This window comes from Nostoc sp. CMAA1605 (assembly GCF_021596505.1).
Taxonomy (GTDB): Bacteria; Cyanobacteriota; Cyanobacteriia; order Cyanobacteriales; family Nostocaceae; genus Trichormus.
This window is the reverse complement of record NZ_PJIZ01000005.1, coordinates 1-57,671: the sequence shown is the minus strand read 5'-3', so window position 1 is coordinate 57,671 and position 57,671 is coordinate 1. Positions and strand designations below refer to the sequence as shown.

Here is a 57,671-nt window from a genome sequence, read left to right as displayed (position 1 = left end):
TAACATTTAAGAGAGCTTCAGCAGTTTCCGTAGAAACTTGGAAAAATGTATCGGGGCGGACTTGAAATTCTAATCCCGCAAATGTTTCTCGCAGATAAGGTACCCCTGCAATGCAGCGAGTTTCTGCACCGAAAATAGCATTGGTGCGCTGGGGGTTGTAATTTAATGACACTCCCACTAGTTGGGGATATCGCTTGAGCCAAATCTCGGCTTGCTTAGTAATTCTTGGTAAATCTTGATCTTTGACCACCAAAGTTAATAACACTTCACCCGTCCGCCTGCCAATGCGGAGACTCAAATGGCGAATTTGTCCTTGATGGCGGTTTTCATCATAAATTGTCCAGCCTTGCTGTTGAATATCTTGCTTAACTTCCGCTAATAATGGATTTAAGCGTGAATCCTGGACTGGACATTGATTTAAATTCACTAATTGATGGCTACCCTTTTGGTAATAACCAGCTTGTACTTGACCCGTAGTAGAAATATCTAATGGATATGTGGATTTGTTGCGATAATCCAAAGGTGAGTGTGCTACGAGGACGGGATCTACTGATGGTGCGGTAAAACCACCGATACGTTGTAAAGCTTGGATAACCTGATCCCGTTTGGCAATGAGTTGATAGTCATAATCAATATGTTGCCACTGACAACCGCCACACTTATCAGCCACAATGCAGCTAGGGCGAATGCGGTATGGGGAAGGTTGTAATAATTCTTTAAGTTTGCCGTGAGCGTATTTAGGTTTGACATTTACCAAGCGTACCAGAGCGCGATCGCCTGGTACAGTATCCGGCACAAACACCACCCGTTCTTGAAAACGCCCCACACCGTCACCTGTATCGCTCAAATCTGCGATCGTCAGTTCTATTAATTCACCCTGCTGCCAAATAGAATTAGTCATTAGTCATTAGTCAATAGTCAACAGTCAACAGTTATTCTTTCCCCGTTCCCCTGCCCCCTGCCCCTGCCCTAATTCTTCCCCTCTTCACTTCTGTACCTCCAACTCGTTAAACTAGCAAATAATACTTCGCGTGATTTAAATAATCATGACTGTAATTAGCCAAGTTATTCTCAAAGCCGACGACGAACTGCGTTATCCCAGCAGTGGCGAACTCAAGAGCATTAAAGAGTTCTTGCAAACTGGTGAACAAAGAACACGCATTGCTGCTACCTTAGCGGAAAACGAAAAAAAGATAGTCCAGGAAGCCACCAAAAAACTGTGGCAGAAGCGTCCTGATTTTATCGCACCTGGCGGTAATGCTTACGGTGATAAACAGCGCGCTTTGTGCATCCGTGACTATGGCTGGTACTTACGCCTGATTACCTATGGTGTACTTGCTGGCGATAAAGAACCAATTGAAAGCATTGGTTTAATCGGAGTGCGGGAAATGTATAACTCCTTGGGTGTTCCTGTTCCTGGAATGGTAGAAGCTATCAATTGCCTAAAAACAGCATCTTTAGACTTATTAAGTGCAGAAGATGCCGCAGCTACAGCCCCTTACTTTGATTACATCATTCAAGCGATGTCTTAGTAATTAAGTTTAAGCTGGTTCTACAACTGTGCTTCTAATCTACTAGATTGAGTGTGAAGTCTTAACCTCATACATCGATAAAATCTCCAATTTGATCATACCTCCCCACATTTGGTTGTGGCTGTGGCCAGTTCTGTGTCAAGTTACCAACCAGAGGTGGGGAAATTTTATTTAGTCAATGGTCAATAGTCATTAGTCATTAGTCAATAGTCATTAGTCAATAGTCAATAGTCATTAGTCATTAGTCATTAGTCATTAGTCAGCACTGGCTAAACGCCGCGCTACCGCTAACAGCACTCAGCACTCAGCACTCATTAGTCATTACTCATTACTCAGCACTCAGCACTCATTACTTCTACCCTATCCCCAATCCCCAATCCCCAGTCCCCATACAAACAAAAAGCCGACAACCTTGTTCACAAGACTGTCGGCAATTAGTGTGTTCCCTATTAATGACTCGGCTAGAGTTCAGTAATGAGGTAATCATCTCAATTTGTTCACGGATATCCAAGGATCTTAATCATAAATCTATGTGATTGTTATCACTTAAATTTTGAAGGAAGACTGCATATCTAGGTAAATTATGTCACCAGTACGAAAGTAAAACTACTTATGATAGCAAAATCACGTAAAAAGATTGCAAGATTTAGCTTTTTTTTAATCATGATTATCGAGTCGAAAACAATAAGTTCTGCTGTACTACGTTCTGTGTCTGAGCGATATTAGGAAAGAATAGGAAGGTTAATTTTCTCTGGGTATATTTTTTGTTATTGAAGTTGAGTTTCCTTCTATCTGCAATCTGTTATGTTGATACTGCACCGTCATGGTAAAGAATTTTTATATCTCTGGGCTGATTGATCAATCCGTCTGTGTTAACAACAACAAAATTTTATATTTCTTTATATTTACAGCAATTTTCCGGTTGATAAGAAGTTTAATCAGTTTTTCTAGGGTGGCTTTTGTCGGTTTTATTTGGGTTTGTGGATGATTAATTAACTATGATACTCTGTTTTAAATCAAGCGATTGCTTTCTTGAAATTGCCTAGAGTTAACCAATAAAAAAGCCAGTAATATAAGTTTACTGGCTTAATTACATAAATACAGTGGGATTACCACTTATATCTAATCCAGTCGTAAATACTTAAGTATTCTGTGCCTGGGTAATTCCACGAGTAGTCATATTTCATACCCTGAGTAGCTAGTTTTTGAAACTCTTCAGGGGTCTTATACCACAAGTCAATTGCCCGATTCATTGCTGATTCTAAAGCATTATTATCGGTTTGATAAAAGACATAACCATTACGTTTTTCTGCTGGTAAATCTGGGTCGTAATCACGGTCAAATACTGTGTTCACCAATCCACCAACGCCCCGCACGATAGGAACAGTCCCATACTTTAACCCAATCATCTGGGTTAAACCACAGGGTTCATAATTGCTGGGAACAACAATCATGTCCGCTCCAGCATAGATGAGGTGAGATAATTCTTCATTAAAGCCCAGTTCTAAATGAACATCTGGGTTACTATTCAAAAATGCTTTTTCATGACGAAAATGGTCGTTAATTCCAGGTTCCGTGGCTGAACCTAGTAAGACAAATTGTGCTTCTTTATTCAGGGAATGATAAATGGCGTGGTGGACAAGATGCACACCTTTTTGATGATCTAATCGACCGATATAAGCAATGATGGGTTTATCGGAGGCGCGGAGCATTAATCGCTCACGCAAAGCTTTTTTGTTATATATTTTTTGTTCAAAATCGTCGGCAGTGTAGTTATACGGTATGTAACGGTCAATTTCTGGATTCCAAAAATCGTAATCAATACCGTTGAGTACCCCTTTAAATTTATCTCGCTGCAAATGCAACGTATGGCCTAAACCACAGCCGACTTCTGTATGTTGAGCTTCTAGGGCATGGTGGGGTGAAACTGTTGTGACTGCATTGGAGTAAACAATCCCTCCTTTCATGTAGTTCAACGCAAAGGGGTTGAAGTTGTCACGCAGCTTATCGTATTGGAAGTAATAGGACTCTCGATTTAAACCTGTAGCCCAAAGAGTTTTTGCGCCACCAATTCCTTGATGTTTAAAGTTGTGGATGGTGTAACAAACCCGTTGATTTGCCATGCCATGATATTTGTAAATCTCATACAGCATGACGGGAACTAAGCCTGTTTGCCAATCATGACAGTGGATGATGTCAGGACGCTTATTGCTCTGATGGAGGAATTCTAAAGCCGCTTTGCTAAAGAAGGCAAAGCGCATATCATCATCGTCACAACCGTAGTAGCAACCACGATTAAAGAAATTATCTTCTGAGTGGGGTTCAATGAAGAAACACACTCGCCCATGTACCCAACCACAGTATACGGTGCAGTGAATTGCGCCACCAAACCAAGGCACGGACAAATTTAAGTAAGCCTCATGTAGTCCCCAAATATGGTCGTAACGCATACAATCATACTTGGGTAAAATTAGTTCGACGCAATTGCCCCGAATGTCTAATTCTCGACTCAAACCGTAAACGACATCCCCTAAACCTCCTGCCTTAATTACAGGAGCGCATTCCGAGGCAATCTGTACTATGTACATTCCTAGTCCTCGCTTTACAAAAGTTTATCTTTACTATACATCCCAGTATATGAAAGATTTACTCATTGACAACCGAGTGTTTGAGTGATAAGCGCACATAGATTACCTGAAACCTAGATTTATTCGCTAAAAGTTCAAGATTTCTTGACTTGATTCAACACCCCACTCATCACTCAGCACTCATCACTCATCACTCAGCACTCATCACTCAGCACTCATCACTCATCACTCATCACTCACTACTCAGCACTCAGCACTCCCCACTCATCACTCACAAATTCTCTTTCGCTCCTAGCATTTGTAGAAGTTTTTTCGGGATTATCTAAATCACCAACTAGACGGCGAATGGGATGAGGCCAAACTTTTACTAGGGTGGGAGTGGCAGATACTTGATCAATTTCTGCTTGTTCTGGATTCGTTAAAACATCAATGACTTTCATGGTGTAGGGGTATCCTAGCGATCGCTCTAATTGTTCATGTAGATTCTTCAGGATACGTTCTGTATTGGCACTATGTCCGGCGACAAATAAACGCAGCACATAGGGCTTAATTTGAGTCTTTTGTATTGGTCTAGCTGGAGGGTAATATCTTGGTGCTGGTTCAGAAAGGTCTAAATTGACGACTAGATCATGTTCTTCCCAGAGTTGAGGAAATGCGGATTGATAGGTGGATAGTACCATGCGATCGCACAATCCATCCTGCCACGGCGCAGGTTGCCATACCAAGTCATGAGTCTCAAAAATTGCATTTAATATAGCTTGATGCTTAATCACCAATGGATAAGCTTCCGCGAATGTCTTGACTTGCTGGGTTTGCGGATCTAACCAGTGGTCAATAGTAGCTGTATAACAAGGAACCAGAAAATGAGGCGGTTCTGGTAAATCAAGAATTTCTTGCAAAGCAGTACATAGATGCGAATGCCATCGACCTTGCTTATCAGGGTCAATACAGTAAATTAAATCTCCTCCTGGTGTGAATAGGGCAATTCCCTTGAATAACTGAGGTTGAAATAGCTTATCTGTAGTCAAGTTAATTTCTTTAGGGGACTGGGGACTGGGGACTGGGGCATGGGTTATGGGGCATGGGGCATGGGGTAAAATCTTTTCTACACCCTTACACCCTTACACCCCTATACCCTTACACCCCTACCTTAAACTCTTCCTCGGAGGAACTGAGCCATTTCATTAGGCGTTGGAGACATTTCTAAGGCTGTTTCTTCAGTGATGCGACCTTCTTGATAAAGGTTGAGCAACGACTGGTTCATAGTAATCATACCGTCAAAACCAGCTTGCTTCATCAATTCGGTAATTTCATCATACTTACCATCTTTGATCCATTCTTTGATTGCCTCTGTATTAATCAGGATATCGTGGAAAGCTGCCCGCTTGCCGTCAGTTGTCCGGCACAAGCCTTGAGCAATGACTGCCACTAAAGATTCTGCCAGTGCTACCCGCATCGCATCTTGTTCTTCACCTGAATAGAGGTTCAAAATCCGTTCAATGGTTTTTACCGCACTGTTGGTGTGCAGAGTTCCCATGACTAAGTGACCAGTTTGAGCCGCTTTTAAAGCTGTGTTAACGGTTTCTTTGTCCCGCATTTCACCCACCAGAATCAAATCTGGGTCTTCCCGCAAAGCTGCCTTTAAGGCATTATCGAATTTTCGGGTGTGCATCCCTACTTCCCGTTGCTTTACTAAAGATTTACGGCTTTGATGGACAAATTCCACAGGGTCTTCAATGGTGATGATGTGTTTAGCCATTTCTCGGTTGATGTAGTCAATCATGGCTGCCATTGTTGTGGATTTACCAGAACCCGTGGGGCCCGTGACTAGAATTAAGCCTTTGTGATAATGACAAATATCACGGAAGACAGGCGGTAATCTTAATTGATCAATAGACAGAATTTTTAAAGGAATCAACCGCAGTACCATTGCATAGCCTTTGAGCGAGTCAAAGACGTTAATCCGAACACGGGCAAATTCGTACTGAGTCGCACCATCAAATTCTAAATGTTCTTGGAATCTTTGAATTTCTGCCTCATTCATTACCTCTCGCAACCAACTCATGAAGATGGCTTTATCCGTTTCTGGGTAGTCTGTAGGGGTAATCTCTCCTCGGCTACGAAAGCGGGGTACTTCACCTACTCCTAAGTGAATATCTGAATAACCTTTATCAAAGGCTTCCTTGATAATCTCACCTAAAGTTAGCCCTGTACTGGCAGGACTGGCAGCAGGCATTGGTGGTGGCATTCCTGGACGGTGCGCCGCCGCAGGAGGAGCTGGAACTGGGGGAGGTGGTGCGGCTTGTCCGCCACTTCTATTGACTGAAGACATATCCAATGTTTGGGTATATTGGCGTTGCGTCATCACATTTGGGGGTGGTGGCGGTGGCGGTGGTGCTGGCGGCACATTTTTCACAGTCACAGAGTTTGGATTGGAGGAATTGGCTGGTTCTGTCATATATCTTTAGAATTTCGCAGTCAAACAGGGAATGAGTAGAAATCTTGGCTCAACGGCTGGGGAATTTAGAAAATAGGGAACTTCAGGCTTCTGACTAATGTGAGAGGGTTCCGTAACACTCTGTTACATTGCTTTTGTTGGCTTTGTATAGTTTATGACGCTAAAATAAAAACAAAAAAAATAACTATACATAAACTGGTTTAGCTTAAGAGTTTCAGAAAAAACCTCAGTAAATATATTGTTAATAAATAGTGTTTGATAATGCAGGAAAATACGTTACTGAGGCAGCAATATTTTAAATGAGAAATTAAATGAGAGAAGTGTGGCTGTGTTCACTACAAGTGACTAGCAGTTAACAGTGAAATCATCCGTAGATAATTTGTTGAGTCCGTTGAGACAATTATGAGAAAAATCGCCATTTTTTATAAGAAGTGTTAAGCATAATGCTGCTCACAAGCCTGAAATAAACTTTTTGGTCAAATGATTTTTAGCTGGTATGCCTGAAGATAGATATTAAAAGTGGGATTTATGGTGAAATGTGAACTTAACTTTACATTCATAGTTACAAAAAATTAATTGTAAAGTTTAATAAATAAACCCTCATTTTTGCGGATGAGTTTTATATACTGAAACTTCATTGAATCATTCAGTTGCTTGCTCAAGCGAGATATTACTGAAATTAAATTTTGCTGTGTACTTAGGAGGAAAAGTCATGGTTTTGGCTCAGAGTTCTAATCTCGGAAAGACCTACTCCTTGTTAATGATTAAAAGTTTTTTGATATGGACTTTTACATTGGCAGTATGCTTGTTGGTTGTCGGGTTTCCTTTGGTTGTATTAATGGCTACGGTCGGATGTTTGTTGTCGATTGTTCTGCAATCTGTAATGCCTGTTAGCGCAGTATTACTTGTTGCAGGTGGTTTGATTATGTTTAATGTGATGTCCGTTTTAATTGGTGCAGGTGTGCTGACCATGAAAGGTGTACATCCAACAGAAGTTCAATGGTTGAGCTGGTTACACGGCGGAGAAGCAGAGCAACTGCAAACAACTGTATATGCCTCTTGCCCACTAACTTGCGACCTCAAAATGTAGTTAGTTATCCCAAAAAATTCGACAAAAAGCATCTGCCCGGTTAAGCCGGGTTTTTTCGTGTTTGGGGGAATTAGGGAATAGGGGTGTAGGGGTAACAGAGGAAGAAAAACAATAACTAATGACTAATGACTATTGACTAATGACTATTGACTAATGACTATTGACTAATGACTATTGACTAATGACTATTGACTAATGACTATTGACTAATGACTAATCAAAAACGTGTTTGCATTATCTTGGGAACTCGTCCAGAGGCGATTAAGTTAGCTCCGGTAATTCAGTTGTTTCAGGACGCACCGGACTTTGATTTGCAGGTGATTTTAACTGGACAACATCGAGAGATGGTTGAGCAGGTGATGCAGCTGTTCAATTTGAAGGCAAATTATGATTTGGAGATTATGCAGCCGCAGCAATCTTTGAGTGATATTACTTGCCGGAGTTTACGAGGTTTAGAACAGTTATTTTTAGAAAATAAGCCGGATTTTGTGATTGTTCAAGGTGACACGACTACGGCTTTTGCCGCGACTTTGGCGGCATTTTATCAAAAAATTCCTGTTGGTCATGTGGAGGCTGGTTTAAGAACTGATAATATCTATAATCCTTATCCAGAGGAAGCTAACCGCCGATTAATTTCTCAACTGACGCAGTTACATTTTGCCCCTACAGCGTTGGCTGTGGAAAATTTGGCACGTTCTGGGGTGTTGGGGGAAATTCATTTGACGGGAAACACAGTGATTGATGCACTGTTAAATGTGGCTGCAACTCAACCTGCTTGCAATATTCCTGGTTTGGATTGGAATTCTTACCGGACTTTGCTGGCGACTGTGCATCGTCGGGAAAATTGGGGAGAACCTCTGCAAGCGATCGCCCAAGGTTTTTTACAAATCTTAAATAATTTCCCTGATACGGCTTTACTGTTACCCTTACATCGCAATCCCACGGTACGAGAACCATTGCAAGCATTATTAGGCGATCATCCGCGTGTATTTCTAACTGAACCACTAGATTATGCCGAACTAGTGGGAGCAATTGGGCGATCGCATTTTCTGTTGACTGATTCCGGTGGTTTACAAGAAGAAGCACCCAGCTTGGGAAAACCAGTGTTAGTCCTCAGAGAAACCACAGAAAGACCGGAAGCGGTGGCTGCGGGTACAGCAAAACTAGTAGGTACTGCTAGCGACAGTATTGCGGCGGCGGCGGGTGAATTACTCAGTAATTCCACAGCATACGAAACAATGGCTAACGCGATTAATCCCTTCGGAGATGGTCACGCAGCCGAGTATATTTTGCAGATTGTCAGAAAATACTTTGGGATTGGGGATTAGGGATTGGGGATTGGGGAAGAATCTTCCTTGTCTCCCTTCCCTTGTTTCCCTTGTCCCCTCTCCACTCCCTATCCTCGCAGTAGCGCACTGCGAGTTTCTGGGCCGACTACGCCATCAACGCGCAAGTCGTTATTTGCTTGGAATTCTCTGACTTTTCTTGCTGTCACAGGGCCGTAATAACCTGTGGGTTCAATGCCTAACGCTTTTTGTACTTCTGAGACAGCCTCGCCTTTAGAACCAAGAGTGAGGGTGACAGGGCCGCCAGTTCCTGGATTTGGTTTGTCTGGCATATTGCCTGTAGACGCTGTGCTAAATAAAGCAGTGCGAGTTTCTGGGCCGACTACGCCATCAACGCGCAAGTCGTTATTGCCTTGAAATTCTCGGACTCGTCGCGCTGTTACAGGCCCATAATAGCCAGTGGGATTAATTCCTAAAACTTTCTGTACTTCTGCGACAGCTGCCCCTCTAGAACCAAGGCTAAGTGTAACGCGTCCACCTACACCTGCATTGTTATTGGGTTTGTTGGGACGGGTGGCAGACATATCACCCACCCACTTTGCAGATACATATTTATTAGCAGATAAACGCACGAAACCGTTAACTGTTTGAGTGCTGGTGATGTTTGTCCCGTTTGGTAAACAGTCTACGACTTTAGCGTCCATTTCTGGCTGTATACGTACATTCAGACAACTGCCATTAGTTCTGACATAGGCAGCTACAGCAGATTGGGTTTGGGTAATAGCAGCAAAAAATACCATACAGCCAGCTAAAGATAGCCAAGCTGAAGATTTGAGTAATTTTTGCCAATTCCAATTGAATTGGGGAAATTCGTAGTCGATATATTCAGCCTGACCGTTTGCCTCTTCGTTGGCAATAACCATAGAGGAATAAGCAATATATTCCATTGGTAAACACCTTATATTTTGGTAACGACTAAAAACTTACAGACAATATTTTTGTTTGTGTAATTTTGACTACTTTATATCATAAAGCGTTTTGCTGTTGCCAAGGTTAAATACGCGGAAAATGTATAAAAATTGTTGCAAAAAGAACTGACGCGATCGCACCAGTTCTTTTTCATCATGTCTATGCTATTGTGGATTTAAGGAGACTAGACAAGCAAATATTTAGAGATTAGTGGCTCTGATACAAAAGTCATAAAACCTTAATTTTTGCTCTCACCAAAAGCTGAGTTTTTCACTTATTGAAACTATGAAAAGTATCAGTACGAACTTGGTTGCCATGACGTAATATTTGCACTTTATCAGCACTGACTAAGTAAGAATAACTGCCATTATTAGCTTGATATTTGTTGTGACCAACACTCCAAGCGGGAATTTTGATTGGTTGATGAGGATCTTCTTTTAATTGACCAATGTAGAAAAACTGACCGTTTTCTTGGCAAACTGTGACGAATGTATTTTTGGTTTCACCTTGAACAACTGAGACACCATTGCAGCCTGTATTGTGAATAGGTGCCAAAGTGATGGGAATTGGTATGGTTTGGGATGGTGAAACTGTTTGTGTTACTGAAGGTTTGACAATTGGTTGGGGTTTATGAATTTGATAGCCACCAGCCGCAGTAGAAGATATGTGATATGGGGGAGTATGGCTAGCAATGGATGAGGCCAATAAACGCTGAGGATCAGAAGCAACTTTACCATTGGGGTAAATTTCAAAATGTAAATGAGAACCGGTGCTATTACCAGTAGATCCCATTTGTGCAATGATTTGACCTTGTTGGACTTGTTGACCTTTGCTCACTAGTAAACGGCTGTTATGACCATAAACTGTGACACTCCCATTGGGGTGTTTGATTTCTATGGCATTTCCTAATCCCCATTCATCCCAGCCTGCTTTCATGACTATTCCATCCGCCGCCGCCATAATTGGTGTGCCAATTGGCCCAGCAATATCGATTCCTTCGTGTTTATACTTGCGGAAGCCTTGAGAAATATATCCAGTAGTAGGCCAGATAAATTGGTTATTAAAAGAGGGTGTTTGTGGAATTGCGACTTGAGTAAAGGCAGTAGTATTGCTGATGACTACCGCAGTTAATGAAATTAATCCTGTCAAGCCATAAGTACACCCACGGAGAATAGTATTTTTTCTCACAAGTTATAACCCTTGCAAATATCGCTTAGATAGTCTGTATATATTCGTTTGTTCAAGATAGCACTGGAAATATCAGGATAAAATCCGTAAAATTTATTACTTTTATATATGCCGCACATTACATAGACGCAGATGTTGTAGAGAAAGTGTCAGGCGGCGATAATTTGTGCAAAGATAGCGAAAAATTTTGATGGGATCAGGCAGTTCTAAATCATTCTTAAGAAACAAGAACCCTGACTTTTAGAAAAAGTCGGGGTTCTGGAGGCTCAATGCTTTAAAAAACAGTAGTGGCGTGGCAAGGCTAAAGTAGTGCAAAAATATAGTTCTTATGGTGTAGGCATCTTGCCTGCACTGGACGGGCTAGAAGCCCATCCCACAAGATAATTTTAATGCAATATCTAAGGCTTGCCACGCCAGTAGGTTACGTTATCGCTAACTCAGCCTCAATTTATTGAATGATTGCTAATTCTGGTTGTGGTGTTTCTTCTGGTTCTGGTAAGCCGTACATGGAACGATAGAGTCTGTCATATTCTTTAGCGGATTTGTACCAACTGAAGTCTTGACTCATACCGCGTTTTTGTAGTTCTTGCCATTGGGGTTTGTAGCGGAAGCCTTCCCAGGCGCGAATCATACAGGTGAATAAGTCTAGGGGTTCGTAACGGTCGAAGCAATAGCCTGTACCTGCTTCGTTCATGGGGTCGTGGTGGGATACAGTGTCTACTAGTCCACCGGTGCGGCGGACGATGGGGACGCTACCGTAACGTAACGCCATCATTTGACTAATACCGCAGGGTTCAAAGCGGCTAGGCATTAAGAAGGCATCTGTACCAGCGTAAATGCGGCGGGATAGGGGGTCATTATACAGCAAGTATGTGGCCATGCGTCCAGAGTAGCGGGAGGCTAATTGCCACATTTGGGTTTCGTAGTAGCGATCGCCTGTCCCTAGCAAGACGAACTGAGCATCAGTATACGCCATGAAGCGGTCTAACATTTGGATGACTAAATCCAAACCTTTTTGTTCGACTAACCGCGTCACCATACCTATTAAAAAGGCGTTTTTATTAACTTCTAAACCAACTTCTTCTTGTAGGGAAATTTTATTGGCTTTACGTTGATCTAAGGTTTCTGTTGTGAAGGTTTGAGCGATATATTTATCGGTGGCTGGGTCGTATACTTCTGTATCGATGCCGTTAACAATCCCAGATAACTTACCACTAATAAAAGATAGTAAACCTTCTATTGTTTCACCGTAAGCTGGAGTCTTAATTTGTTCGGCGTAGGTGGGAGAAACTGTATTGACTCTATCGGCAAATTGGACTGCGGCTGCCATTGTATTATGTCCTTGCATATACCAAGGACACCAGGTAATTTTCTCTAAATACCAACGCCAAGGCCCTTGATACGCCAAGTTGTGAATTGTAAAGACTGTGGTGATGTCTGGAGACTGGTGCATCCACACAGGAATCATCCCTGTGTGCCAATCATGACAGTGAATAATGTCTGGTTTCCAGTGATTCCAGCAAAATTCGGCTGCACCATTGGCGAAAAATGTGAAACGCCAGTCTTCATCATCACCACCATAAATGCGACGGGGATTAAAGGCAGGATGTCCAAATAAGTACAAGGGAACATCAGTACCAGGCAGAATTGTTTCGTAAACTGCAAAATCTTGGAACATGGCGTATCCCCACCAAACAGGTTCTTGGGGAATCTCCATTTTATCGGCGAGAAAGCCATAATAGGGCAGGAAAATTCTGACATCATGCCCCATTTTTCTCAAGATTTTTGGTAATGCCCCGACAACATCACCCATACCACCAACTTTGGCAATGGGTGCTGCTTCTGCTGCTACAAATAGAATCCGCATGGTAATTTTTATGTCCCCGGCTCTTGAGTTTTTCTGTGAAGTAATTACAAGAATTACTCATATCTAAACACATCTCGGAGCATCATCGTCTAAGAACCACGTTGAATCTCTGCAAAGATAGCATCAAGAATTTCTTGCGCGCCTTGTTCCCGTAGTCGGTTGGCTAATTCTATCCCCAGATTTTCAGCGTCACTCGTTGCACCAGATACGGTGTCTTTGACTAGGTTTTGTCCGTCGATGCTGGCAACTACGCCTGTGAGTATTAAATTATCCTCATCTATTTCTGTATTTACACCAATGGGTACTTGACAGCCACCTTCTAAACTGCGGAGAAATGAGCGTTCTGCTAAACAACGATCGCGGGTTTCAGGGTGTTCAATTACCTTCAGTAGTGAGATTAATTCCGTATCATCACCACGACATTCGATGCCTAATGCACCTTGACCGACGGCGTGTAATGATACTTCTTTGGGGAGAATTTGGTGGACGCGATCGCCCATACCTAAGCGTTGCAATCCAGCAGCCGCTAAAATTAAAGCATCGTACTCACCTGCATCGAGTTTAGCGAGGCGGGTATTTAAGTTTCCGCGCACATCTTTAAATGTCAGGTGAGGGAACTTATTACGTAACTGTGCCAAGCGTCGCAAAGACGATGTACCCACTACCGCACCGGCGGGGAGAGTATCAATTTGCTTATCTTTAAATTTTTCATGCACTACTAACGCATCTGCGGGGTTTTCCCGTTCTGTGATAGCGGCTAGTGCTAAACCTGCGGGAAGGTTGGTAGGTAAGTCTTTGAGGGAATGCACGGCAAAATCAATCTCTTGATTGATCATTCCCAATTCTAATTCCTTGGTGAATAGTCCTTTGTCGCCTATTTTGGCTAATGCTACATCCAGGATGTTGTCGCCTTGGGTAGACATGGTATGGACTTCAAAGGTAATATCTGGATAATTTTCTTGCAGTTGGTCTCTTACCCAGTAAGTCTGAACCAGGGCTAGTTGACTTTTACGTGAACCAATCCGAATTGTGCGTTGGGCTGTCGAAATAACTGAAGTCATAAAACAATATGTCAAACCAGGCGATATTTTCACTTCTCATCTAGACTACCGCAGTGGGTGACTTACCGGATGGCGATCGCCTGATTTTAGTTAAGTTTATTTTGGTTTTTGTTTACAGTTTGTAACACTAGGGGAGCAGGTGGGAGGTAGGGCGATCGCATGAGAGCAGAACAAAGCTTTAATCCTAACCCAGTTGTGGAAAATTTACGCAAGTTAAAAGCTGAAAAAATGTCAAGCCTTGAATGTCAGTTCCAATAAACTGCTGATGAACTTAGGCGGATAATAAGCTTTTAGATAGTCAGCACATCATAAATTATGATGCGCGTCCCTGCGATCGCCAAGACTAAAAAACCGGGTTTCTGAATGAAAGATTCAGGTTTCTAAGCTGAGGTATTTGCAAGAAACCCGGTTTTTAACCCGTCGCTCGCTAAACCTCGTTCTGTACGAATTATGCCTACTTGATTCATACTCAAAAGATATCTCTTTATTTAAATTTTAGGCGATTAGCTACGCTGGGCGGTTACGCCATCGCATCCTAACCAATATTTACAGTTTGGTAGGGTGCGTCAGTATGAATAATTTCTGGGTATAGTTAGGTTCTCTCACACTGACGCACCCTACATTTTCTGCCAAAAAATTCGAGTCGCCTCATGGCGACAAACAAGAATAAAAGAACAAGTGCAAAGTATAAAAGGACTAAAGTGTAAAGGGCTACTGGAGAATCCTCCCAACACCGCAGACAACACGAAAACCAATATTGTCGTCGATGAAGTCGCGCACCGCCCCATGGTTGAGGTCACGGGACGCAGAACGGCAGCTAATAGGATTGTCGTTCCAGGAACCGCCCCGCAGTAAGGCTCTTCCTTGCTTTTGATAAAGATGATTATGATCAGGAAACCAAGGACTGCCATCTATTGGCGCACCTTGATAGTTTTCGTGCCAATCATCAAGACACCATTCCCATATATTTCCGTGCATATCGTATAAACCAAAAGGGTTTGCAGGAAATTTTCCTACATCGTTTGTTTGTTGGTAAAAATTGTTGTAATTTGCTAACTTCTTCGTAATCATGTCACCAAAGTAATATGGAGTAGTCGTCCCCGCGCGACAAGCATATTCCCATTCTGCTTCACTCGGTAAACGATAGGTTCTCCCAGTTTTTTGCGATAGTCTCGCGCAAAATTCTACCGCCTCATACCAAGAAACCTTTTCCACAGGACGGTTAGCACCTTTAAAACGAGATGGGTTGGGATTTAAATCAATATTCACCTTACCAAAAGCAGCAACAGCTTGCCATTGTGCTTGAGTCACAGGAAATTTGCCCATAAAAAAGGGTTTGACAGTGACGTTATGCTGTGGACTTTCAAAATCATATCTTCCTGGTTCATTTTCTGGTGAACCCATGAGAAATTGACCACTAGGAATCGCCACCATATCCAAAGCCACTCCATTACCCAAATTTTCTCTAAAATACTCAGCACGTCGCTGACTCCGGTTGATTTCATGTTTCTTCCCTAAACCTAAAAACCCTGAATTTGTAACTGTAATGGTAGCGGTTTCAAATTCAAAGGGTTGAGTCTTAATAATGGGGTTAGATTTAGCGTTAGATGCTTCCTGTTGTTGACGTAATCTTTCCGCTTCCTTCTGCGGTTGCTGAGATTTTGACTGTAGTGGCGCAAATACTCTTGCTTCTATCGCTGCAATATCTTCACTCCGTAATCCCAAATGTTGCTGATAGTCTTGTAATTCCTTGTGTGTTCGCTGACTAAAAGGATATTCTTGCTTGACTACATCAATTAACGCCTGTTCATACTCTTGTAACTTCCGTTCATATTCCCGATAGGGTTGCAAAGCTTGTGTTTGAATTTCTCTCGCTTCCTCCTCAGTTAACCCCAACTCAACGCGCCTTGATTCTAATATTCTCAAAGCAATGACAGAAAAATTACCTTCACCCTGCTGGGCGCGACTGATGACTTCTTGCAGATATAATTCTTTGTTAACCTCAGATAAAACTGTTGGTGGTAATGGTGCTGTGACTGAGATTAAAGCTTGTAATGCTTCTGTGGCGTTAAGATAGCGCATACTGAAGTGATGACGCACCATTTTAGTTAACACTTCAGCCAAATGATTACTCACCTGTACCTTATTTTGCCAGATAATTTCACCTGTTTGGGGGTCTTCTGGCAATTCTGCGGGTAAAACACCAGTTAAAGCTTGAATAGCCATTACTCCTAACGCATAAATATCGCTACCAAAACAAGGTTTACCGCGATACTGTTCATAGGACATATAACCAGGTGTGCCAATCACTACGCTAGAATTTACTTCACCTTGGCTATTAATCATTAATGTGCCTAATTCTTTGACTGCGCCGAAGTCAATTAAGATAATCTTGACATCTTGGCGACGCATCAAGTTTTGGGGTTTGATGTCACGGTGAATAACTCCCTGTTGATGGACAAAGGAGAGGATTTCTAACGCATCTTGTAAAAGTTTAGTCACATAACTTTCACTCAGCCGCTTACCAGGGAAGATTTCTCGACTCAAATCTTGTCCTTCGATAAACTCTTGTACTATATATAGATTGTCGTCTTGGTTAAAGTGCGCGAGTAGCTGGGGAATGTAGGGATGTTTTCCCAGCCTTTCGAGGATAGCGGCTTCTTTCTCAAAAAATTCGATGACACGGTTTTGGGTTTGGTTAGGACGTAGTTGTTTTACAACACACAAAGGTTTACTAGGTTGGAAATTATCCCTAGCCAGATATGTGACGGCAAAACCACCGCCACCTAGTAACTTGATGATTTCGTAGCGTCCCGCCAGCGTGTTCAAGATGAGTATAAACCCTGGTATGTTTCATCATTTTTAGTCTAATTGTTAAGCGTTGAATCTGGCAAGATTGGGGATTGGGGACTGGTGACTGGGGACTGGGGACACTTCGACAAGCTCAGTGCATCGCTGGGGACTGGGTATGATTTATTTTCTCCCTTGTCTTCCTTGTCTCCCCTACACCCCCACACCCTTACACCCCTACACCCCTTCTTCTAGAAATACGCGAAGATTTGGCAAAAATGATACTGTAAAAGAAAATGGTTTAGCGATCGCATTTAACCTTTGGCAATTTTATGAATCGTTCCGCTTGCCTGATTTTTAATCCCGTGGCTGGACAAGGTAATCCAGATTTGGATTTGGCTCAAATTCGGTCAATTTTAGAACCAGAACTCAATTTAGATGTGCAATTTACTAGTGCAGAAACTGGTGCTGATGAACTAGCAACAGCAGCAGTTCAACGGGGTGTCGATTTAATTATCGCCTCTGGTGGTGACGGAACTTTATCGGCGGCGGCTGTGGCTGTGGCTCGGACTAATATTCCCTTTGGGATTATCTCACGAGGGACAGCTAACGCTTTTGCAGCTGCTTTAAGAGTTCCTGATACTATTGACGCAGCTTGTCGGACGATTTTACAGGGAATCACCCGTGATGTAGATATAGCTTATTGCAATGATCTGCCAATGATTCTATTAGCGGGAATTGGGTTTGAGGCGGAAACTGTAGAACTAGCCGACAGGGAAGCCAAAAAACGCTTTGGGATTATGGCGTATGTCTTGGCGGGAATTCAGCAGTTAAGAGAGTTAGAAAGTTTTGATGTGGAGATTGAAACACCAGACAAAATCATCAAAACTCAAGCGGCGGCGGTAACTGTAGCCAATGCTGCACCGCCAACTTCAGTTTTAGCCCAAGGCCCGGCGGGAATTGTCTATGATGATGGATTATTAGATTTAACGATTGTAGCTCCTAGTAGTAAAGCCGGAGCGATCGCTGCTACCTATCATCTATTTCAAACCGCTTCTTCAGGAAACGCCGCCGAACGCGATGATATCGGTTATTTACGTGCGAAACAGTTCAAAATCACCACAAATCCCCCGCAAAAAGTAGCAATCGACGGTGAAGTAGTGGGAACAACACCAATTGAGATTAATTGTGTCCCCGCAGCGTTAAAAGTATTTGTTCCCTCAGTTCCAGAATTAGAACCGATGGAGAAATTGGAAGGATTACCGAATTTACAGATTGAGTTGAAAGAGTCAGGGAGTGATGAGTGATGAGTGCTGAGTGCTGAGTGCTGAGTGCTGAGTAGTGAGTAGAAACTCAATTTTTAGTTTTGGAAGTTCGTGATTGAGGGTAAAAACGTGAAAATTATCATTATGAACATCAATATCTGAGTCCTGAACTAAAATATTCTCATTTAGAAGTAAAAGGTTTTCGTTTGGAACAAGAACTTTCTCGTTTGCAACAGGAATTTTCTTGTTTGAAACTGTAACATTTTCACAGGAAACGATAATATTCTCATCTCAAACTCAAACTTTCATCCTGAGAGTATATGTAGTATATGTAGGGTGTGTTAGGCGTAAGCCATAACGCACCTAACACCGAGGACTTGGGTACGCTACGCTGTCGCTAACTCACTACTCACCACTCACTCCCCACTCAGCACTCACTACTCAGCACTCACAAAGGAGTAAATGATCGTGAAACTGGTTCATGATCCTGCAATAGCCAAGAAAATCCGTAAAATGCAGCAACGGGTACGTTGGCAAGATGCGTTAATTTTAGAACGAAACATCGACCAAACGCGCTTAGTTCTAGAAGACGGACAAGCAGACTCAAAAGAATTCTCTTTTTTAGTTGTGGGTGATAGTGGTTCGGGAAAACATAAGGGACATAACCCCCAGCGACAAGTTGCAGAGTTGATGTCACCCCACTATCAAGACTGTCGCTTTTTACTACATACAGGTGATGTGGTTTATTTGGTGGGTTCGAGTGAATATTATCAGCAAAATTTTATTCAACCTTATCGGGAATTACTTGTGGGAGGAGAACATCCCAAACAGATTGCTTACGATCGCATGGTGTTTAAGTTACCAGTTCTGCCCGTCCCCGGCAATCATGATTACTATGAATTACCGTTAGTTTTAAGTTTACTGTCTCTCACTACTTTACCGATTCGCTATATATTGCGATCGCAGTTAGATATTGATGTCGGTTTACATGGTTCTGGGGTTGGCGATGCTTATGCTAAGGCGTTTATTGATTATCTCCACAGGTTGAAGTTACCAGGAGAATTACCCCGCCATTTAGATCAACACTACACCGCTACCACCGATACAGGAAGAACTCTTGTCTATAAACCAGGAGATTTCACCCGCATACCCAATCGTTATTACACCTTTCGCTATGGTGGGATTGATTTTTTCGCCCTTGATTCTAATACATTCAATGCACCCCAGCCTTTACCGAAAACCCAAAAAGGCGATCGCGATCGGCAAATTTTAGCCAGTCGTCAGCAAGACTTAGAACGGGAGAAAATGCAAATTATTGAATCTTCTGCTAAGTTAAATCCTGAAAATCCCAACGAAGCTGAACAATTAGACGATTTTCACCACAATTTATCTCAAATTGAAGAAATTATTGTAGATATCAGCAAACAATTAACCACAGATCAACCGCCAGAAATCGACACCGCACAACTAGACTGGCTAAAGCAGAGATTAATTGCATCTTGGCACAATCCCGAAGTGCGGGGAAGAGTCATCTATTTTCATCATCCGCCATATGTAACAGAGGCGACGAAATGGGAACAGGCGCAAACCCTGGCTATTCGCAGCCATTTGCGGGAAGTTTTTCAGGCTGTAGCCGCAGCGATCGGTACAATCAACCAAGGACGACCTTTGGTAGACTTAGTTTTAAACGGCCATGCTCATTGCTTAGAATATCTGCAAACCCTAGACACAGGACACGCTGACAGTAATATTAATTGGTTAGTTTGTGGTGGTAGTGGCTATAGTTTACGTCGCCAACGGACAGAAGGCGCAGACTTAACAGAAACTTGGGGAAATACAGAAAGATTAATTGCGCGATCGCATTTTTTCCTCGGACGTAATGGACAAGGTTTTGAAAAACGCCGTCCTTATTCCTGTGTGCGAATTGATGTTACAGGTGAAGACAAACCCCAATTTAAAATTCGTCCCCTAGTCGCCGAATGGTATCAGCGTCAGTGGCATAATTATGAGTTACCAACCATCATGATTTGAGAGACAACTTATCATAATTACTAATTCGTAATTCGTAATTCGTAATTAAAATTTCAGTGGGAAACGCAACACCAATAATCATTAACATCAACGAGATTTCTGTTGGGTTGCGCTACTCTTAACCCAACCTACTTCTATCATGCTTTATTATCTCTTACCCAAGTACGAAAAGATTTAATCAAGGCAATTTCTCCCATGTTTTTGCTTTGCTGAAGAAATCTACTTAAAACACTCACAGATATTATGGGGAAAGCAAGGCTAAATTCATTTTCAATATATTTTCCTTCCCACAAGCGATAAAATTTTAAATCTTCTCCGTCATATCTCCATAGTTCCGTTACACCTAAAGCAGAGTAAATATTCAATTTATTGACTGAACTGCTAGTAATATCAATTTCAATAGCTAAATCAGGCGGTGGATCTATTTCTAAATCTAAACTTTCTTTACCTCGAATAGCTAATTCATTTTGAATATAGTAACAAGCATCTGTTTCTACACCTTTTTTCTGTAATTTACTTTTTAAAGTTGTAGAACCAGCACTTCTAATTTCTATGTCTAACTCTTCAGCGAGAACAATAATCAAGTTACTAAAATTACTTTTAGGATTTTCATGCTCAAAAAGCGGGGTCATAATTTCTAAAGTCCCACAATCATAAGCAAACCTAGAACCTCTGTTTTCACCTGTATCTCTCAGCAAGGCTTCAAAGGTTTCCCAGCTAACGTTATGCAATACGGTTCTTTGTTCGGCTGGTGTTGACTGTATAAGCATATAACAACACTGATGCTATCAAAATGTATGGATAAGTTGCGAAAGTTTCACCCATATCTCTAATATAATATTCGCTTTGCATTCCCCATTTTTCATTATTAACTCGTTTACGGGAATGCGATCTGGCGTGTCAAGCTGAAAGTAGTGCAGAAATAAACCTTAAGTTTTCCACAACTTACTCCAACTACCAGTAGACAGATTTGTAATACGCGTGTAACATAGAGTTAGGTCGTAACTACAAATACTACAAAAAACCAATGAACCGCAAATTCTTCTCAAATATTAATAGTGCAGTACGTCCCTACTCCGCACGGGGTTCAGGTAGAGGAATTGTGCTGTTCATCTTTAAGAAAACACATCAATTGTTTAGTGGTTTATCCTGTAAAGAATACACCTTTTGGGCAATTCCTGCGGCAAGCATTGTAAACGCAATTATGAGCGATCGCAATCAAATTATCTACAGTGGGGGTGCAAATGTTGTATAGCACCAATATCAGGCAGAAAGTACCAACTACCTAACCCCCGCTTTATTTCACCAGAGGCGGGGGTTATTTTTTTAGGAGTGAATTACATGGAAGCTCGACCACCTTTTCAGCAGCCACACATACTACAAAATTCTGTCGTAGTGTTCTCTAAGAACTACTTACCAATAGCACGCGTCAACATCAAGCGCGCCATTGTGCTGTTAGTTACAGGCCAAGCAGAATCTTTGAGTTTTGGTACTACAAAACAGTGGGAAGTTCGTTCACCCAGTTTCGTACTACAAGTACCAGAACACATCCGCTTGACTGTGAGCAATCCCGAACGACATTGGAAAGTACCGCCTGTAAACCGTCGTGAGGTGTTGAGACGAGACAACCACACCTGTCAATACTGTGGTAGCACCAAGCGTCTAACACTCGACCATGTAATCCCCCGTTCCAAAGGTGGACAGCATACTTGGGACAACGTTGTTACAGCTTGTGAAAAGTGTAACTCAACCAAAAGCGATCGCTTACCCCATGAAGCGGGAATGGTACTGAAAAACAAGCCCAAAGCCCCAATTCATCCAACTGTGGCATTTGCAGAACAGTTTTGGAATACTCAACGCTTGAGTGAAGGTTAGTGGTGAGTGCTGAGTGCTGAGTAGGGAGTAATGAGTAATGAGTAGGGAGTAATGAGTAATGAGTGGTAAAGGGTTGATTCTAATGGGTAATTCATAGGACACCCTTACACCCTCACACCCTCACACCCCTACACCCCTATTAAAGAAACTTAGCCATTCTCTCGACGGCGGTTTCTAATAATGCGGGTTCATGAACTAGAGCAAAACGGACGTATCCTTCACCGGATTTGCCGAAACCAGCACCAGGGGAAGCAGCTACACCTGTTTGCTGCACTAACCTGGTGCAGAATTCTACAGAATTTTGACTCCAAGGTGATGGTAATTGCGCCCAAATGTACATCGTGGCTTTGGGTGTGGGAACATACCAGCCGATGCGGTGTAAAGCATTGATGAAAGCATCACGACGTTGACGAAATCTATCGACAGCAACTTTGACTCCAGCTTGGGGGCCGGAAAGAGCTGCGATCGCGCCATTTAAAATTCCGCGATACTGATTAAAATCGACTGCGGCTTTAATTTGTCGTAAAGCTTGAATTAATTGGGCATTACCGATGGCATAACCAATACGGAAGCCACCCATATGATAAGACTTAGAAAGGGTGAAAAACTCTATGGAAACGCTTCTATCGGGGTCAGCTTGTAAAATCGAAGGTACAAGGGATTTCTCGGAGTTCTCATGCCCCTCAAATACTAAATCAACGTAAGGGAAATCGTGAACTAAGGCGATATTGTGTTGCTGACAAAAGGCGACGGCTTCTTGAAAGAAAGATAAAGGTGCGATCGCGGCTGTGGGATTATGAGGATAACTCAATACCATCATGCGTGATTGCGCTACAACATGAGCAGGAATGTCACTCAGCACAGGCAAAAAACTATTTTCTGCTGTTAATGGCATAGGATAAATTTGCCCACTAGCTAAGTAAACTCCGCCAGCGTGGGAAGGGTAGCCAGGATCTAAAAGTAAAGCAAAATCTCCTGGGTTGAGTAAAGCTAAAGGTAAATGAGCAGTACCCTCTTGAGAACCAATTAGAGGTAACACCTCAGTTTCTGGATCAACTTCAACTCCAAACTTTCGTGCATACCACCTAGCCGCCGCTTCTCGAAATTCCCTCGTACCGTTAAACAGTAGATAACCGTGGGTACTAGGATCATAAAGTGACTGAGCGATCGCTGCAATCACATGAGGTTCGGCGGGTAAATCAGAAGAACCTAGCGATAAATCAATTAAATCTTTCCCTGCGGCTATAGCCAAAGACTTAGCCTTGTCCATATCAGCAAACACATTAGATTGCAGGGGTTGTATCCGTTGGGCAAATTGCATAGTTTATAAGTTACTAGTCAATAGTCGATAGTCAATAGATTTTAGATTTTAAATTAGTGATTTGAGGACAAACCAATCCCAAATCTAAAATGCGGTGGGTCAATGGTCTTCACTATGGACTATAGACTATAGACTATGGACTAATTATTATTTAAATACGTATCGAGAAGATGGAGGAGTTTATCTTTACTGATTACTCCTTCTGTAGACGCTAGGAGTTGTCCTCCTTGAAGTAGTCTCAGAGCTGGTACACCTTCTACTTGATACTCTTTCACCGTGATCGGGTTAGGATCAACTTCTAGTTTGACGACCTTGAGGCGATCGCCATAATCTGTAGCAGCTACATTAATCACCGGCGACATCAATTTACAAGGCCCACACCAAGAAGCCCAAAAGTAAACTAATACAGGCTGCTCGGCTTGCAACACTTCAGTTTCAAACTCAGCATCGGTGATGGTGATTACACCCTTACTCATTGCAGTCTCCATTAGTTAGCATCGATCAAAATTGGCACACAAAATACTGTATCCCAAAGTCGTCAACAGTCCATAGTCTCTATTGCATAGATATTTTCTCATGTTAACGATTGGGAATGGGGAATGGGGTATTGGGCATAGGAGAAAACAGCCGATGACTAAGGAACAAAAACAAAATCCCACTACCAGGAGGTGTGGGATTATTGATACTGAGTATTTCGCAATGATTACATCTGATCCAATTGGCGGCGTAGGGCTTCCAACTCACTGTCAACCACGTTGTTAGATTGAGGGGTAGATTGAGCAGGAGGGGGGGATTGTTGCTGTTCTTGTTGGGGGGGTAGTTGGGGTTGGTTGGGCGGGGTTGCAGGTGCTAATGAGGCTTTGAGAGCAGCTAATTCATCATCAACGTCACTACCCGCTTCTAACTGAGCAAATTGGGTTTCTAAGTCTGCTCCTGCTAGTTCGGCGGCTGATTGGGCGCGCGCTTCTTGCATGAGGACTTTTTCTTCCATACGCTCAAAGGCTGCCATTGCACTGCTAGTATTCATACCCCGCACCATGCCTTGGAGTTGTTCCTGGGCTTTGGCGGTGGTGATCCGAGCCTTGAGCATTTCTTTCTTGGTTTTGGCTTCCGAGATTTTGCTCTCTAACTGGATTAAGTTGCGTTTGAGGGTTTCGATTTGGGTGTTTTGTTGATCTAGGCTAGTTTTGAGGGCATTACCAGTCTCGGTATAGGTTTTTTTCCGTTCTAGGGCTTGTCTAGCTAGGTTTTCATCCCCTTTCTGCACTGCCAGTTGGGCGTTGCGTTGCCATTTATTAATTTCGTTTTGAGCGTCATTATATTGTTTCTCTGTGCGTTTTTGGGCAGCGATCGCCTGAGCTACCCCTTGACGCAACTGTACTAAGTCTTCCTGCATCTCTAGAATGGCTTGTTCCAGCATTTTTTCTGGATCTTCAGCCTTATTCACTAAATCATTGAGGTTAGCACTAACAACTCGCTTAATCCGATCAAATAGTCCCATAACTTTGTTTTCCCTTGTAAAGTTTACGCGCTAGCTTGGGTGGTTCGCTTTTTTACTACTTAATAACTTCCATTTTTAATGTAATCTTTCCGGTCTGGGTTAGTACATCCCGAAACTCATCTAACTACTAAAATATCCCCTGAACTAAAAGATTACCTAATTGTTCAATTGATGATGAACCGTTAAAGATTAAATTTTTCCACTTTGATACAGTAGAAGACCATTATATTCTTTCTCCCCTGCCCCCTGCCCCCTGCCCCCTTGCCTCATCCCCTGCCCCCTGCTCTAACTTGGGGGTAAATGCTGTTTTGGTGTTTGTTCCGTATTCTCTAAGAGATTTGCTTTCATAGCTGCTAGTTCCTGTTCTACGTCTTGAGCAGCTTCTAAAGCTGTAAATTGTTTTTCTAAGTTATCATTACCCAACTGCGCGATCGCTTCTGATTGCGCTTCCAGTTGCCATACTTTTTCTTCCATCCGATCAAACGCACTTTTGCTGCTGGTGGCTGATGCTTCACTGAGCATATCCTGAAGTTTAGAGGAAGCTTGAGCTGCACGAGCGCGAGCAATGTACATATCTTTTTTGGTTTTGGCTTCCGCTATTTTTAACTCTAAGGTTCGCATATCCTGTTTGAGTCTAGCTACTACTTGATTTTGCTGTTGTATTTGGTTATTTAAGGCGGTAGCTGTTTCTAGATAGGCGTGGCGTTTGGTGAGGGCTTCTCTGGCTAGCGGTTCATTACCTTGATTGAGGGCTAGTTGGGCGCGACGATACCATTCTTCTGCTGTAGATTGAGCCGATGCGGCTTGGCGTTCCGTGCGTTTTTGAGTGGCGATCGCTTGGGCGACGCCCTGTCGTAACAAAACTAAATTTTCCTGCATTTCCATGACAGTTTTCTCCAGCACTTTTTCTGGATCTTCTGCACTGTCTAAGAAACTGTTGAGGTTAGCGTTGATGACACGCACGATCCGCTTGATCAATTCCATGTGGCTCTCCGTTGCAGAGCATGATATTAATGCAAAATCCCCTTGGGTAATACCAATTCACTAAAATTATGAAACATATCCAAATCCAGAAACCCTTGCAAAATATGGATTTCCTAATTTTTAATTTTGTAGCTTGCTTTCCGTAGGGTATTTTGAATTTTGAATTTTGAATTGGTAAGCTTCCCCAATCCTATCCTAAATTAATTTCTACCATTCATGGTTGTTGCACCCTAGCTTTCACTCCTTTAGCTTGTAACTGTTTGATTCTTTGTTGGGCTTCTTCTTTGCTAGTGAGCGCGCCCAGATAAATTAATTTTTGATTGCTTGATAAATAAGCATCAGAAACTACTTGTCTGGCTGCTGCTAAGGTACTAGCATCTTGATTTTCAGCCACTATATAGTAACGTCCATCTGCTGCGGGTTTGATTTCTGCGTTTGTCTGGGTGGGTGTAGTAGTGGTTGATGGCGAAGGTTGTAGGGTGGGTGATAGATCCGCAGGCGGTAAAGGCTGTACTTGGCTAAGAGGGTTAGTAGCAGGGGGAAGCAAGGGCGTAGAAACTACTAAGGGATTAGATGGTGCTAAGGGTGTGGGGACAATTTTTGGTTGTAAGCCAACTATGTCATTGGGATCTTTGACTTCTGGAAATTCCTTGGCGGCTAAGTTGGGATATTTGGGTATAGGCGTAAGTTCTGGTTGGGGTTGGGACTGATTGCTGACAGTCTCGGAATTAGTGTTATTGGCAGGTGGATTATTGTTAAGTAACTTGCTCAAATTGAATTGGGGTAGGCTTTTGGGATTAAACACCACATAGCCCAAGGTCAAGCTTGCTAATAACAACAGTAGTATCGAACCTATACCCAAGGGTGATAAAAGGCTATCACCAGAATTAGTGGGTTGATTATCTGCTGATTGTTCGTCTGTTAAACTACGCAACAGAGCTTCACTCGATTCTAAATAGTCATCTGGTTGGCTAGGAGCATCATTAGCTAAAAGTTTGTCCTGGGGGGTTGTCTGGGTAGTCGCCGGTACTAGGCTGCTAGCAGCTTGGGGTGGAGGTAGAGGAATTTGGTTGTGAGACTCGGAGTTGATAGCAACTGCATGATGTTCCGGTGTTTCTTTGATGATCGGTGGGGTGGCTGGTGGTGCTTTTGGGGTTTCTGGAACAGGGATAGTAGCGAGATAGTTGCTAATCTCTAAGGTTGGAAATGGAGTATCGGCTATGGGGCTAGGATGGGTAGTCACTTCTGGGGAAGGACTGCTGACATAGCTATGCGCTGAAGGCTTGCTGGTGGCTCGTATTCCCATGCGTGAGCGTCGGTAACGAGCTAATTCTTGGTCTAACTGTACTTCTAAACTTCCTAATGCTGCTGCTAATGCTGGGTTTAAACCAGATATTTTAGGCGATCGCGTACCGGAATCCATCAGGGGATTTTGACTCATGGCCTCGTACCTCCAACTGGGGCTGCTGGATTAACTGTAGATAATTTTGTGCTAATCGTAACGAAAATTGTTGATTAGTATAGATCCCAGAACTAATCTTGATTTTTGCTACTCTTAGGCGAAATGTCACTTAAACCAATTAATGATATTTTAGGTGTTTTAGAACAGCAAGCTAAATGGCAAGCCGACCCATTGACCTTGATACTCCAATCCTGGGCAGAAGTTGTGGGATCTGTAGCTGCTCACCATTCTCGCCCCATATCCACGCAGCGTGATGTGTTGCGTGTCGCTACCTCTAGCGCAGCCTGGGCGCAGAATTTGACATTTAGCCGTCAGACACTACTGCTCAAGTTAAATAGCAAGTTGTCTATGTCTTTGGTAGATATCCGCTTTTCTACGGCTGGTTGGCACAAGGCTCCAGATTTATCACCGCCACCAACTAGCTTTTCTCCGCAGGATCATCCCAGTTATTTAGGAGATAGCCATCACCCTCAGAGGGTGACTCAGGCTAATCAACAGAATGTCAATCAGGTATTTGAGTCTTGGGCGAAAGTCACACAGACGCGATCGCAAGGTTTACCCCTCTGCCCTCAATGTCAATGTCCCACACCATCTGGAGAACTCCTGCGCTGGGGTGTATGTGCTTTATGTAGTGTCAAACAATCACTCAGATGATCAAGTACATCCCGCTACGCTAACTTGGTTGGGGTCAATCTAAAATCTAAAATCCAAAATCCAAAATTGGTTGATTTCTCTATCTGAAAGTAGAATACCATCTACTCTTTTGATGGTAGATTTTGTGTCGCCAGTTTGAATATCGACTACATTACATCCAGCCAACTCCAAAAACCTGGATTTAATCTTTGCTGTCAATCATATTTGATTCTTGTATGCAAATTTACTTGCCAATATCATAAAAATGACACAATAATAGTCTATAAAGTCACAGTTTACAAATTAATTGAAAATTTTCCCTACATTAAAAACTTGACTTTTACCCTTGATCCCCAATGGGTTATAGGCAATAATTTCTATGTGATCACTACAACAAACATTTAAAAATATAACAAGAATCTAAAAATAATCTAAAGCATATTTAGCCATTAAAAGGCTATAACCTAGATATAATCACGGGTTATGGGATCACTACGTATTTATATCTAGAAGGAAAATATAAAGACAGAAATTTGCCCTAATCGGCATCAAAGATGAACCCAAATGAAACCCATTAATTGTTTGACATCTGCCTGTCGCTATTGTCGCCACTACAAACCAGAAGGTCGTCGTGGTGGAAATTGCCAACAATTGGGCGTACCTGTCCAAGCTAGTTGGAAGGCTTGTTCTTTAGCACTACCACCTTTCGCGCCTTCTTGGGAAACGTTGGAAGATGCTTGGAGCTTGCCTGATGCTACACCAGTTTTAAATAAATCTGATTGTCAAATATCTGCTTTAGAAGATTCTGCTTTTGTTTCAGCTCAGGAAAACACTGCCTCCACTTCTGAACAAACAAAAGTTGAGACAGTATTCATCTAATCATCCACCATATTACCTAACTTAATGTCCATTCTGCATCAAATTAACATCCGATTTTAAAATTTCTTGTGCTGTAAGTTCATAGTTTTTAGCGATCGCATCTCTAGGCAGGGTGCGATTTTTTAGTTTGATTGGTGAACAGAAAACAGGGAACAGTGAGGTCTTGGGGTCTTTTCTTAAGCTGACAGTTAACAGTCAACCATCCACTGTTAACCATCAAGAACCCTAATTTAAATCACCGCCAAGCACCTTAAGGCAGCCAAGGGAAATTACGGAAATTAGGTGGACGTTTTTCCAAGAAAGCCTGCTTACCTTCCGAGCCTTCTTCCGTCATGTAATATAACAAAGTGGCATTACCGGCCAGTTCTTGTAAACCCGCCTGTCCGTCACAATCGGCGTTAAAAGCAGCTTTTAAACAACGAATCGCAATCGGACTTTTCTCCAAAATTTCTTGCGCCCATTTAATTCCCTCTGTTTCCAGTTCATTGACAGGCACAACACAATTTACTAAACCCATCTCTAAAGCCTGTTGAGCATCATATTGACGACAGAGAAACCAAATTTCTCGCGCTTTTTTTTGTCCGACTATGCGCGCCAGATAACTAGCACCAAAACCACCATCAAAACTGCCGACTTTAGGGCCTGTCTGCCCGAAAATCGCATTATCCGCCGCAATAGTCAGGTCACAAATTAGATGAAGAACGTGTCCACCGCCAATGGCATAGCCAGCGACAAGGGCAATGACAACTTTAGGCATCGAACGAATCAGGCGTTGCAAATCCAACACATTCAAGCGAGGCACACCGTCATCATCAACGTAACCTGCTTGACCTCTGACACTCTGGTCGCCACCTGCACAGAAAGCGTATTTACCATCAGTATGAGGCCCTGCACCCATAAAAAGAACTACACCAATACTAGTATCTTCACGAGCATCACAAAAAGCATCATAAAGTTCAAAGACAGTCTTAGGTCGAAAAGCATTACGTTTATGGGGACGGTTGATGGTGATTTTAGCGATACCGTCGGTTTTGTGATACAGGATATCTTCGTAGGTTTTGACAGATTGCCAGTTGATTTGCATGGGAATGAAGTTCGCTCTAGTGCTTGAGAATTTTACCAATTTGAAGTGGCTCACTGTTAACCGTGATGAGATTCTTCTCACAAAAGCTGTATTACTCATTCCTCATTCTTGATAGGATTTGAATTGTATTCATCCCAATTGCAAATCCTATTCTTTTTCATTGCTCAATTTTCTATGACCTTGGCACTAGGCATGATTGAAGTTTACGGCGTTCCCACAGCACTAGAAGTGGGTGATGCTATGTGTAAAGCTGCCCGTGTCACTTTAGTAGGATACGAAAATACTGATTTAGGACGCATTACAGTCCTGATTCGCGGAGAACTAGGGGAAGTTAACGTTGCTGTGAAAGCTGGATTAGATGCCATCAAACGAGTTAATGGTGGTGAATGGCTAGCTGATCATATTATTCCTCGCCCTCATGAAAACTTAGAATATGTCTTACCCATTCATCAAAGTGCTAGTGTAGAGAGTTTCAGTGCAGATATTCGCTTTCCCCCACCTTTATAAAAATTTGCCTGTTACTGAATCAGAATATGAAATATTGAAAACCCATATTGGTTGTAAAGATAAAAAATCACCATTCTCGACTTTGCCCAAGAGATGGAAGATACAAGGATGCAAAGGACTACCTGTTAGAAATTACAGGAGGCGAAGTCTTGTATAGACATCGCCTATACAATTCCAGGCAGCGAGAACATTAGGAGAAAAACTTGTAAAATAACCTCAGTCGATTCAACCAATTGTGCCATTCATTAATTAGCGTTGAGCGGTTAAATGAAAAAATTTGAGCGTCTCTATCTGGCAAGGCCACAACAATTAAAGCATGATTGATTTTGGATTTGAAGATATGGCTATAATGCCGATTGACTGAACCTGTATAAGCTGCTAATTGTAACGGCTTGTCATAGAGCCGATGGATACTAGGTTTTGCTTCTTCGGCCGTTGTCCATTCTATAGTATGCGGAACACCTTGGTAACGTGCTACTAAATCAACTTTTCCTGCATAACGTTCAACATAGTTAGGTGCGTCTTGTTCAACGAGTTGAACATCACTAATCTTGTTCAGTACAAGCTGAACACTATCCCAGTAAGGTTGAACAAAACTCTTGTCAGCTTTAACTAAATAGCCTTGCAGATATTTTTTAATCAACTGATGCAAAGCATTTCCTCGACGGCGACTATTTGCAGCAATTCGATTTGCTTCTATGTCACCGACTTTATTACGCCAATGAGAGAGTGCTTTGAGAGATTCTGGAGACTGTGTAGCTTTTAGAACTGTGGTGACGGCAGGAAGCATAATACCGTTATCACCTTGGTAGTAGCATTTTCCGTGGATGTAAGTAGATTTCATAACTTGTGAGTTGTAAATTATTACATCAACTTTTGCGCTAGTCTAGTACACAACAAATACTCATTCTGTGAGTCTTTGCAAATAAATTGAGTACACAGATGTGTATTGCCATTAATAATGTGCTACTGAATATGGATCAACAAAGGTTTAATACAGTATTTAAAAATTTGACTCCAAGGCGTAAAGAGGTTTTGCTAAAGCTTTTAGCTAGTGAGACAGATGAAGCAATTGCCACATCTCTGCACATAGCACCAGCAACTGTAAGAAAGCATCGTGAAGAAATTTGTAAAACATTTGGTTTAACCAATGAATTTCCAGATCAACGCCGCTCTAAGTTTAAAGAATTGATTACTTTATTTGCAAAATATAAGCCTGAATTGTTAAATCAAGAAAATTCCCAAACTATACATAATGAGAATAAAATTCAAGATAGGAATTTACTTCATAATTATTATTTTTTGGGTCGTGATAAAGATATCGTCCGCATCAACGAATTTGTTAATAAAGGTGCAAAGGTTATTCTTATTCAAGCAGAGGGTGGTGTAGGTAAAACTACCTTAGCTAGAAAATGGTTTGAGATTCAAGGTTTAGACTATTTAGAACTACGAATAGGAACAACATCCGAAAATCTCAACTCAGTAGAAGATGGTATAAGGTTTAAACTAAGAGATTACTTTAAGATAAATCCAGAGCCAAATTTCCTAATGATGTTAGAACAACTTAAAAAAGAGCTTCAAACTCAAAGAGTTGGAATTTTAATTGATAACTTAGAATCATGTTTGATAAATGGGGAATTTGTAGAACAACAGGAAGACAACTATATTGAACTCTTAAAAACCCTTTTCGATAGCAGTGTCAAATCAATTACACTGATCACAACTCGCGAGTTAATATATGATTCTAGATTTAAACCAGAAGATATAAAAACTTATCATTTAGAAGGGCTGAAGGTAGAAACATGGAGAGAGTATTTTGAATATTTAAATATTGATATAGAAATTGAGACTATTAGTCAGATAAACCAAGCTTATGGGGGTAATGCTGAAGCCATGTCTCTTATATGTGCTGATATTCAAAATGAAGAATTTAAAATTGTTTCGAGAGAACAATGGCATAAATATAAGAATGATTTATTAGCGAATCCAAAGTTAGAAAATCTTGTTAAACGTCAGTTTGATAAGCTTAAAAGAGATAATCCCCAAGCCTATAAACTTTTATGCCGATTAGGTTGTTATCGTTACCAATATATTTCTGCAATAAATGAGGAAGAAATTTTTCATTTGCTTTGGGATGAAAAAAATGACCGCAATAAACGTCGATTTATTAGGGCTTTACGAGATAGAGCGTTACTGAAGTTTAGCCAAGAAGGGTACTATCTATATGAAGCTATCCGCCAAGAAGCAATAGAAAGACTTAAATTAACAGATGATTGGAAGAAATCTCACACTGAAGCTGGGATATTTTTTTCTAGCTTAATAACTAATCAATCCCAATTACTGATTCCAAAAATTATTGTTACAGAAAATGTGAATAATAGTCAAGAACAAATGTATTTAAATATAGAAAATGCAGATAAAATAGTAAAACAGGGACTTAATGCACAGGAAACACTTATTTTAGAAGTTATTTATCATGCTATTGAATTTTATGGTGTAGATTCTTTTGAAGAATTAAGACAAGAACCAAATTTATCAGATAATCCTTTTTTTCAAGCAATTAAAAACATGGTTTTTGAATATATCGATTGTTACACAATATTAGGTGTTGTGCTTTATAAATTTTCTTTAAGCACACATATATTGGCAATAATAAATGAAAAAGAAGGAAATTACATAGAAAGTAGTAATGAATTTGAGTATAGTCAGAGAAGCTATGAAACAAGTCAATATTTCTTTGAAACAGCTTTACTAATTGCCACTAGGATTAAAGAAGATAAGCTAATGATTAATGTACTTTACTCTCTAGGTGGGTGTCACTATTTTAGAGGCATAAGCTTACATCAACTGGGAATATTTCTTCATCAAATCAAAAAAAATAAAGAAAGTAAAGTAGCACTTGAGACAAGCGAATTTAACCTGGAAAAATCCCTAAAGATATTTACTCAAATATTATGTAAGCAACAAATCCAGAAAGTGCAGCAGGCTATTGATAGCTTGAGTAAAACTAAGCAAACTATTGAGAATTTGGGAATAAGCCAATAATCTTCTAAGATGCTAACTAACCAACTGCAAAATCAGTAAACTGACGCATATAAGGTGAGTGGAATCCCAATACAATATCCTGCTTCGGCACACCCATTTCTACTAAATCAGCAGCGATATCATCTTCTGTACCATTCCACTGAAGCCAAATCTTTTCATTTTTAATATCTAAATGGATTACAGGCCCATAAACACGCTTTCCTTGATCCCAACCAACATAGATTAACTGATAATGGTCGTGTACAGTATCAAAGATAGTTTGCATTTCTAACTCATCTTTATGATGAGGTGATGTTCGACGTTGGGCATATTCTGACAAAACACGCTGAACATATTCTCGATACTTTTCTAGCTTTGCCACTTAACAATCTCCTCTTTAATTGGGTCGAAGATGAGTAGATTGATTCGACTGCGTTGAAAGACTCGATGAGCTACGCTCACAAGGAACAATAAAAATCAATCTTCCCATCCCCAATGCCCAATGCCCATTTTTAAGGCAGGCCTAATTATTATGATTGTAAAAGGTGGGTGCGGGGATTGTAGCTTGCTTCCCGAAGGGTACCCGCTCATCCCCAAAGATGGTGGAGATTTAACCGATAACCCTCTATTCAGCGTCCCCGAAGGGCAAGTGACGAATAAGGATGACCCACCAGGAAAAAGGATAAGAGATTCTCGCCCCTTATCCTGAAGCTATTCAACTATTTTTACAACTCGCCTTGAGCTAACATCTGGATGATGCGAGGTGTACCAGGGTCAAATCCTGCTAAATCCCAAGACAGGGAATCTTTAGGATCTACTAAGGTAATTTGGTAAGGTGTCAAGGTGACATACACTGCCTTAACATCAGGATTTACTTTTTTACGGTACTCTGCCAAAGCTTGAGAGGGATGTTTATAACCCGCCCAGCTTTCGGAGTCAGTCCAGAAGCAGACGACATCAGCTTTGAACTTATTTTTAATCATCCAGTCATAAGCCACAGAAGCATCTGTGCCGCCGAAGTTTTGGTTGCTGGCTTTCTGCACCGCAGAACGAAAACTATCTTTAGCTGTAATGTTTAATTCCCGAAATTCCGTAGCAAAGCCACGAATCATGTAGTTTTTCTCTGCTTTGGCTGTCACTAATGCCATTGTGGTGGCAATTTCACAGCAGCTAAGTCCCATATCTGCAACCAAACTACCCATAGAACCGGAAACGTCTACGGCGTGCATGAAAGCTTTACCTGTGGGTTCTACCACATCAAAGGACAACTCAACAGCTTTTTCTAAGATGTCTACGATGCGGGGAACTGGACTCCAAGTTTTCTTACTGCGTCCTAGCCTTCCCCCAGACTCGTAAGTTTTGAGTGCTTTCAAAACATCGATGGGATGAATACGACCTTTACGCAGATGTTCTTTGTTGTTGAGAACAGCTTCTATCCGCGACAAGTTGGCAGTTTCATCAGCCCGTAATACACCTAGTTCAGTTAATGAACCCAAGTTACGCAACATTGCACCAATAGGCATTTCCTGAAATAGTAATTGCCAAGCTTGTTTATCCATGTTGCCCACAGGTGCAGCCATTTCGTGGGTTAAGCGTCCTTGCAAAATGGCTTGGTGGGTTTCGCTGGGGTTGCGTTTTAACCATTCATACCACCAAATCTGCGCTAACGCTTGTGAGGGTATTTCGCTGGGTAATTCTGCCCAACCTTTCACTACCCACTCATAGAGTTGACGGTGATTTTCGGTAGGTGGTTTGACGTGAAACAACCGTAAAGCATCACGGTTAGTAAAGCCTTGACGTTGTTGATATTTCAAAAGTTGGTAAGCCAAACCTTTGACATCTTCACGAGATAACCAGGTTTTACCAGCTTCCCGCACTATCTTACCGAAACCCCGCAGAGATTTGGTGTAGTTCAACCATTCATAGAAATGGCTACCTGTGCGGACAACTTGAGGAAAGATTTCACCAAAAGCCTGTTTTGCTTCTGGGGTTTCACCCATTGACAACAACACCAAAGCCAAGATAGGTGCGCTGTTATTGATGGCGCGTCCATCACTAGCGTACAAAATTTCCTCGGCGACACGGCTGGGATTTTCTGCAACAGCTTGTTTTACAACCGCCACAAAGTCTTCTGTGAGTTCTTGTTTACCTGCATAGTAAGTGCTTTGGGCTGTACCAACTAAAAGACAACGGCGCAGCATCTGCCAAATACCAGCATTGAACATCCAACCACCGGAACGGCCTTTGATCATTTCTCCTTCTCTTCCGGGGATGGGTTGAGTTTGTGGTGTGGTTGTCTTGTTTTTGGTAAAAAAATTGTAATTCATCGCTGCATCTCCCAGCCCTTGCGGGCAAAAATCAAAGGTGGCAGGGCAGGATTTGAACCTGCGACATCCCGCGTGGAAGGCGATAACCCTCATTCTTCGGCCTTTGCAGGCGAGGGGTGAATAAGGATGTTTAGGCACTCTACCGACTGAGTTACCTGCCACATAAAAATTCAAAATTCAAAATTCAAAATTCAAAATTAAAGAATTGATTACTCATTACTCATTACTCATTACTCATTACTCATTACTCAGCACTCAACACTAAATCTTGGTAGCGGGGCAGGAGTCGAACCTGCAAGACTGTTAGTCACAAGATCCCGATAACCCTCGAATCTTCAGCCTTTGCAGACAAGTTATGATCAAGGTTTTTTGTCTAGCGCGTCTACCAATTCCGCCACCCGCTACATGAAAATTCAAACTTTAAAATAGTTGTTTGTCTGGTGGGATAGGATTTGAACCTACAACTCATGAATTAACGATAACCTTTGATTCGTCGGCCTTTTCAGGCAAATTGCTGAACTAAGGATGCTCATTGCTCTACCAAATTGAGCTACCCACCAGATACAAATTTTTGATTAATTTTAGATTGATGTAGTGGAGCAGGATTTACACCTGCATTTCCAGGAGTTTAATCAAGGGATGGGAAATTAAGTTGTTAGTTAGTTGTTGTGATAACCCTCGATAAGTCGGCCTTTTCAGGCAATATGGGCGTTCTGCTATTTGAACTATCCACTACACAAATTGATTGAAAGTCTTGCTTAACTCCTTTGGGAACGTCAGCTTGTAGTATTAATGTAGTATATGTATTTTGTAGTGTCAAGAGTCAATATAAATTTTTTGCTGATGGCTTTTGTAATTTAGTAGTGAGGTTTTAGACCTCAAGGCAAGGACTAAAGTCCTTACTACGAACTTATTCAGCAAGTAAAGTTGCTTTTTCAGAACAATAGCAACTTGTAAAAAGTTTTTTCCTGGTTTTTGCCGTATTTATAAGGGTTTCGCGGTTTGGCAAATTTAAATTAATGATATTTTTGCCTGATTTTTCCTAACTTTGCCAAACTATACAATTATGTGTCTCGATTTTTGCCAATATAATATATTATTTCCCAAAAAATTCGCTTGGCAAAAATCGGCATGAGTGAAAAAACCATAGAAGGTAGCGGGAAAGGCTTTCTCGTTCTCCTTTTGCCAATATCGTTTGTGATTATTGTCCTGGTTACTACCTGGAAATTTTTGCTGGCTTTTCTGGTTTTGCTGATTGGGTTAAATGTTTGGCAACAATACCAATGGCAACAGTGGTGTCAGCGAGTTAACCCGATTTTTAGTCAGTTAGTTAGAGAAAATCAAGGCAAAATTACACCGGTAGACTTGGCAATTCGGGGAAACTTTCCCGGTACACAAGCAAAACGCTATCTAGATAGTAAAGCTTCTGAATTCGGCGCAAGCATACTACCAACTGGAGAAAGTGGTGAAGTTTATTACTTCATCACAGGTAGTATTTTAGGTAATATTCTTGACAGTAGTGAGCCTGTTAAGCAACTAACTACACCAACTGTCACTAAAGAGGCGCGATCGCTCTTAGCACCGCCACCACCAGAACCAGTTGCAGCAGAACCAGAAGCAGAGCCAGAACCAGAAACAGAAGCTGAATTACCGCCACCAGTAGCTACTGAAGAAGCGAAACAAAATCTAGCAAAACAGCTATTATTTGGCTCTTTAATTCAGTCAGAACTGGCTAAACGGCTCAATGTTTATTCCAGCACTGTTTATAAACGTCGTAATGATCCTGACTTTCCTGAATGGACTCGCAGCCGTGATCCTGATGGAATTGCTTGGACTTTTTCAGAAAAAACTAAGGAGTTCTTTCCACTAGAGGAGAATTAGGGAGTGCTGAGTGCTGAGTGCTGGGTGCTGAGTGCTGAGTGCTGAGTGCTGAGTGCTGAGTGCTGAGTGCGGAATGTTAACTGTTGACTGTTGACTGTTGACTGTTGACTATTGACTCCGAAAGTCTAAACCTACTGCTTCCGAGATGGAATTGAGTCCATGTTGTTCTAATTTGGTTAGCAAACCTTCTAAAATGCGGCGTACCATCATTGGGCCTTCGTAAATCCAGCCTGTATACACTTGAATGAGGCTTGCACCCGCAGTGATTTTTGCCCAAGCATCGTCAGGGGAGAATATACCACCTACCCCGATAATTGGAATCTGCCCTTGGGTTTGCTGCCAAATAAACCTGATGACTTCTGTGGAGCGATCGCGTAATGGCGCGCCACTAATCCCTCCGGCTTCTTGCTCAGGTGATTTGCCCGTTATGTCAATCACCTGAGTTTTTAGTCTCTCACGACTAATAGTCGTATTAGTGGCAATCATCCCTGCTAATTGGTAGGTTTTCGCCAAAGTAATAATGTCGGCGATCGCTTCCCACTCTAAATCAGGTGCTATCTTGACAAATATTGGTTTATGTGTACTGTTGTCTTCTTGTAGTACATCCAAGATCGAACTGAGCATAGAGGCATCTTGGAGCGATCGCAACCCTGGAGTGTTGGGTGAAGAAACATTAACTACAAAATAATCTCCCAAATCTTTGAGTAAGCGAAAACTATTTAAATAGTCATCGGCGGCTGACTCTAGAGGTGTCACCTTTGATTTACCCAAATTAATGCCTATGGGTATGGATGGAGTAAATTCTTGTTGGTCTTGAGTTAGTCGTGCTGCCATTGCTGCTGCACCACTATTATTAAACCCCATACGATTGAGAACGGCTTGATCAGGAAGCAAGCGAAATAAACGAGGACGAGGATTTCCTGGTTGTGCTACAAATGTCACAGTTCCCAGTTCAGCAAAACCGAAACCCAGACTTGACAAAATACCCGACGTTACAGCATCTTTATCAAAACCAGCAGCCAAGCCTACGGGGTTAGGAAAATGTAAACCAAATAGATTCTGTTCCAGGCGGTGATTTTGTAAACATAAAGATTTCGCTAGCAAGCTGTGCATCCAACTATTTTCAGGCTGATGAGATAGCCAACGGAGGATGCTGATTGCTTGGTGATGTGACCACTCTGGGTCTGCTTTTAGTAGGTTGAATAAAACCGGACGAACAGCGATTTGATAGATATCCATTTCAATAGTCATTAGTCATTAGTCATTAGTCATTAGTCAATTTTTCTACCTTGTCTATCTTTTTCCCAATCTCCAGTACCCAGTCCCCAATCCCCAGTCCCCAGTCCCCATTCCCCAGTCCCCAGTCCCCATTCCCCAATCCCCAATTTTCATCCTGAATTTCTCGGTAAACAATCGTAACAATATTAGTCAGGGCTATTTTATGGGCATCTTATATATTACAAGTTATGTTGACTAAGAATCAGATGGGGCTGCCACAACCACCGATAGCTGCCGAACAACAAATTGTTGCCTTGGGACGTGTCTTGCAAAGTCTGAGGGAAGAAGATGATGTCGAGGTTCTGATTAAAATTACTACTTCTTATATTCAAAAACAGTTTAATTACAATTTAGTTTGGATTGCTACTTACGATCGCCTCAAGCACTCTTTATCAGGTCAAGGCGGTATCACTCCTAGCGGGGATGATAATTTTTTACGCAAACGCTTGATCATCCGTCCTGGTGACTTGTTAGAGCAAGTGGTGATTCAACAGCGTCCTTTGGGTGTACCGGATATTCGTACTGAAACTAGACTGAGTGAGTGGCAAGAATTCGGTACAAGACACAATGTCCGAGGGACAATCATTTTTCCCATCCGCTACAAGGAAACTTGTTTGGGGTTGCTGTTAATAGCTGCCGAACGCTGGGGTTATTTAATTCCAGAAGAGGCGAAAACCAGTGTGATGATTGTTTTGGGGGAATTAGGTTCTATTCTGCATCAAAATGAAATTCGGTTACAGCAAAAGCAAACTAAACGTCCTGATCAGCCTTTATTAGAATTACTCGACAATTTACATAACCTCAATAACTTAGAAGAAAGACTCAAAGCCGCAGTAGAAGCAACTCATGAATTCGTGTCGCCAAGTCGCACCAACATTTATTGGTTTGATCGGCCGGGACGCTATTTTTGGTGTCGCATTAGTAATCAGTTTGTGAAAATGAGTCGGGAGGCGCAGCAGCAACAGCAGGCTGTGGGGATGACTGTACAAGAATTGAGTGATTTTTACTATGCTTTATCAACCAATCAAATTGTCTGGATTGGTGATGCACGCAGTTCTCTCAGTAGCCATTTTACAGCCAAATTGTTGCAACGCTGGCGGGTGCGATCGCTGTTAGCAGCTCCCATTATGTGGCAAAAAGACCTCTTGGGTTTTTTGGCTGTAGAAGATGTTCAACCCCGGATGTGGTCAGAAGCAGACAAAAATTTTGTACAAGGTGCGGCGGGTTTCATTTCTTTGGTCACTCCAACGGAAAAAATGGAAACTACCATTGAAAAAATTCAAGAAGATTCGCACCTGACAAGTCAAGTAGCTCAAGCTATCTATACTCACCAAGACCTCAAAGAAACTTTAAGAATTTGTGCGGCTAAAGTTTTATCTCGGCTGAATGCCACCCGTTTTTTAGTTTTACAATATGACGCTGATCGCAATAACTATCAGGTAATTTATCAAACCCAACCTCACAATCGCCGTCCTTTAACCTTCGCTTTTAGTTTATTAACCGAAACCGATAGACAAATGCTCAAGTCGGCGCAAACTACTGTAGAAGTGGAGAATTTAGACGAAGATTTACGCTTTTTTAATTGGCGACCACCGTTAATTGACAACGGTGTGCGATCGCTCTTAGTTTGTAACTGTACTCAAGGTCATCGACCAGAAGCCATTCTCCTGATTACCCACACTCAACATCGTACCTGGAGTAACGCCGAAAAAGAATTATTGTGGATTGTCAGTCAGCAAATTGGTGTAGTTTTACGTCAGTGGCGACTACTTACCAGTAATGAACAACAACAAAAGATTTTGCAGAGTATTCAACAATCACTCTGTATTTTAGAAGAAGCCCATAGCGACAATGCTGAGACTGAAGAAAATTATCTAGAAATTACCGCACTCAAGCAAATTGCGGCGATTCTTGGTTGTCCTTTATCCTTAATGTTGACTTGGTCTGAGGAACAAGAAACAGCAGAGATTATCCCTGGAGTTTTTGCTGATAGTCACTTTAGTATTCGTGCAGATGCCCAAGTATTTGTGCAGTATGAAGCGTTAATTCAGTGGGCATTGTCTAAAGATGGTTATTTAAACTTAAAAGTCGAAGATTTACCACCGGAAACCAAAAAATGGTTAAATTGTCCGGCTACGAGTAAAATCTTAATCATCGCTTTACGGACTGCGGCTCATCATCAACCTACATCCGTAATTGTTCTAGCAGACCATACAGAACGCTACTGGCCACAACAAACCCTCAACGCCATAGAAACGCTGATTGAGCAATTGGCTTGGTTGCGTCGTCAACAGCAAATTAGCACTATTCAGGCAGCGAAAATGGAAGAATTACGACAACTCAATTGGTATAAGCATCGGCGGTTAGAAGAAGTTCACAGAACTACAGCGCAACTACTTGGTCAAATTCATGATGTGGGGATTCCCAATAATGAATTGACACAGACACGCTACAAATTATTGCTACGACAGTTAGATCACGCCAACACAGCAATTACCAGCTTGTTGAAGCAAGAACAGTGGCAATTGTCTATGGGTGGGGAGACTATGCCCATTGCCAGTTTATTAAAGCGATCGCTCGAACGCATAGAAAATTTACTCCAAAGCCAAAAGATGTGGATTGGGGTTCATGGTTTGGGAGCAAATAATTCTGACTCAGAATCTAATCAGAGTTCTGCCTTAGTGAAGAATACAGTCACTGCCAACCATTCTGCCCCAATGGTGATTACTGGCGATTTGATGAAATTTGAATTAATCCTCCATGAAGTCTTACTTGCTGCTTGTCAGCGTTCCCCACACGGCAGCAGAATTGATATTTGGTGTCGTCGTCTAGATGAGCAATTTGTTGAGGTATCGATTACAGACAACGGCGTAATTGCACCAGAATTGTTGACTGAACTAGAACAGAAAACTCGTAAAGATTTGCTCACTTGCAGTTATCTAGACCAACTCCCAGGTTTACATTTACTCATCTGTCAACAGCTAATGCAGCAACTCAAAGGAGAATTAAACCTCTATCAGTTACCTGATCATCGTGTAGTGAGTCGCTTACTCTTACCTTTAGCGAATAAGTAGCAGGGGACAGCAGGGAAATCTATTGATGTAATCGCCTAAAACTCTGGAATGGCTTCCTGTAATACATTCCGGTCGGAATGACACATTTTGCTGACATAAGTCTTGTTTTAGTTACAAGTCCCTTGGAAGTACCTTAACGATTTGTGGGAATACTAAATTTTATGTAGACGCGTTCTGCAAGGCTTTGTCATGAAAAGCTAGAACTAACTTGCACCATAAGGTTGTACATATGGCTAATGAGACTACAAAACTGTTGATTCCTGGATATCAAATCATTTCACAAATATATGCAGGCTCAAGAACCAGAGTATATCGAGCCATCCGCCAACAATCGCAAAAATCGGTAGTCATTAAACTACTGACTTCAGAATATCCCAATTTTCACGAATTACTGCAATTTCGCAATCAATACACTATCAGTAAAAATCTGCATATTCCAGGAATCATCCAACCCTTAGCCCTAGAAACCTATGGACATGGCTACATTTTAGTCATGCCCGATACAGGTGCCATTGCCCTCCGCGAATATATCAAATACCATCGATTATCCCTAGTAGAATTTCTGAGGCTCGCCATTCAACTCAGCCAGATTCTACACAACTTACATCACAATCGTGTCATTCATAAAGACATCAAACCCGCCAATATTCTCATCCATCCCCATAGCCAACAAATAGAACTCATTGACTTTAGTATCGCCTCCTTACTACCCAAAGAAACCCTAGAAATCAAAAGTCCCAATGTCTTAGAAGGTACACTCGCCTATATTTCTCCCGAACAAACCGGAAGAATGAATCGTGGCATTGACTATCGCAGTGACTTTTATTCTTTGGGTGTGACATTTTATGAATTACTCACGGGGAATTTGCCATTTATTTGTGATGACCCAATGGAGTTATTACATTGTCACATCGCCAAGCCAGTTCATGAAATTCACAATGCAGCAATTCCCCAGGTAATTTCAGATATAGTCATGAAATTAATGGCGAAAAATGCCGAAGATCGATATCAAAGTGCTTTAGGACTAAAATTTGACTTAGAAATTTGTCTGGCACAATTACAACGAACAGGCGAAATCACTGACTTTGAAATTGGTAAGCGGGATATTTGCGATCGCTTTTTAATTCCCGAAAAACTCTATGGTAGAGAAACGGAAGTTAAAACATTACTACAAGCATTTGAGCGAGTCGCCAATGGTAGCACCGAAATGATGTTAGTGGCGGGGTTTTCGGGAATTGGGAAAACCGCCGTCGTCAATGAAGTCCATAAACCCATTACTCGCCAACAGGGATATTTTATCAAAGGCAAGTTTGACCAATTCAATCGCAATTTACCCCTATTAGCCTTTGTTCAAGCATTGCGCGATTTAATTGGGCAGTTACTCTCCGAATCCGATAGTCAACTACAACAATGGCGCAGTGATATTTTAGCGGCGGTAGGAGACAATGGGCAAGTTTTGATTGAAGTCATGCCAGAACTGGAAAGGTTGATTGGTCAACAACCGCCTGCGCCAGAACTTTCTGGAACTGCGGCCCAAAATCGCTTTAATTTACTGTTCCAGAAATTTATTGCGGTGTTTACCACAAAAGATCATCCGTTAGTGATGTTTTTGGATGATTTACAATGGGCAGATTCTGCTTCTTTGCAGTTGATGAAATTGTTGATGGCGGACAAGAATTATCTGCTGTTATTGGGAGCTTATCGTGATAATGAGGTTTACCCTACACATCCTTTGATGTTGACAGTTGATAAACTCCAGCGAACCGGAAAAATTGTCAGTACAATTACCCTCGCACCTTTAACTTTAAATGATGCCAATCAGTTGGTAGCTGATACCTTACATTGTGTCATTGAGCGATCGCTGCCTTTGACAGAATTAATTTTTCGCAAGACCAGAGGAAATCCCTTTTTTATCACTCAATTTCTCAAAGCATTACACGAAGATGGGCAAATTACATTTAATCGTGAGTGTGGTTATTGGGAATGTGATATTGCCCAAATTCACGCCCTATCTCTCACCGATGATGTGGTGGAATTTATGGCACAGCAGTTGCAGAAGTTACCGCCAGAAACGCAAAATATTCTCAAACTAGCTGCTTGTATTGGTAATCAATTTGATTTATCGACTTTAGCTATTGTTTCTGAACAGTTGCAAGCGGATGCTGCTGTAGCTTTATGGAAGTCTTTACAAGAAGGATTAATTTTACCCCAAAGTGAAGTTTATAAATTTTATTTGAGTGATGAACAAGTCAATATCAATAATCACAAAGGTGAGAATTTAACTTATAGATTTTTACATGACCGTGTGCAACAAGCTGCTTACTCCTTGATTCCTCATGCCCAAAAACAAGCCACACATTTGAAAATTGGCGAATTACTGCTGCACAATACAATAGAGCAAGATTTAGACAACCGCATCTTTGATATTGTCAATCAGTTAAATATAGGTCTTGAGTTAATCGATGACTTATCTTCCAGAGAAAAATTAGCTCAATTAAACTTAAAGGCGGGAAATAAGGCTAAAGTGGCGACAGCTTATAGCGCGGCTGTCAGTTATTTAAATACTGGGTTAATGCTATTAACTGCTGATAGTTGGCAGAGTCAATATACATTAACATTGAGATTATATGAATCTTTGGCTGAGTCAGAATATCTAAACACTAATTTTGAAAACTGTAAATACCTCATTGAAAAAACTCTAGAATCAGCACAGCATTCATTAGATAAAATCAAGGTTTATGAAATTCAAATTCAATCATATACAGCCCAAAACCAACTGTTAGAAGCTATCAATACAGGTAGAGAAGCCCTGAATTTATTGGGCGTAGATTTTCCCGAATCATGTGATTTTGAAACAATGATTGCCCAACATCAACAACTCAAAATGATGTTAGGCGATCGCCCAATTCCCAGTCTGGTGAATCTACCAATTTTAGTAGATTCTCATCAAGCCGCCGCTATGCGAATTCTGGTTGGTTTATTTGCATCTGTATATTTAGCCAAACCGGAATTGTTACCCTTAAAGATTTTTACAATGGTGAAAATCTGTATTCAATTTGGTAACTCTCCCCAAGCGGCAATTGCTTATAGTTTTTATGGACTATTTCTGTGTGCGACTGGTGAAATTGAACGCGGCTATCAATTTGGAGAATTAGCCACTATTGTTTTAGAGCGATTGCAAGCTAAAGAATTAACTAGTAAAGTTAATCTGACTTTTGCTTTATTTATTAAACATTGGCGAGATTCTATCCGTTCTACATTACCTGTATTTTTAGCTGGGTTAACTAGTGGGTTGGAACATGGCGATTTAGAGTATGTGGGATATTGTGCTAATTGTTATTGCCAATTTTTATTTTGGACAGGAGAAAATTTAGAAACGGCGGAAGCTGAAGCCAATAAATACTGCCACCTCATTGAAAATATCAAGCAGGAAGCTTCTTTAATTTGGGCAAATACATGGCGACAAACAGTAATTAACCTGCGTGGTAATGCTGAAAATCCCATGATGCTGATTGGTTCTAGCTTTAATGAAACTGTGGATTTGCCTGCTTTAATTGCTAGCCGTAATGTCAATGGCATTTGCTATGTCTATTTAGCCAAACTACTACTATCTTACTTATTCGGTGATGCTCAAACTGGCAAAGATTATGCTGATAAATTTGAGGAATATGAACAGGGTGCGGCTGGTTTACTAATTGTGCCTTTGAAGAATTTTTATCAATCCTTGAGTCTTTTGTCATTGTATAAGAGTGTAGATACAGTGACAGCAAATGCTTATTTGGAAAAGGTAAAAAGCAATCAAAAGTCTATGAAGACATGGGCAGATTATGCCCCCATGAATTACCTGCACAAATTTCAATTGGTGGAAGCTGAAATTTATCGGGTATTAGGAAAAAAATATGAAGCGGGTGATTTTTACGATCGCGCGATCGCCCAAGCTGAAGGTAAAAACTATCTCCAAGAAGCGGCTCTGGCTAATGAACTGGCTGCTAAATTTTACCTAGATTCAGGTAAAGACAGAATCGCCGCCGTTTATATGCAGGAAGCTTACTATGGCTATGCTCATTGGGGTGCAGCCGCCAAAACCAAAGAGTTAGAAAGCCTTTATCCTCACTTACTGCGCCCCATTTTCCAGCAGTCTGGATCAACTTTCAACCCCTTAGAAACCCTAGCGGCTATTACTAATGCTAACCTGTCAATTCATTCTTCTTCCACCGCTACACCTTCCTCTAGTACCCGTATCAATACAGTTTTAGATTTGTCGGGGATTCTCAAAGCTTCTCAAAGTCTATCCAGCACCATAGAGTTAAATGAATTACTACATCAACTAACCCAGATTATTCTGCAAAATTCCGGTGCTGATCGCTGTGCTTTAATCCTACCTAATAGTGATGGGAATTGGTTACTACGGGCTATTGCCACACCTGAAAACACCGAGTTGTACAACGAACCCCTGGAAAACAATCCTAAGTTACCAATTAAGCTGATCCAGTACGTCAAAAACACTAAGGAAGTGGTAGTGGTTGATAATCTCAAAACGGATTTACCCGTGATTGGGACATATTTAACTCAGCGTCAACCCAAAAGTGTACTGTGCTTACCAATTCTCAATCAGGGCAATTTAATTGGGATTTTGTATTTGAAAAATCAGTCTACTAGTGGGGTGTTTACTAGCGATCGCGTCCTCATTCTCAATTTTCTTTGTACTCAAGCCGCCATTTCCCTAGAAAATGCCCGTCTTTATCAACAATCTCAAAGCTATGCCCAACAATTAGAAACATCTTTTCAAACATTACAAACCGCGCAAAAAAAATTACTTCAAGAAGAAAAAATCTTACAAAGACAAGCTTTAGCACTGCTTCAGCTTTCTCAAAGTCCAGCAATTAATCAAGGAAATTTAAGTGCAGCATTTGTAGAACTGACGCAGGTGACAGCCAACACCTTACAAACAGAAAGAGTTAGTGTTTGGCTATTTAATGAACACCAAACCAAAATCCGATGTATGGATTTATTTCAACGTTCTGCTCAAGAACATTCACAAGGATTAGAACTCCTAGTGGCTGATTATCCCACCTATTTTTTAGCTGTGAAGTCACAACCAATTATTGCGGCGGATGATGCGATGAATGATCCCCGTACCTGTCAATTTAGCAAAGGTTATCTAGATATCTTAAACATTTCATCAATGCTAGATTCTAGTTTCCAAATTAATGGAGATATGGGAGGAGTGATCTGTTGTGAACACGTTGGACAAAAACGGACTTGGACTCCATCGGAACAAAATTTCATCCGTTCCGTAGCCAATTTAATTGCCTTAGCTATAGAGTCTCATCAACGACAAGATAAAGCGAAGAAACTTAATCAAGCACTTTTAGATTTAAAACAATCGCAACTGCAAATAGTCCAAAGTGAAAAAATGGCATCTTTGGGTAATTTAGTTGCAGGTGTAGCTCATGAAGTCAATAACCCCATTGGTTTCCTCAATGGTAGTATTAGCAATGCCCGTGACTATGTAAAAGACATACTAGGACATTTAGGACTTTATCAAAAACATTATCCCCAACCAACATCAGAGATTCAAGAAAATGCTGAAGATATCGATTTAGAATTTGTGATGGCAGATTTACCTAAATTGCTTGGTGCGATGACGGGGGCGACTGAGCGCATTAAATCGATTAGTAACAGCTTACGCACCTTCTCCCGTGCTGATACTGATCACAAAGTCATGGCTAACATTCATGAAGGGATTGATAGTACACTGCTGATTTTAAAATACCGCCTCAAAGCTGACGAACATCGTCCAGCTATTCTCATTGAGCAAGAATATGGTGATTTACCCCTAATTGAATGTTTTCCTGGGCAATTAAACCAAGTATTTATGAATATCTTGGCTAATGCCATTGATATGTTTGATGATGTGGCACAAAAGTACACATTTGAGGAACTGGAAAATCAACCCCACAAAATTATCATTCGTACCAGAGTAATTGGCAATCAAGTTGATATTCATATCCAAGATAATGGTGAAGGTATGAGTGCAGATGTGAAAGATCGCATCTTTGACCATCTATTTACTACTAAAGGTGTAGGTAAAGGTACGGGCTTAGGACTGGCGATCGCGCGTCAAATTGTGGAAGAAAAACACGGTGGAAAAATCAAGGTTAATTCCGTTTTAGGAGAGGGAACAGAATTTATCATTTCCCTACCAAATGATGGCAAAATCGCACATATTGGCAGCAGTTAATTAATAGCATAGTATTTTTTTATACGTAAAAATCCGAATGAGGATACTCCAGACCTAATTCGTGGGAATACTAGATTCTACAATTGCTGTGTATGGCTTCATCGATGTCAATAGACAAACACTAATTCCCACCAGAGGTTTGTATAAATGGCTGCTGAGACTCAAAGACTTTTGATTCCTGGATATCAAATCATTTCACAAATTTACGCAGGCTCAAAAACCATAGTATATCGGGCCATCCGCCAACAAGACCAACAACCAGTCATCATTAAACTGCTTACCTCCAAATACCCAAATTTCCAAGAATTACTGCAATTTCGCAATCAATACACTATCAGTAAAAATCTGCATATTCCTGGAATCATCCAACCCTTAGCCCTAGAAACCTACGGACATGGCTACATTTTAGTCATGCCCGATACAGGTGCCATTGCCCTCCGCGAATATATCAAATACCACCGATTATCTCTAGTAGAATTTCTGAGGCTCGCCATTCAACTCAGCCAGATTCTACACAACTTACATCACAATCGTGTCATTCATAAAGACATCAAACCCGCCAATATTCTCATCCATCCCCATAGCCAACAAATAGAACTCATTGACTTTAGTATCGCCTCCTTACTACCCAAAGAAACCCTAGAAATCAAAAGTCCCAATGTCTTAGAAGGTACACTCGCCTATATTTCTCCCGAACAAACCGGAAGAATGAATCGTGGCATTGATTATCGCAGTGACTTTTATTCTTTGGGTGTGACATTTTATGAATTACTCACGGGGAATTTGCCATTTATTTGTGATGACCCAATGGAGTTATTACATTGTCACATCGCCAAGCCAGTTCATGAAATTCACAATGCAGCAATTCCCCAGGTAATTTCAGATATAGTCATGAAATTAATGGCGAAAAATGCCGAAGATCGATACCAAAGTGCTTTAGGATTAAAATTTGATTTAGAAATTTGTCTGGCACAAATTCAAGCGACAGACAAAGTTGAATATTTTGAAATTGCTCAACGGGATCGTGGCGATCGCTTTTTAATTCCTGAAAAACTCTATGGTAGAGAAACGGAAGTTAAAACATTACTACAAGCATTTGAGCGAGTCGCCAATGGTAGCACCGAAATGATGTTAGTGGCGGGGTTTTCGGGAATTGGGAAAACCGCCGTCGTCAATGAAGTTCATAAACCCATTACTCGCCAACAGGGATATTTTATCAAAGGCAAGTTCGACCAATTCAATCGCAATCTTCCCTTATCTGCATTCCTCCAAGCCTTTCGCGACTTAATAGAACAACTGCTGGCGGAATCTGATACCCAGCTGCAAACCTGGAAAAATCAAATACTCCTAGCCTTGGGCGACAATGCTCAAGTAATGATCGCAGTTATTCCTGAACTAGAACGCATCATTGGCGTGCAACCACCTACTACACAACTTTTAGGTACTGCTGCTCAAAATCGATTTAACTTATTGTTCCAGAAATTCATTCAAGTTTTCGCGACATCAGAGCATCCGTTGGTAATATTTATCGATGATTTGCAATGGGCTGATTTAGCTTCATTGAATTTGATCAAGTTGCTGATGGGAGAATCATTGACCAACTATTTATTGTTAATTGGTGCTTACCGAGATCATGAAGTCTTGGCTGCACATCCTTTGCTGTTAACTTTGGAGGACATCAGGCAAACAGGAGCAATAGTGCAGACGATGACAGTGCAGCCTCTCAGCCAAAAGAGTGTCAATCATCTTGTGGCTGATGCCCTCCATTGTACAGCCGATATCGCGCAACCTTTAACAGAATTGGTGTATCAAAAGACCCAAGGGAATCCGTTTTTCACCACACAATTTCTCAAGGTGTTACATCAAGATGGCTTAATTATCTTTAACCCCCTACTGAGACATTGGGAATGTGATATTGTTCAAGTGCGCCAAGCAGCATTAACAGATAGTGTCGTAGAGTTTATGGCGCAGCAGTTGCAAAAGTTACCCCAGCAAACACAACAGATGTTGAAATTGGGGGCTTGTATTGGCAACCAGTTTGATTTGCAAACATTAGCCATAGTCGCTGAAAATTCAGCAACCGCAACTGCAAAACACCTATGGCCAGCACTCCAAGAAAGGTTAATTCTGCCTACCAGTGAAACCTACAAGTTTTTCCCCACTGAGGAAATTAATCAACCCGAAGTGAAGGGAGCGATCGCTGTACAATACAGATTCCTCCATGACCGCATTCAGCAAGCAGCTTACTCTTTAATTGCTGAAGATGAACAACAAGCTACCCACCTGCACATAGGTCAACTTTTATTATCCAATACCTCAGCTAGTAGACGGGAAGAACGACTTTTTGAAATTGTCAATCATCTGAATATGGGTTCCTCCCTGATGACTACGCCACAGGAGAAAACACAGCTAGCACAGTTGAACCTGACAGCAGGACGAAAATCTAAGACAGCCACAGCTTACGCTTCAGCCGTTGACTATTTCACCACAGGTATCCAACTTCTACCTCCAGATACTTGGGAGAGTAATTACGACCTTACCTTAGCATTTTATACAGAGGCAACAGATGCGGCTTATCTAAATACCGATTTTGCCCAGATGGAACAATTAGGTAGTCTGGTATTGCAAAACGCCCGCAACCTCCTAGATACCATCCCAGTAGAGCAAACCCGATTGATGGGAATTAAAGCTCAAGGTAAACTCCTTGAGGCCATAGAACTGGGATTGCAGGCTTTAAATTCATTGGGAGTGAAATTTCCCAGCCAACCAACGCAGATGGATGTGAAGCAAGCCTTTGCTACCACACAGCAACTTTGGCAGGTTCCCTTGCATTTGTTAGATTTACCTCCCATGACGCTACCTCATCGGATAGCAGCTATGCAAATCTTGAGTTGGCTAGTGTCTTGCGCCTATTGGAGCAATCACCATTTAATGGCTCTCCTGATTTTTAAGCAAGTAGAATTATCTATTCTAGATGGCAATTCTCCCACTTCAATTTATGGTTATGTTGATTATGGTTTAATTCTGTGCGGCGTACTTGGGGACATCCCTTCCGGTTACGATTTTGGTCAACTAGGATGGAAATTACTAGAAAAATTGCAAGCCCACACTTGTAAAAGTCGGGCGTTGTATGTCATTCACACCTATATTCACCATTGGAAAGCCCCATTACAGGACTCTATTCCTTATTTACAAGAAGCTTACCAAATTGGACTCGAAACAGGAGATATTGAATCAGCAGCCTTAAATGCAGCCGCTTGCTGTTATTACGCTTATCATGCTGGACAAGAGTTAACTAGTCTCGCGGCTCAAACTGATGCTTATCGTCAGAGTATCTCTCAACTCAAACAAACAACTTCCCTATATTATTTAGCAATTTATCAGCAAGTTATCTACAACTTACTGGGACAGACGGAAGTTCCCCAGCAATTGACAGGAAAAATTTTCGCCTCAGCTGAATTACTACCTGTACTGCAAGCTAATAACCATCACACAGCTTTATTTTATTGGCACATAAATCAAGTATTTTTGCATTATCTTTTTGGCGAACATCAGCCAGCAGCCCAGATATCGATGATTACAGAACAATATCTAGAAGGTGGAATTGGCTGCTTTATGGTAGTCTTATACTCCTTCTACGATGCCCTAGTACAGCTGGCACTGTATGAAAATGCCACAAAAGTACAACAACAGGAAATTCTGGAGCGAGTTAAGCAGCATCAGACAAAATTAGAAACATGGGCAACTCATGCACCGTTTAATCATTTACATCGTTGCCAATTAGTGGCGGCTGAACAATATCGCATACTGCATCAACCATTGGATGCGATGGAGGCTTATGACTTAGCAATCGCCAATGCCAAAGATCATCATTATTTTCCAGATACAGCTTTAGCTTACGAACTCGCTGCCAAATTTTATTTAGATCGGGGGAAAGAAAAAGTAGCCGCAGGTTATATGCAGGAGGCTTATTACTTTTATGGTCGCTGGGGAGCAAAGGCGAAAACCAAGGAACTAGAACATCGCTATCCTGATTTGCTATACCCTATTTTACAGCAGACAACACCCACTCTTAATTCCTTAGAAACCCTAGTCTCAATTAGTGGTGTTAATGTCACATTTCACAACGCCACCAAAACTTCATCCCATCCCAGTATTAATACATTTCTGGACTTAACCTCTATTCTCAAAGCTAGCCAAAGTCTTTCCAGCACAATTCAACTAGATGAGTTGCTACATCAACTGACTCAGATTATTTTGCAACACTCTGGGGGCGATCGCTGTGTTTTAATTCTGCCGAATATTCATGGTGAATGGCAGGTTCAAGCTATTGCCACACTTGAAGGTACAGAACTGTGTTCTCAACCTTTAGAGGGTAATGCTAATTTACCCATGAAGTTGATAAATTATGTTAAAAATACACAAAAAGTTGTAGTTATTGACGAACTCATAACCGATTTACCTGTAATTGACGATTATTTAAATGAGCGGCAACCAAAAAGTTTACTGTGCTTACCAATTGTCAGCCAGGGAAATTTGATAGGAATTTTGTATTTAAAAAACCGTGCTGTTAGCGGTGTGTTTAGTCGCGATCGCATTATGATCCTCAATTTCCTTTGTACCCAAGCAGCCATTTCTTTAGAAAATGCCCAACTTCATACCCAAGAACAGGAAAAATCTCAGAAACTAGAAAGAGCCTTACGAGAACTCAAACAAACCCAAATCCAGATGATTCAAAGTGAGAAGATGGCTTCTTTGGGTAATTTAGTTGCAGGTGTGGCGCATGAAGTCAATAACCCCATCGGCTTTCTCAATGGTAGTATCAGCAATGCCAAAGAATACGTCCAGGATTTAATCGGACATATACAACTTTATCAACAGAATTATCCCGAACCCACTACATCGATTGTCAAAAACTCCCAAAACATCGATTTGGAATTTGTGAAAGAAGATTTACCTCAGTTACTCAATGCGATGAGAGGCGCAACTGAACGCATTAAATCGATTAGTAAAAGTTTGCGTACGTTCTCCCGTGCTGACACTGACTACAAAATCAGAGCGAATATTCACGAAGGAATTGATAGTACGCTGCTAATTTTAAAATACCGCCTCAAAGCTGACCAACATCGCCCGGAAATCGTCATTGAGCAAGAATACGGTGATCTGCCACTAATTGAATGTTTTCCTGGGCAATTAAACCAAGTATTTATGAATATCTTGGCGAATGCTATTGATGTCTTTGACGAAGCTGCTCAAACCTCTAAATTTGCTGAATTGCAAAATCGACCCCAGAAAATTACAATTCGTACACAAGCCGCTACCGACAAAATTTATATTCATATTCAAGACAATGGTAAAGGCATGAGTGCAGACGTAAAAAACCGCATTTTTGACCATTTATTTACTACCAAGGCTGTAGGTAAAGGTACGGGTTTAGGCTTGGCGATCGCGCGTCAAATTGTGGAAGAAAAACACGGCGGGAAAATCGAGGTTAATTCCGTTTTAGGAGAAGGAACAGAGTTTATTATTGCCCTACCAATTACAGGCTAATTTTTGGAGTGCGGAATGAGTGCTGAGTAATGAGTAATGAGTAATGAGTAATGAGTAATGAGTAATGAGTAATGAGTAATGAGTAATGAGTAATGAGTAATGAGTAATGAGTAATGAGTAATGAGTAATGAGTAATGAGTAATGAGTAATGAGTAATGAGTAATGAGTAATGAGTAATGAGTGCTGAGTGCTGAGTAATGAGTAATGAGTAATGAGTGCTGAGTGCTGAGTAATGAGTAATGAGTGCTGACTAATGACTAATGACTAATGACTAATGACTATTGACTATTGACTAAAAAATCTTTCCATCAAACACTCAGCAATTCTTTGTGCTGCACCAGGCTTACCCATTCTTTGCCTACCATTCTCTGCAATTAGGTGTAACCTGTCAGGATGAGTGAACAGCGATCGCACTTGCATAGCTACTTCTGCTGGTTCTGAGACTAAAATCAAAGATAAGCCTAATAATCGGCTTTGGGCTTCTGCAAAACCGGGGTTATATTGTGGCCCCTCTCCCGGAATGGCGATCGCTGGTTTCCCTAAACCTATAAACTGTTCTGTAGCTGTCCCGGCCATGGCGATCGCTACGTCTCCCCAATGCAAACATTCATTGTATGCTTGTTGTGTCAACAGGAAATAGACGTTTCTTTGCTGAAAGATGAGAGCTTGATTGTCTGGTAAAGGTAGGGGGAATTCTGTCGAGGCTTGCCAACCATGAGATTTTAAGGATTTGGCGAAGGCTTGTATATCTAAATTAGGTGCGATCGCTCCTAAAAATACCACTTTACCGGAATTGGGGACAAATGAATTTTCCTCGCGAAAACTCGCCATCAATGCAGACACCCCACCATCATGATTTCCCAATTTTTATACGCTTCCGGCGGGCGCGAACCAGGAAGCAAAGTAATCATCAGTGGTCTAGTTAATTCTTGTTGTTGACTATCAATACTATAAAGTTGTTGGGTATTAAATCTTGGTTCTAGTCCATCCATCATGGGATTGCCAAAATTCAAGGCGGGAATCGGCCACTGATTTAAAATTTTGGCTGTCAACCCATCTCTGGGAAACACGGCTTTACAACGCCGGCGACTCATTAACCACCTTTCCCAAGGATGGTAAATCGAACCAGAAAAGTTTTCCCAACGGGCGGCTTTAGATGTCCTGGGGAGAATTCCTACTTCATCCCGCACATAATATTCTGATTTGGCTGTCCCCACAAAAGCATATTTAGCACCACTGATATAAGCAAACAATAGCGGGACAATATCCCCTACCGCCAAGACAGCGTTTTGGTTGTTTAATTTTTTTTGCGATCGCACCCAACGCCGCACTGCTTGAATTTGACTCCAAGTTAATTGTAATAACCCACCGCGCACATCTCGCGCCAGTTGTCGCCCATCCATATAGACAAACCCACCAGAAGGCATCGTGCGGACTGTACCAATTAGGGGAATATTTAACTTTTGATAGGCGTGTCCTTCTCCCACCAAAGGCAATGCAAAGATATCCGGTGGGTAGGGTTGTTGCAATAATGCCTGCAAAATCCGGGCAGCAATTACATCTTCCCCATGACCATTACTTAATACTAATAGCTGCAATCGAGAATCGGCACTTGATGAATTAGAGGCAAAAGATAAGCGGTATAAATCATTCATAACCAGGGATTGGGCATTGGGAATAAGGCATGGGGCATTGGGTAAAATCTTGTTTGCTTCCCCTACACCCTTACACTTATACCCCCATACCCCTAATTTAAGAAACAAAATCACAAAATTAATGGTCTATTTCAGTAATTCGTAATTTTTAATTCTCAATACCGACACTGCGGAATTCATAAAATCGTGTAAAGCATTACACAGGCATGGATAAGCTTTTTTCCCATGCCCAATTCCCTATGCCCTATTTCCCATATTATTATGCGTGTTCCTTCTACTACCATTTTGACTTTAGCTACTTTAGCGGCTGGTAATGTTACGCAATCAGCTATGGCTGCACCTGCTACCGCTTCTACTCAGGCTGCACCAGACCAAAATCTAGTAGTTCCCGTAGTGGAAGAAAAATCAACTCCTCTCAAGAATGTGGCTGCACCAGAAGCAGAGATTACTCCCCAATTTTCTCAATCTTCAAAGCCTGTTGTTCTCCCGTCTACACCTGCTGTAGTCACACCAGCACCACCCAAACCCCCCACGACTGAAAGCGGTTTAGTCGTCACAGCTACCGATGTGCAGATAGTAGGTGCAACTCCCGAATTACAACAAGTGATTCGCCAAGTGATTAAAACTCAGGCGGGGGGAGAAACCAGCCGAAATCAGTTGCAAAGTGATATCGCCGCCATTTTGCAGACTGGTTTATTTGTCAGTGCGGAGGTTAATACCAGCGTTAACCAATCGGGGTTAAATGTAGTGTATCAGGTGCAACCCGTGGTCGTGCGATCGCTGCAACTCTCAGGTGCTAAAGCCCTGACTTACCAAGTCGCCCTCACACCTTTTCAATCTCAGGTTGGTAAACCCATCAGTCCCGCACAACTAAAAACCGGAGTCGAACAAATCAATAAATGGTACACCGACAATGGTTATAACTTAGGGCGAGTGTTATCTATAAAACCCAATCCCCAAGGTATTCTCACGGTCAATGTGGCGGAAGGTTTAGTTAGCGATATCAAGTTCCGGTTTGTGAATGATGATGGTAAAACCGTTGATGCGAAAGGGAATCCCGTTTCAGGACGTACCAAACCAGATTTCTTAAAACAACAACTGCAACTCAAAGCAGGTCAGGTCTTCCGAGAAAATATTGTCCGTCAAGATGTGCAGAACTTGTATCGTACTGGCTTATTTCAAAGTATCAATGTGGCCTTTGAAGGTGATGCTAGTAATTTAGATGTGATTTATGAACTCAAGGAAAATGGAGCGCGAGCGATTAATTTAGGTGGTAGTTACAATGCTGATACAGGATTAATCGGGACTGTGAACTATCAAGACCAAAATATTGGCGGCAGAAATGACATCTTAAATGTGAATGTTGGTGTTGGTAGCCGTGATTTGCAATTTGATACTAAATTTATTAGTCCCTATCGGGTGACAAATCCCGACCGCTTAGGCTACACCGTCAAAATCTTCCGCAATCGTCAACTTTCTGAAACCTTCGATGATCAGATTACCTTAGCCAACGGTGATAAAGTCCGAGAAGGTAAGATTGGGGCAAGTATTAGCTTGCAACGACCTATTGATAATTGGGATACCTCATTAGGTTTTAATTATACTCGTACCAGCATCCGCGATCGCCAAGGCAATATTACCGCCACTGATATTCAAGGTAATCCTCTATCGGCTAGTGGTAACGGTGTTGATGACCTAGCTACTGTATCTTTTACCGCCACCAAAGACCAACGCGATAACCTAATTAATCCCACCCAAGGTTCTGTTCTCAGACTCAGTACAGAACAATCTGTACCCATCGGTGAAGCTAACATTTCCATGAATCGTCTCACCGCTAACTACAGTCAATATTTGCCAGTCAACTTATTTAACAGCCAAAAACCCCAAGTATTTGCCGTCAATGTGCAAGCTGGGACAGTTTTGGGTAATTACCCCCCTACGATACCTTTAATTTAGGTGGTTCTAATTCTGTACGCGGTTACGATGTTGGCGATGTTGGTAATGGTCGCAGTTATGTACTAGCCTCCGCCGAATATCGTTTTCCCATCGCCCCAATATTTGGGGGTGTAGTCTTTGCTGACTTCGCCTCAGATTTAGGTTCTGGCGATACCGTTGTCGGAGATCCCGCAGGCGCAAGGAATAAACCCGGTACTGGTTTTGGTTATGGTGCAGGAGTCAGGGTAGACTCTCCATTAGGTCTAATTCGTGCTGACTACGGTATTAATGACCAAGGTGAAAGCAGAGTACATTTAGGCATAGGTCAACGC

At 41.5% G+C, this 57,671-nt stretch carries 36 protein-coding genes, 3 tRNA genes and 3 pseudogenes (1 of these 42 running past the window's edge); 17 read left to right on the top strand and 25 right to left on the bottom strand.

The features are described 5' to 3' along the window. Positions 1-901, bottom strand: partial view of a 23S rRNA (uracil(1939)-C(5))-methyltransferase RlmD gene (rlmD, locus tag CV014_RS03205; RefSeq protein ID WP_236140703.1) — the 5' portion only. 482 nt of this gene lie to the left of the window's left edge; 901 of the gene's 1,383 nt are visible here — the first part of the coding sequence; it begins with the start codon at positions 899-901; its stop codon lies beyond the left edge, outside the window. A gap of 145 nt (positions 902-1,046) precedes the next feature. Between rlmD and CV014_RS03200 the strand changes: the two genes are divergently transcribed. After that, positions 1,047-1,532, top strand: a complete 486-nt coding sequence (locus CV014_RS03200) for an allophycocyanin subunit alpha-B (protein ID WP_103140195.1) — start codon at positions 1,047-1,049, stop codon at positions 1,530-1,532. A gap of 355 nt (positions 1,533-1,887) precedes the next feature. Here the strand turns inward: CV014_RS03200 and CV014_RS29840 are convergent, their stop codons facing one another. The 4 genes and pseudogenes from CV014_RS29840 to CV014_RS03185 all read right to left on the bottom strand — a co-directional run bounded on the left by CV014_RS29840 (position 1,888) and on the right by CV014_RS03185 (position 6,578). After that, the gene (locus CV014_RS29840; RefSeq protein WP_268964468.1) at positions 1,888-2,019 is read right to left on the bottom strand and encodes a hypothetical protein; all 132 of its coding nucleotides are present in this window, start codon (positions 2,017-2,019) and stop codon (positions 1,888-1,890) included. Between the two features lie 622 nt (positions 2,020-2,641). Next, positions 2,642-4,120, bottom strand: a complete 1,479-nt coding sequence (gene glgA, locus CV014_RS03195) for a glycogen synthase GlgA (RefSeq protein ID WP_236140702.1) — start codon at positions 4,118-4,120, stop codon at positions 2,642-2,644. Between the two features lie 271 nt (positions 4,121-4,391). Continuing rightward, positions 4,392-5,148, bottom strand: a pseudogene (locus tag CV014_RS03190) (circadian clock KaiB family protein). Positions 5,149-5,270: 122 nt separating this feature from the next. Next, positions 5,271-6,578 (bottom strand): type IV pilus twitching motility protein PilT, encoded by a 1,308-nt coding sequence (locus CV014_RS03185; protein WP_236140701.1) that lies wholly within the window; start codon positions 6,576-6,578, stop codon positions 5,271-5,273. A 712-nt stretch (positions 6,579-7,290) separates the two neighbouring features. On the opposite strand from CV014_RS03185, the gene CV014_RS03180 reads away from it, so the two are divergent. Both CV014_RS03180 and wecB read left to right on the top strand, forming a co-directional pair. Then, positions 7,291-7,668 carry a hypothetical protein gene (locus tag CV014_RS03180; protein WP_103140199.1) on the top strand — a complete coding sequence of 126 codons (378 nt, stop codon included), beginning with the start codon at positions 7,291-7,293 and terminating at the stop codon, positions 7,666-7,668. 209 nt (positions 7,669-7,877) lie between these two features. After that, on the top strand, positions 7,878-8,996 hold the full coding sequence (wecB, locus tag CV014_RS03175) for a non-hydrolyzing UDP-N-acetylglucosamine 2-epimerase (RefSeq protein ID WP_236140700.1): 1,119 nt from the start codon (positions 7,878-7,880) through the stop codon (positions 8,994-8,996). A 68-nt stretch (positions 8,997-9,064) separates the two neighbouring features. Here the strand turns inward: wecB and CV014_RS03170 are convergent, their stop codons facing one another. The 5 genes from CV014_RS03170 to CV014_RS03150 form a co-directional block, all read right to left on the bottom strand. Continuing rightward, entirely contained in the window at positions 9,065-9,877 is an 813-nt protein-coding gene (locus CV014_RS03170) for a peptidoglycan-binding domain-containing protein (RefSeq protein ID WP_236140699.1), read from the bottom strand. Positions 9,878-10,193: 316 nt separating this feature from the next. After that, positions 10,194-11,111, bottom strand: a complete 918-nt coding sequence (locus tag CV014_RS03165; RefSeq protein WP_236140698.1) for a M23 family metallopeptidase — start codon at positions 11,109-11,111, stop codon at positions 10,194-10,196. Between the two features lie 448 nt (positions 11,112-11,559). Beyond that, the gene (glgA, locus tag CV014_RS03160) at positions 11,560-12,978 is read right to left on the bottom strand and encodes a glycogen synthase GlgA (protein ID WP_236140697.1); all 1,419 of its coding nucleotides are present in this window, start codon (positions 12,976-12,978) and stop codon (positions 11,560-11,562) included. Between the two features lie 89 nt (positions 12,979-13,067). After that, positions 13,068-14,039: a hydroxymethylbilane synthase gene (gene hemC / locus CV014_RS03155; RefSeq protein ID WP_236140696.1), complete on the bottom strand. Its 972-nt coding sequence runs from the start codon at positions 14,037-14,039 to the stop codon at positions 13,068-13,070. A 711-nt stretch (positions 14,040-14,750) separates the two neighbouring features. Beyond that, positions 14,751-16,868, bottom strand: coding sequence for a bifunctional serine/threonine-protein kinase/formylglycine-generating enzyme family protein (locus CV014_RS03150; RefSeq protein WP_236140695.1), 2,118 nt, complete (start codon positions 16,866-16,868; stop codon positions 14,751-14,753). A 42-nt stretch (positions 16,869-16,910) separates the two neighbouring features. Between CV014_RS03150 and CV014_RS03145 the strand changes: the two genes are divergently transcribed. The 3 genes from CV014_RS03145 (at position 16,911) to CV014_RS03135 (ending at position 20,125) form a co-directional block, all read left to right on the top strand. Continuing rightward, positions 16,911-17,084: a hypothetical protein gene (locus CV014_RS03145; protein WP_236140694.1), complete on the top strand. Its 174-nt coding sequence runs from the start codon at positions 16,911-16,913 to the stop codon at positions 17,082-17,084. A gap of 77 nt (positions 17,085-17,161) precedes the next feature. Then, on the top strand, positions 17,162-18,136 hold the full coding sequence (locus tag CV014_RS03140; RefSeq protein WP_236140693.1) for a YegS/Rv2252/BmrU family lipid kinase: 975 nt from the start codon (positions 17,162-17,164) through the stop codon (positions 18,134-18,136). 426 nt (positions 18,137-18,562) lie between these two features. Beyond that, positions 18,563-20,125 (top strand): metallophosphoesterase family protein, encoded by a 1,563-nt coding sequence (locus tag CV014_RS03135; protein WP_236140692.1) that lies wholly within the window; start codon positions 18,563-18,565, stop codon positions 20,123-20,125. 137 nt (positions 20,126-20,262) lie between these two features. Here the strand turns inward: CV014_RS03135 and CV014_RS03130 are convergent, their stop codons facing one another. Next, the gene (locus CV014_RS03130) at positions 20,263-20,895 is read right to left on the bottom strand and encodes a Uma2 family endonuclease (RefSeq protein WP_236140691.1); all 633 of its coding nucleotides are present in this window, start codon (positions 20,893-20,895) and stop codon (positions 20,263-20,265) included. A gap of 257 nt (positions 20,896-21,152) precedes the next feature. On the opposite strand from CV014_RS03130, the gene CV014_RS03125 reads away from it, so the two are divergent. Together CV014_RS03125 and CV014_RS03120 are read left to right on the top strand one after the other, a co-directional pair. Then, positions 21,153-21,380, top strand: coding sequence for a hypothetical protein (locus CV014_RS03125; protein WP_236140690.1), 228 nt, complete (start codon positions 21,153-21,155; stop codon positions 21,378-21,380). Positions 21,381-21,466: 86 nt separating this feature from the next. Continuing rightward, a complete protein-coding gene (locus tag CV014_RS03120; protein WP_236140689.1) occupies positions 21,467-22,000 on the top strand; it encodes an HNH endonuclease in 534 nt (177 codons plus the stop codon). A 139-nt stretch (positions 22,001-22,139) separates the two neighbouring features. Here CV014_RS03120 and CV014_RS03115 read toward each other — a convergent pair whose 3' ends face one another. The 5 genes from CV014_RS03115 to CV014_RS03095 form a co-directional block, all read right to left on the bottom strand. Continuing rightward, positions 22,140-23,321 (bottom strand): LL-diaminopimelate aminotransferase, encoded by a 1,182-nt coding sequence (locus CV014_RS03115; protein ID WP_236140688.1) that lies wholly within the window; start codon positions 23,319-23,321, stop codon positions 22,140-22,142. 140 nt (positions 23,322-23,461) lie between these two features. Then, complete coding sequence (locus CV014_RS03110) at positions 23,462-23,797, bottom strand: thioredoxin family protein (protein ID WP_236140687.1); 336 nt, start codon at positions 23,795-23,797, stop codon at positions 23,462-23,464. Between the two features lie 227 nt (positions 23,798-24,024). Then, on the bottom strand, positions 24,025-24,822 hold the full coding sequence (locus CV014_RS03105; RefSeq protein ID WP_236140686.1) for a PspA/IM30 family protein: 798 nt from the start codon (positions 24,820-24,822) through the stop codon (positions 24,025-24,027). A gap of 285 nt (positions 24,823-25,107) precedes the next feature. Beyond that, positions 25,108-25,806, bottom strand: a complete 699-nt coding sequence (locus CV014_RS03100) for a PspA/IM30 family protein (protein WP_236140685.1) — start codon at positions 25,804-25,806, stop codon at positions 25,108-25,110. Positions 25,807-26,020: 214 nt separating this feature from the next. Next, complete coding sequence (locus CV014_RS03095; protein ID WP_236140684.1) at positions 26,021-27,247, bottom strand: hypothetical protein; 1,227 nt, start codon at positions 27,245-27,247, stop codon at positions 26,021-26,023. Between the two features lie 123 nt (positions 27,248-27,370). Between CV014_RS03095 and CV014_RS03090 the strand changes: the two genes are divergently transcribed. Next, positions 27,371-27,922, top strand: a complete 552-nt coding sequence (locus CV014_RS03090; RefSeq protein ID WP_236140683.1) for a DciA family protein — start codon at positions 27,371-27,373, stop codon at positions 27,920-27,922. A 543-nt stretch (positions 27,923-28,465) separates the two neighbouring features. Beyond that, a complete protein-coding gene (locus tag CV014_RS03085; protein WP_236140682.1) occupies positions 28,466-28,780 on the top strand; it encodes a hypothetical protein in 315 nt (104 codons plus the stop codon). 250 nt (positions 28,781-29,030) lie between these two features. On the opposite strand, the gene menB is transcribed toward CV014_RS03085, so the two are convergent. Beyond that, entirely contained in the window at positions 29,031-29,864 is an 834-nt protein-coding gene (gene menB / locus CV014_RS03080; protein WP_236140681.1) for a 1,4-dihydroxy-2-naphthoyl-CoA synthase, read from the bottom strand. A 174-nt stretch (positions 29,865-30,038) separates the two neighbouring features. Here menB and CV014_RS03075 point away from each other — a divergent pair, with 174 nt between their 5' ends. Next, entirely contained in the window at positions 30,039-30,371 is a 333-nt protein-coding gene (locus CV014_RS03075; protein ID WP_236140680.1) for a carbon dioxide-concentrating mechanism protein CcmK, read from the top strand. 190 nt (positions 30,372-30,561) lie between these two features. On the opposite strand, the gene CV014_RS03070 is transcribed toward CV014_RS03075, so the two are convergent. Continuing rightward, positions 30,562-31,215, bottom strand: coding sequence for an exonuclease (locus CV014_RS03070; RefSeq protein WP_236140679.1), 654 nt, complete (start codon positions 31,213-31,215; stop codon positions 30,562-30,564). Positions 31,216-31,313: 98 nt separating this feature from the next. Here CV014_RS03070 and CV014_RS03065 point away from each other — a divergent pair, with 98 nt between their 5' ends. Further along, positions 31,314-33,416 (top strand): helix-turn-helix transcriptional regulator, encoded by a 2,103-nt coding sequence (locus tag CV014_RS03065; protein WP_236140678.1) that lies wholly within the window; start codon positions 31,314-31,316, stop codon positions 33,414-33,416. A gap of 16 nt (positions 33,417-33,432) precedes the next feature. Here the strand turns inward: CV014_RS03065 and CV014_RS03060 are convergent, their stop codons facing one another. From CV014_RS03060 to CV014_RS03040, 5 genes are all read right to left on the bottom strand, one after another. Further along, entirely contained in the window at positions 33,433-33,777 is a 345-nt protein-coding gene (locus CV014_RS03060) for a XisI protein (protein WP_236140677.1), read from the bottom strand. A gap of 343 nt (positions 33,778-34,120) precedes the next feature. Continuing rightward, positions 34,121-35,722 (bottom strand): TROVE domain-containing protein, encoded by a 1,602-nt coding sequence (locus tag CV014_RS03055; RefSeq protein ID WP_236140676.1) that lies wholly within the window; start codon positions 35,720-35,722, stop codon positions 34,121-34,123. A gap of 37 nt (positions 35,723-35,759) precedes the next feature. Continuing rightward, positions 35,760-35,883, bottom strand: a tRNA-OTHER gene (locus tag CV014_RS03050). Between the two features lie 110 nt (positions 35,884-35,993). Beyond that, positions 35,994-36,126, bottom strand: a tRNA-OTHER gene (locus CV014_RS03045). 33 nt (positions 36,127-36,159) lie between these two features. Next, positions 36,160-36,282 (bottom strand) — tRNA-OTHER (locus CV014_RS03040). A 571-nt stretch (positions 36,283-36,853) separates the two neighbouring features. Between CV014_RS03040 and CV014_RS03035 the strand changes: the two genes are divergently transcribed. Further along, a complete protein-coding gene (locus tag CV014_RS03035; RefSeq protein WP_236140675.1) occupies positions 36,854-37,603 on the top strand; it encodes a hypothetical protein in 750 nt (249 codons plus the stop codon). Positions 37,604-37,711: 108 nt separating this feature from the next. Here CV014_RS03035 and CV014_RS03030 read toward each other — a convergent pair whose 3' ends face one another. Then, positions 37,712-38,842 carry a quinone-dependent dihydroorotate dehydrogenase gene (locus CV014_RS03030; protein ID WP_236140768.1) on the bottom strand — a complete coding sequence of 377 codons (1,131 nt, stop codon included), beginning with the start codon at positions 38,840-38,842 and terminating at the stop codon, positions 37,712-37,714. A 245-nt stretch (positions 38,843-39,087) separates the two neighbouring features. Here CV014_RS03030 and CV014_RS03025 point away from each other — a divergent pair, with 245 nt between their 5' ends. The 3 genes from CV014_RS03025 to CV014_RS03015 all read left to right on the top strand — a co-directional run bounded on the left by CV014_RS03025 (position 39,088) and on the right by CV014_RS03015 (position 53,749). Further along, positions 39,088-41,955, top strand: coding sequence for a sensor histidine kinase (locus CV014_RS03025; protein WP_236140674.1), 2,868 nt, complete (start codon positions 39,088-39,090; stop codon positions 41,953-41,955). Positions 41,956-42,184: 229 nt separating this feature from the next. After that, positions 42,185-48,199: an AAA family ATPase gene (locus CV014_RS03020; protein ID WP_236140673.1), complete on the top strand. Its 6,015-nt coding sequence runs from the start codon at positions 42,185-42,187 to the stop codon at positions 48,197-48,199. A 147-nt stretch (positions 48,200-48,346) separates the two neighbouring features. Continuing rightward, positions 48,347-53,749, top strand: coding sequence for an ATP-binding sensor histidine kinase (locus tag CV014_RS03015; RefSeq protein ID WP_236140672.1), 5,403 nt, complete (start codon positions 48,347-48,349; stop codon positions 53,747-53,749). A 285-nt stretch (positions 53,750-54,034) separates the two neighbouring features. Here CV014_RS03015 and CV014_RS03010 read toward each other — a convergent pair. After that, positions 54,035-55,404: pseudogene (locus CV014_RS03010) on the bottom strand (lipid-A-disaccharide synthase-related protein). Positions 55,405-55,665: 261 nt separating this feature from the next. Between CV014_RS03010 and CV014_RS03005 the strand changes: the two are divergent. After that, positions 55,666-57,671 (top strand): annotated as a pseudogene (locus tag CV014_RS03005) (BamA/TamA family outer membrane protein); the annotation flags it as partial.

Bases quoted from the DNA above. Each gene is read 5' to 3' on its own strand.
- CV014_RS03075 (WP_236140680.1), top strand. From the start codon at position 30,039: ATGACCTTGGCACTAGGCATGATTGAAGTTTACGGCGTTCCCACAGCA.
- CV014_RS03020 (WP_236140673.1), top strand. From the start codon at position 42,185: ATGGCTAATGAGACTACAAAACTGTTGATTCCTGGATATCAAATCATT.
- CV014_RS03035 (WP_236140675.1), top strand. From the start codon at position 36,854: ATGAGTGAAAAAACCATAGAAGGTAGCGGGAAAGGCTTTCTCGTTCTC.
- menB (WP_236140681.1), bottom strand. From the start codon at position 29,864: ATGCAAATCAACTGGCAATCTGTCAAAACCTACGAAGATATCCTGTAT.
- CV014_RS03105 (WP_236140686.1), bottom strand. From the start codon at position 24,822: ATGGGACTATTTGATCGGATTAAGCGAGTTGTTAGTGCTAACCTCAAT.
- CV014_RS03070 (WP_236140679.1), bottom strand. From the start codon at position 31,215: ATGAAATCTACTTACATCCACGGAAAATGCTACTACCAAGGTGATAAC.
- CV014_RS03090 (WP_236140683.1), top strand. From the start codon at position 27,371: ATGTCACTTAAACCAATTAATGATATTTTAGGTGTTTTAGAACAGCAA.
- CV014_RS03100 (WP_236140685.1), bottom strand. From the start codon at position 25,806: ATGGAATTGATCAAGCGGATCGTGCGTGTCATCAACGCTAACCTCAAC.
- CV014_RS03120 (WP_236140689.1), top strand. From the start codon at position 21,467: ATGGAAGCTCGACCACCTTTTCAGCAGCCACACATACTACAAAATTCT.
- CV014_RS03180 (WP_103140199.1), top strand. From the start codon at position 7,291: ATGGTTTTGGCTCAGAGTTCTAATCTCGGAAAGACCTACTCCTTGTTA.
- CV014_RS03085 (WP_236140682.1), top strand. From the start codon at position 28,466: ATGAAACCCATTAATTGTTTGACATCTGCCTGTCGCTATTGTCGCCAC.
- glgA (WP_236140702.1), bottom strand. From the start codon at position 4,120: ATGTACATAGTACAGATTGCCTCGGAATGCGCTCCTGTAATTAAGGCA.
- CV014_RS03065 (WP_236140678.1), top strand. From the start codon at position 31,314: ATGTGTATTGCCATTAATAATGTGCTACTGAATATGGATCAACAAAGG.
- CV014_RS03030 (WP_236140768.1), bottom strand. From the start codon at position 38,842: ATGGATATCTATCAAATCGCTGTTCGTCCGGTTTTATTCAACCTACTA.
- CV014_RS03130 (WP_236140691.1), bottom strand. From the start codon at position 20,895: ATGCTTATACAGTCAACACCAGCCGAACAAAGAACCGTATTGCATAAC.
- CV014_RS03095 (WP_236140684.1), bottom strand. From the start codon at position 27,247: ATGAGTCAAAATCCCCTGATGGATTCCGGTACGCGATCGCCTAAAATA.
- wecB (WP_236140700.1), top strand. From the start codon at position 7,878: ATGACTAATCAAAAACGTGTTTGCATTATCTTGGGAACTCGTCCAGAG.
- CV014_RS03110 (WP_236140687.1), bottom strand. From the start codon at position 23,797: ATGAGTAAGGGTGTAATCACCATCACCGATGCTGAGTTTGAAACTGAA.
- CV014_RS03170 (WP_236140699.1), bottom strand. From the start codon at position 9,877: ATGGTTATTGCCAACGAAGAGGCAAACGGTCAGGCTGAATATATCGAC.
- CV014_RS03015 (WP_236140672.1), top strand. From the start codon at position 48,347: ATGGCTGCTGAGACTCAAAGACTTTTGATTCCTGGATATCAAATCATT.
- CV014_RS29840 (WP_268964468.1), bottom strand. From the start codon at position 2,019: ATGATTACCTCATTACTGAACTCTAGCCGAGTCATTAATAGGGAACAC.
- CV014_RS03140 (WP_236140693.1), top strand. From the start codon at position 17,162: ATGAATCGTTCCGCTTGCCTGATTTTTAATCCCGTGGCTGGACAAGGT.
- CV014_RS03115 (WP_236140688.1), bottom strand. From the start codon at position 23,321: ATGCAATTTGCCCAACGGATACAACCCCTGCAATCTAATGTGTTTGCT.
- glgA (WP_236140697.1), bottom strand. From the start codon at position 12,978: ATGCGGATTCTATTTGTAGCAGCAGAAGCAGCACCCATTGCCAAAGTT.
- CV014_RS03185 (WP_236140701.1), bottom strand. From the start codon at position 6,578: ATGACAGAACCAGCCAATTCCTCCAATCCAAACTCTGTGACTGTGAAA.
- CV014_RS03125 (WP_236140690.1), top strand. From the start codon at position 21,153: ATGAACCGCAAATTCTTCTCAAATATTAATAGTGCAGTACGTCCCTAC.
- CV014_RS03025 (WP_236140674.1), top strand. From the start codon at position 39,088: ATGGGGCTGCCACAACCACCGATAGCTGCCGAACAACAAATTGTTGCC.
- CV014_RS03200 (WP_103140195.1), top strand. From the start codon at position 1,047: ATGACTGTAATTAGCCAAGTTATTCTCAAAGCCGACGACGAACTGCGT.
- hemC (WP_236140696.1), bottom strand. From the start codon at position 14,039: ATGACTTCAGTTATTTCGACAGCCCAACGCACAATTCGGATTGGTTCA.
- CV014_RS03055 (WP_236140676.1), bottom strand. From the start codon at position 35,722: ATGAATTACAATTTTTTTACCAAAAACAAGACAACCACACCACAAACT.